Raw genomic sequence first — 57,671 nt, forward strand, 5'->3', positions numbered from 1 at the left:
AGATGTGGGTGAAGCCCGTGTTGAAGGCGCGGTGTTTGTTGACGGCAATCAAAATGGTGTTAAAGAATCACAAGATCTGGCGATCACCAACCTTGCAGTTACGCTAAGCGGTAAAGACGAATTCGGTAATAGCGTCTCATTGACCACCAACACCGACAGTAATGGTGCGTTCAAATTTGATGCACTGCGCCAACCCGATACAGGCGGGTATGTGGTGACGCGCGGTGATACACCAAGCTATGAAGACGGGCAAGATTATCTTGATGGCATAAAGAATACCCATGCGGGTAAGAACGCTGTGAAGATCAGCACAGTGGGTAAACCAAGCAAGGTGATCTTTACTGAATTAGCTGATGTGGGTGAAGCCCGTGTTGAAGGCGCGGTGTTTGTTGATGGCAATCAAAATGGTGTTAAAGAATCACAAGATCTCGCGATCCCGAACTTAGTAGTAACGCTTACCGGTAAAGATGAATTCGGTAATAGCGTCTCATTGACCACCAACACCGACAGTAATGGTGCGTTCAAATTTGACGCACTGCGCCAACCTGATTCAGACGGGTATGTAGTGACGCGCGCAGACACACCCAGTTATGAAGACGGGCAAGATTATCTTGATGGCATAAAGAATACCTATGCGGGTAAGAACGCTGTGAAGATCAGCACAGTAGGTAAACCAAGCAAGGTGATCTTTACCGAACTGCCTAATGCAGGCGAAGCCCGTGTTGAAGGCGCGGTGTTTGTTGATGGCAATCAAAATGGTGTTAAAGAAGGCAAAGATCTGGCGATCACCCACCTTGCGGTCACGCTGAGCGGTAAAGACGAATTCGGCAACGCAGTGTCATTGAGCACCAACACCGACAGTAATGGTACATTTAGTTTTACTACGCTGCGCCAACCGGATGCAGACGGGTATGTTGTGACACGCGGTGATACACCCAGCTACGAAGATGGTCAAGATTATCTTGATGACATAAAGAATACCTATGCGGGTAAAAATGTGGTGAAGGTCATTAAGGTGGGTAAACCAAGTAAGGTAGTCTTTACCGAGCAAGCCAATGCTGGAAGTTTACAGCTTGAAGGGCGAGTGATTTTAGATGTTAATCAAGATAAAGTATTTGGTAACGGTGATAAAGGCCTAGCAAATATTACATTCGAGTTGTCAGGGAAAGATGAATTTGGCTTTGATATTAAATTAAGTACAACGTCAAATGATAATGGTGAGTTTGTATTTACAGGGTTACGCCAGCCCTCGCCTGACGGCTATTGGCTGTCGCAAGGAAAGGTCGATGTCTATTTAGATGGACGAGATTACCTATCGGGCGCTGTGGTTAAAGAGCAAGATGGCATTAAATTACATCAGGTTGCGTTAGCGAAAGGCGCAGTTTTATTTACTGAAAAGCATCCTAAGAATGAGGCAAAGATCAGTGGCCGAGTTTATGTTGATGTCGCGCAAGATGGGGCTGAGCAGTCACAAGATAGACATATTTCTGGCGTTGAACTGATCCTTTCAGGGCAAGATGTTTTAGGTCGTGAGGTGAATTTAAAAACCACTACCGATCAGTTGGGGAATTATGCATTTGATAACTTATTTGCTTCGAATAGCCAAGGGTATACAGTCAGGCAGGTTCACCCCTCTTTATACAATGATGGTATTGATTACTTAGCTGCTAAAGCGATTATTAATAGCCAAAAAAGTGATGTCGTTGATAATATGGCATTGGCGACTTCAGCGCATATACGGTTAGATTTTACTGAGCAATTACCCGCTAATGATGCCAAAATTACAGGCACTATTTTTGTCGACGTAGCGCAAGACGGTCAACTTAATAGCAGTGATAAAGCGCTAGCTGATAATGTAATTAAATTGGCAGGTAAAGACTTATTTGATAATGAAGTTGCACATAGCACGACATCAGACAGTCAGGGTCAGTTTGAGTTTACACAGCTATATGCTGCGAATAGTGCGGGGTATCGCCTTACTCATACGCAGTCAGAGATATATGTTGATGGCGCAGACTACCTTAATAATACCAAACAAACCAACCCTGACGATGTCGTTACAGTCAGTGTTGCCACCTCAAGTACGACGCGTGTTGATTTAACCGAACAATTACCTGCTAACGATAGCTCTATCAATGTCATTGTGTTTGCAGATCAAAATCAAAATGGTCAGTTGGATACGATAGATTCAGTTTTGGCGAATACAGAAGTATCTTTATCGGGTAAGAATATACTGGGTGAAAATGTAAATCTCAGTGCGCTGACAGATAGTCAAGGTAGAACGTCATTTGCACAACTTTATGCGTCTGATGCCCAGGGTTATACACTTACCCAAGTACAACCTGCATATCACTTTGATGGTAAAGACTATGTAAAAGACAGCTTAGTAAGCAACAGTGACAAGACCGATATTATTACTCAGTTGCGTGTAACGGGCAGTAATATATTAACGGCAGAGTTTACGGAGTTAGCACCCGTAAATGATGCGGTAATAACTGGGCGCGTATTTGTTGACCAACAACAAAATGGCCAATTTGACACTTCAGACAGTGGTTTAGAGAATGTAACAGTGACTCTGCAAGGCGCTGATGTGTTTGACCGTGCAGTACAAGCTACGGCCGTAACCAACAGTAATGGTGAGTTTAAGTTTGAGCAGTTATATGCTTCGAACCCAACAGGGTATCGTTTGCTCCAATCTCAGCCCACGGACTATTTGGATGGCCTTGATTATAAACAAGGCGCAATAACTGTTGAGAATGATCAAATTAGCAATATTGTTGTTGCACAAAGTGCTCAGCAAAGCGGCTACTTATTTACTGAATTAGAGCAAGCTAACTCAAGTATCAGCGGTGTGGTGATAAGTGATGTTAATCATGATGGTTTACAACAAGGCAGTGAACTTGGCATTGCTAATGTTGAGATTAAGCTGACGGGTACATCACGTTATGGGCAGAGTGTGAGCCGCAACTTGACCAGCGATGAAAATGGCGAGTTTAAGTTTGAGCGCTTACCTGCAAGTGATACGCGAGGCTATCAAATTCAGCAGCTACAGCCTACTGGCTGGTATGATGGTCGAGAGTCTCTCGCAGGGCAAATTCAAACTGGTGAAAATGATGTGTTTAATATTGTACTCGACTCCTCGCAAGATGTTGATAGCTTGGTGTTTGCTGAATTAGCGTTGTCAAAAGTTAGTGGCTCAGTGTTTGTCGATACTGACGATAATTTGTTATTTAGCTCAGAGGAGCGCAGTATTTCGAACGTCGCTATAACGTTACGTGGTATCAGTATCAATAGCGAAGCCATTGAATTATCAGTGCAAACCAATGCAAGCGGCTTTTATCAATTCACTGAGTTACCACCAAGTAATGAACAAGGCTACCAACTGAGTCAAGTTCAGCCCAATAATTACGCTGATAACTTTGATGCTTTAGGCGGTCAGCGTATTGCCGACAGTGATCAAACGGACGTAATTTCGCTTAACCAAGTTTGGCCAGGAAGTGACTTAGTTAATAATCACTTTACGGAACGCTACGCTATTGAACTGCAAGGTAGGGTATTCGTTGATATGGATGATGATGCCAAACTACCTGCACTATTAAGTAAAAATGAATATCAAGCGCTTGCCATTAGTGAGGTATTGATCACGCTATCAGGGAATGATTATCGTGGCGAAGCGGTTAAGCATGACACGCTAACTAATGAATTAGGTGAGTACCAATTTACTGATTTAGCCCCGAGCTCAGCACAAGGGTATGTGATTGAACAGCAGCAACCTGAGCAGTACGTGGATGGCCAAGAAATGGCGATGGCACAATTGGTCGCCAACTCTAAAGGCCAAGATATTATCACCACACCTCAGTTGTTAGGCACAAAAAACTATGCGTATTTCGATTTTGCTGAATTACCTAAGGCGTCAATTGGCGGCACCGTTTGGGTAGACAGTGATGAAAATGGCCTGCTTGATGACACTGAAACTATCGGGATTAGTGGTGTTACCCTGACACTGTCAGGAGTAACAACGGATAATGAAGCGGTAGAAATAGTCACGACCAGTGATGATCAAGGGGTGTTCCTGTTTGATTATTTACGCCCAGGTGTTTATCAGGTAATTCAAACACATCCAACAGCTTGGCTGGATGGGAAAGAGCAATTGGGTTCTCTTGGCGGCAATCTGCAAAATGATGGTTTTTTAAATATAACTCTGGGGCTGGGAGAGCATGGCATTGGGTATAACTTTGCTGAGCGTGGCAGTCATATTGGCGGCACGGTTTATGTTGATTTGAATGATGATGGTGAGCAACAGCGTTCAGAAGTAGGTTTAAGCGATGTAGCGATTCATATTTCAGGTATTGATTTAAACAATCAGAGTGTGTCACGTACCACAACCACAGATCGTTATGGTCGTTATCAGATCCGTAATTTACCCTTGTCAGATCAAAATGGCTTTGAGTTGACAGAAACGCAACCTGACAATACCCAAGATGGTAAAGAAGCCGCTGGCAGTATTGGGGGAGTGGTTGCGCCTAGAATTGGTGACGACCAAATCAGTGAAATCATCATTGAGCGTCATATTACCGATGCTACATCGTATAATTTTGGCGAGCAGTTAATGGATCCTGCTGCGATCAGTGGTGCCGTGTGGCAAGATAATAACCACAACCGTTCTGATGATGACGGTAATGGTCAAGCTGGTTGGTTAGTTGAGTTATTACCAGATCAATTAAATGGTGAGGCCAATGAGCTAGACTCTGAACCTTTGGCTGTGGTTGAGTCAGATCAAAATGGTAAATATCGATTTGAAGGTTTACCTGTGGGGGTATACGAAGTGCGTTTTCGTCATCCTCAGGGAGGCGTGATTTATGGCATTCCAGTATCAAATGATCCTGATACCAATACAGACAAAGGCACTATTTTAAATATTGTGCTCAGTGCCGGAGAGCATGTGTCTGAGCAATCTCTTCCAGTTGATCCATCAGGGGTGATTTACGATGTCAATTCACGTACGCCAATACAAGGTGCAAAAATTGAGATCACAGGCCCAGTTGGGTTTGATCCTGATTTACACCTGGTGGGTGGGCAGCCGAATGTTGAGCAAACCACTGGAGATGATGGTTTTTATCAATTCTTATTATTTGCACAAGCGCCAGCTGGAGAATACCGCTTAGAAGTAACTTCACCGAGTGGTTATTATAGCGGCCTGTCAAAACAGTTACCGGTATGTGATGCGCAGCTGAAAGTCGGTGCCCATGAATTACCTGTGACGGTACATAGAGTAAATACGGCGCCGACATTAGCGGCGGTAAAACATGATCCTTTGGCATGCCCTAGCGATTCACAAGGTATTTATGCCGCAATGGATTCAACCCAGTACTACACCCGCTTTTTCATTCAGCCAAAACTGCCATCAGGTAATGTGGTAAATAACCATATTCCATTAGATCCCTATGATGAAAGTATGGTGCAAGTCAGTAAAAAAGCACTGAAACAAGATGTGGTGATAGGTGAGCTTATCCCGTATCAAATAGCCATACATAATCGTACTGAAATCAGCATCAATCCTGTTGATTTTATTGATCAATTACCAGCTGGGTTTAAATACGTAGCAGGGAGTGCCCGTATTGATGGGCAGGCATTTGAACCACAACAAATCGGTCGTCAGTTACGTTGGAATGCACGTACTTTGTTACCCCAGCAAAGTGTGCTGATTGATTTACTGGTTGTGGTTGGTGCAGGCGTGAGTGAAGGCAAGTTTGTCAACCAAGCATGGGCTGAGTTTAGTGGCGGTCAATTTAATGGTCTAAATACCAAGCGCATTTCAAATATCGCCAGTGCAACAGTGCGTGTGATCCCTGACTCAATCATGGATTGTAGTGATTTAACTGGGCAAGTATTTGACGATATGAACCGTAATGGCATTCATGACCCCCAAGAACCTGGCTTACCAGCCGTTAAATTAGCCACAGCACAAGGGCTTTGGATCACCACAGATCAATATGGTCGCTATCACCTTGCGTGTGCCGATGTGCCACATCAAAGTCGTGGTAGCAACTTTATCATTAAAGTTGATACGCGCAGCTTACCGTCAGGGTATCGGGTGACGACAGAAAACCCTCGAGTAGTGCGTCTTACGCGAGGTAAAAATGTGGAAGCTAATTTTGCTGCCAGCATTCATCGTGTGGCACGTATTCAATTAAGTGATGAAGCATTTGAAAATGGACAGATCAAAGCAAACTATCGGGCGCAGTTAAATCAACTACTGGATGCCGTTGCAGCAACCGATGTGGTGATAAGACTGGCATACCGTGATGATAAAAATGAAGGTTATGAGATAGCGCAACAGCGTGTTGCGCATCTAAAAGAATGGCTTGTTGAGCAATGGCAAGACAGCAATAAGGATCACACCTTGACTGTGGAAGAAGAAATAGTTGAATCGGTATTTTCGCAGCCCCAGAGCGCGAAAAAAGGGGTTCCCCATGATTAAATTACGTGCTTTAAACCCTGTATCGGTTTCAGTTTTGATTGCGTTAAGCTGCAACATAAATAATTTGGCATATGCCGCAAGCTTAGAAAATAACACTGCACGTAATCCGGATGTTGCCAGTAATACTGAGCAGCAATTAGTACAAAAACACTTTGTGCTACACGCGCTAGCGCCCGTCAGTGACAAAGAGGTAGAGCAAACACAGACAGAGCAAGTCGCCAAAGAAGTCAATTATGTGAAAGATTCTGCGATTCGTTTTGTGTCAGGAAAGCACTTTCTAACCGGCTCAACAAAACAAGAAATGGATTTTATTATTGGTCAGCTTCGCGGAAAAAAACAATTAAAATTACACTTCATTGGCCATGCTGACAGCCAACGGCTCAGCCCGAATGCGAAGAAAATTTATAAAACCAATCAGGGCCTGTCAGAGCATCGAGCGGATATTGTGGCTGGCTACTTCCGCCAGCAATTAGGGCTAAAAAGTGATACGACTACCACTGTTGGCCGTTCAAATCGCGAACCCATTGCCAGTAACGCCACCTTAGCGGGCATGGCGCGAAATCGCCGTGTTGAAGTAATAGCGGTGTATGTTGAAGAAAAAACCACAACCAAAACAGTGATACAAGCTGGGCCACAACGACAGCTGATATGTGACAACGCGCTATTACCACAACCTGCAATGGCGATTACACTGGATGGGCAACCGTTTGCGTCTGGTGATAGCGCCAATAATGCTGATCAACAGCGCTGTGCAGATGTGGCGCTTAAAAAAATGCAGCTGCAATTGAAATACGATCCACTTGAGGCACTGCCTAAGCTCAGTATTCAACATGCATTAACCCAATCGGGTAATACCTTGATGATGCATTTAAAGGGTTACAGTAACTACAGCAGCTTTATAAAATATGCAGAAGTCTTGGTTATGGCGCCGGATGATCAGCAGGTACTCAGTAAGGTGTCACTCAATGATAATTTGGAGGGGAAGTGGCGTTTACCCGGTAACTTATTAGGGATGAGCTTAGCGTACCGATTGAGAGTGTATGACAATAGCGGCCGCTTCGACGAAACAGTGCTCAATAGTGCAGACTTTCGGCCTAAATTTGCGGTAGAGCCAGAAAAAGTAACAGGCTACTTACTGACAAGCTATGGCAAGTCTCAATTAGAAAAGCAAAATATCAAAGTAGCAGGAGGCACGCTGACGTTATATGGCGAGCAAGTGCCAGAGCAGCACCATGTGTTCTTTTTAGGTCGTGTGGTGGCTATCACCCGCGAGCGTAAATTTGTCCATCAGCAAATTGTTCGTTCCGGCTTTCATCGTGCTGAAGTGGCTGTTTTGGATGATGATGGCAATGGTACTTTGATCCACCGTGATTTAGCGCTACCAAAAAGTGATTGGTTTTATGTAGCGATGGCTGACTTAACGGTTGGACAAAATAGCCATAATGGACCGGTTGATTTACTCAATAAAACTCAACATAAAGATGGTGAGTTATTTGCTGACGGGCGTTTGGCTGGCTACATTACAGGAAAATGGCAAGACGAGTATCAAGTAACAGCGCGATTAGATACCCGTGAAGCGCCTCTTAACGAGCTATTTTCGAACATTCATCAAAAAGATCCTAAAAGCTTATTCAGGCGTTTGGAAGAGCAAGCCCATCCTAGTGAATTTGGTGATGACTCAACCACACGAGATGATGCGCCCAGTAATGGTAAGCTGTATTTAAAAATTGCCAAAGATGATAATCAGGTTTTATGGGGTAACTTTAACACGCAAATAAGCGATACAGAGTTAAGCCGAGTAGAGCGTGGCTTATACGGTCTACAGGCAAAGTATGTGAGTGCTGATGTAACACAGTTTGGTGAAAGTACCGCGGGTGCCGAGTTATTTGTCGCTGAAGCTGAAACTTTGCCAGCCTATGAAACGCATAGGGCCACCGGAGGCTCGCTTTATTACCTTCAACATCAAGATATTGTCATTGGCTCTGAGCAAGTAGCCGTTGAAGTACGAGATAAAATCTCTGGGTTAGTGTTAGTACGTCGAGCATTAGTGGCTGGGCAAGATTATGATATTGATGCTTTGCAAGGGCGTATATTGCTCACCAAACCTTTGTCGTCATTTGAATTTGATGACTTATTGGTCCGTGCCGCGAGCTTAGATAACAACCCCACCTATTTAATCGCTAATTATGAATACAGCGCAGGATTTTCGCAGCTGAATAATTTGACCTATGGTGGCCGTATTAGCCAATGGTTAAACGACAAAGTGCAAATCGGCGCAACAGTACGTCAGCAAAAGCTCGATGAATATGATGATAACTTATATGGTTTGGATGCGATATATCGGCACAGTGAACACAGTTATGTGAAAGTTGAAGCGGCTGAAACACAAGGTATTGCGAGTGCGTTAAGCACTTTTAATGGTGGCTTTAGTTTTGATAATACACACTCTGCTGACACGCCAACGAATGCACAAGGAATGCGTGTTGAAGCTGCCTCTCCATGGCACGAATTAGGGTTAAATAACGATGGCAAAGTCAATGTGTATTGGCAAAAGCTACAACAAGGTTTTGCGGGGCTTGGTCAAGTCAATGCCGATGAAGCACAAACCGCTGGGGTTTTATTAACTTGGCAAGCAACAGCAGATACGCAGGTTAAACTTAAAGCTGACGAGAATAAGGTGAAAGCACGTTATCATCGCCAAGCGGCTGAACTAGACATTGCACACGAATTGACTGAGCAATGGCAAGTGAGCACAGGGATCCGCATGGATAAGCGTGAGCAGCTACATGCTGTATCATCTGCAAATGCACTTGTGGTAGGGCAAGCAGATGAAGGTCAGCGCACGGATGTAGCTGTACAACTGCAATATAATCCTAAAACAGACTGGTTAGCGTATGGGTTTGTGCAAGGCACACTCGATAAAGAAGTAACGCGTCAGGCCAATGATCGAATTGGCTTTGGGGGAGAGGTTCAGATTTCTGAAGCGATCACATTCAAAGGCGAAACATCTCAAGGAAAGCAAGGCTTTGCGGCTGTTGCTGGGGTTGATTATGCTTACAGCGCGTTAGGAAATGTGTATCTCAATTATCAATTAGACCCAGACGGAGATGATTTATTCAATTCTCGTCAACAGCGTCAATGGGTAACGGGCGCTCGGCATCGTTTTAGTGATTCAACCAGTGTGTATGGTGAGCAACAATTCCAAAAAGATGATCGTCAAACGGGCATCACGCACGCTTATGGCGTTGAGCATAGCATTAACGAACGTTGGCAAGTGCAGGTTGGCTTTGAAGATGGCGACATAGATTTATTTGAGCAAGGTCAATTGGCGCGAGACAGTGTCACGTTAGGGGTAGGGTATTTACACCAAGGCCTGCGCTGGTCGGGCGCGCTAGAATACCGCCAAGACAGCACTGATGATGAGCAGCGTACTAACTGGCTGATGCGGCATAACTTTACCGCTAAGTTGTCACCTGATTGGCGAGCGCAGTTACGTTTTGATACGGCAATAAGTGAGAGTAATGCTGAAACTGAAAATAGTGGCTTAAACAGTGACTTTACGGAGTTTCAGTTAGGATTTGCTTATCGTCCTATAGAAGCAAGCCTTTGGTCCGCGATGGCGAGTGTGACTTATTTAGAAGATTTAGCACCCGCGCAGCAACTCAATGGCATTGGCTTAGATAACACCCCACAGCAACGTAGCACGGTATGGTCAGTTGATGTGAATTACCGCTTAACTTCGCGTTGGCGAGTGGGTGCTAAGTTTGCTCAGCGTACAGGAGAGGTGCGATTAGGGCGCGACGCAGGACCTTGGTTTGACTCAACTGCTCAGCTGCATGTACTCAGAGCAGACTATCACTTAGCACATAACTGGGATGCAACCATAGAGTGGCGTAATTTAGCTGTCGATCGTGCGCAAGACGAGCGCAGCGGTGCACTTGCAGCCATTCATCGCCATGTCGGCGAGCATATGAAAGTGGGTATTGGTTATAATTTTACCGAGTTCTCTGATGATTTAACGGATTTTGATTATGACTCAAAAGGTTGGTTTATCAATTTAACCGGCAAATTTTAACAAATAAACGCACTGGCCCAGTCGGTATGTTAGCAGTGCTACTGGGCTACACAAAACTTTCATTGTCTGCGGCTGTCTCATTGTTCGATTTTGGGTTAAAATAACGACATAACTCCATTAACAAGATAGTGAATGTCAAAACAGGATCCTTACCTTAGCCGAGAGCAAGATAAATACGAAAACCCAGTTCCCAGCCGTGAATTTATTTTAGAGCACATTAAAAAAGTGTCAGCAAAAGCGGCCACCTTTAGTCACCTCTGTAGTGATTTGAATGTATTCGAATCAGAGCGGCAAATAGCCTTTAAACGTCGTTTGCGCGCAATGGAACGTGACGGTCAATTACATTTCAATAAGTTTAAACGTTATGTGATCCCAACCGATGATGGGTTGGTTAAAGGTCGAGTGATCGGGCATCGTGATGGCTTTGGATTTTTGGTGGTGGAAGGCGAACCTAAAGACTGGTTTGTTGCAAAACATCAAATGAATATGGTTTTGCACGGCGACATTGTTTTAGCCAAAGCAGCAAGCCGTGGTTCTGGCGGTAAAGTAGAAGCGCGCATTATAAAAGTACTCGCGGGTGAGCGTGCACCAATTGTTGGGCGCTATTTCGTTGAGCATGGTACGGCCGTTGTGGTGCCAGAAGATCCGCGTCTTACCCAAGACATTATTATATTGCCAGGCAGTGAAAATGGTGCGCGCCATAATCAAATGGTGCAGGTTGAGATCACACAAAGTCCAAGCCGACAAATGAATGCGGTGGGTAAAGTACTTGAAGTGCTCGGCGACCACATGGCGCCAGGCATGGAAATTGAAGTGGCGTTGCGTAATCACGACATTCCGCATGTATGGCCAGAAGCGGTGTTAGAGCAAGTAGCGAAACATGGTGAGTTTGTTGAAGAAGCAGATAAAGCCGGGCGGGTTGATTTACGCGAGCTACCGTTAGTCACCATTGATGGTGAAGATGCCCGCGACTTTGATGATGCGGTCTATTGCGAACGCAAAAAATCAGGCGGGTGGCGCTTATGGGTCGCCATTGCCGATGTGTCTCATTATGTACCAAAAGGTAGTGCACTGGATAAAGAAGCCATTGAACGCGGTAACTCAGTGTATTTTCCTGAGCAAGTGATCCCGATGCTTCCTAAAGTGCTGTCGAATGGACTGTGTTCACTGAATCCAGAAGTCGACCGCTTATGCATGGTAGCAGAAATGACAGTATCCGAAGCGGGTAAGCTGTCTGGTTATCGTTTTTGTGAAGCGATCATGAATTCTCATGCGCGCCTTACCTACACTAAAGTGCATGCTATTTTGCAAGGTGATGAAATACTGCGTGAACAATATGCCGCGATTGTGCCGCATTTGACTGATTTACAGCAAATGTACATGGCACTGAAGTCAGCACGTCAGACTCGTGGCGCCATCGAGTTTGAAACTGTTGAAACACGCTTTGTGTTTAACGCCCATCGTAAAATTGAGTCTATTGTGCCCTTGGTACGCAACGATGCGCATAAGCTGATTGAAGAATGTATGATTTTAGCCAATGTGTCAGCGGCTAAATTATTAGAAAAACATGAAGCACCCGCGCTATATCGTATTCACGATGAGCCGGATCAAGAAAAACTCAGTCACTTTAGACAGTTTTTAAACGACTTAGGTATTGAAAGCTTATTGCCTAACGACCCTGAGCCAAAAGAGTTAACGGCGGCGCTGGCACAATTGGGTGACCGCCCAGAAAAAGAATTGATCCAGACCATGTTATTACGCTCTATGAAGCAAGCCGTGTATCAGGCTGATAACATTGGACACTATGGACTCGCGCTGTCGGCGTACGCGCATTTTACATCGCCTATCCGCCGTTACCCTGATTTAGTGGTTCATCGTGCGATTAAAGGTATATTAGCAGGCCAAGGCCAGCAAACATCGGGTGCCTATGTTTACGAAAATGATGAAGTCGATAGGTTAGGTGAGCAATGCTCGACCACTGAACGACGTGCTGATGATGCGACCCGAGAAGTGGCTGATTGGCTCAAATGTGAATATATGCAAGATCATGTAGGAGATGAATTCTCTGGGGTGGTGTCGTCAGTGACCAACTTTGGCTTATTTGTTCGCTTAGATGACTTACAAATTGATGGCTTAATCCATGTTTCTAACTTGGGGCAAGAGTACTATCAATATGATGGGGCCAAACATACCCTAATTGGTGAGCACTCTCACTCAGTTTTCCGTTTGGGTGATAAGCTTACTGTGACTGTTGCGTCTGTGAGCTTAGACGAGCGTCGAGTTAACTTGGTATTGGCGGGAGAGACGGTACCTGATAGATACGCACGTCGACGTGCAAAACCACAGACTCAATCAAAACAACATGCGCCAAGTAGTGTGCGTTCACAGCTAAAAGCAGGTAAAATCCCCGGCAAAGACCAGCAAGATGAGCAGAGTAAGCCGTCTAAAAAGCCGAGTAAGGGTAAAAAGACCACGCCGAAAGGTAAGCTGAAAAAAGCGAAATCGTCGAGTGCTGAAGTGACTAAAGGCAAAGCTAAACCTAAAGCCAAAAAAGCCAAAGCAAAGCGGCCTGGTAAAAACGCCCGTAAACGTAAAAGCACTGGAGCATAAACGCAGTGAGTAATGAATTAATTTATGGTTTTCATTCTATTGAAGCCATTTTGAACAAAGAACCTGAGCGCTTTTTAGAGATCTACGCATTAAAAGGGCGTGAAGATAAACGCTTAAACCCCATCATTAATGAAGCTCGTAGATTTGGTATTTCGGTGCAGTTTATGCAGCGTAAAGCGTTAGATAACAAATCAAAAGGTGAACAACATCAAGGTATTATTGCCAATGTGAAAGCGGCGCGTACTTACAGCGAACGTGATTTAGATGACATCATTGCCAGAGAAGAAAACCCCTTCTTTTTAGTATTAGATGGCGTCACTGATCCGCATAACCTCGGCGCTTGTTTACGTAGTGCTGATGCTGCGGGTGTCCATGGCGTGATCGTACCAAAAGATAAGTCGGCTAAATTAACCGGCACAGCTCGTAAAGTGGCCTGTGGGGCCGCAGAAACGGTGCCTTTGATCCAAGTCACCAACCTTGCTCGTACCTTGCGTGATATTAAAGAGGCGGGAGTTTGGGTTGCTGGTACGGCGGGTGAAACAGACACTCATGTGTTTGATGCAAGCTTAACGGGTCCAATTGCAATCATCATGGGGGCAGAAGGAGACGGCATGCGCCGTTTAACCCGTGAACATTGCGATATTTTAGTGAAAATTCCTATGGTTGGCACGGTATCAAGTTTGAACGTGTCAGTGGCAACTGGAGTGTGTTTGTTTGAAGTGTTGCGTCAACGTAACGCGGTCTAACTCACAGACAGTGTTATTCATGAGGTTAGAGATTACTCTGACCTCATTATCTTTTTTCCCTTGTGTTACCTCACTATTCCTCAGCCAGCAAACGGGCTAATTCAGCCAATGAGCGCACAGTATAAGTAGGCTTTATGTCTGTTGGGCATGATTGATTCTGGTGCTGTAACCAGCAGCTGTCAATACCAAACTGGTTAGCACCCAAAATGTCGCTACTCGGGGTATCACCGACCATCAGTACTTTAGATTTATTTGGCTCACCAAAAAGCGATAAAGTGTGTTGGAAAATCTTGGGGTCTGGTTTTGCAATGCCGACTAGCTCAGAAATAACCAAGTGCTCAAAGTGTTCAGTAAGACCGGTGTGAGCCAATCTACGTTGCTGTAACGCTGCAAACCCATTGGTAATGATCCCTAGCTTGGCTTTACCCTGTAACAGGGTTAATAATTCGCGCGCACCGGGTAAAGGTTCACAAATTGCAGCCATTGCCGTTAAAAACCCTTCGTTGAGTTGCTCCGCAGGTACATTGAGCTTGTTGGCCCACGATGAAAAGCGAGTAACTTGTAATGTTTTGGCATCGATACGGCCTGCCTGATAATCCAGCCATAATGGTGCGTTGACCTGCTGATATTCTGTAAAGTGTTCAGTAGTAAACGTGACCCCATATTGTATGAACATGGCTTGCAGCCCAGCAAATGAATTAAAGCTAAACAGAGTTTCATCGGCATCAAATAAAATATGCGTGTATTTCATAGTACCCTTTATTGATTGTTGAATAGTTCCGCGTGAATGAAAGGCGCCATAGCAAGGGTCAAGGCTTGTGTGTAAGTGCCTTCACGGGTTGCTAAGTTGTTGGTAAGTAAACCAATCGCACCGCCTTTTTGCTTTATGTTGGTGGTGTTGAAAGTTTTGTCCATCACAGGTCCAAGTTCCTCTCCTGCGATCAGTGCGTCAAAAATCACTTGAGGAAGCGGTAGGTTACTGCTGCGGTTAACACTGGTGTGCTGTAAATTGGCTATTACGACATAAGCAAATGTGGCTGGCCCATAGCTAAATTGGTGTGCGCCACCTTCCATTGCACAGTAATAATCAGCTTTGTGATGCTGCATTAAATACTCGACCCTATTTTGCGCGCCAAGCCGTGTTTGTTCTTCCCCTAACGGTTGTTCAGGCACCAAAGAAGGTGCATGCAGCCCTTCGCAATGGATAGTCTTATCAGGAAAGTAATTGCTAAAAACCTGCTTTGCAGCATTTATTTTTATTGGGTTTTGCGAGCCAACTAAGATGCTTAACTGTGTCATTGAAATCTCGTGCGGTACAAAAGAGCAAACAGTGTAAGCTTGGTATTATTTACCCGCAAGTTAAATAACCTCAGGTTTGGATAAGGGTTTTGGAATAGAAAGTGTTTTGAAAACAAACATACGTACAATCCAATGATGATATTTTGCTCAATATCAAGGCGCTTTTATGCAGTAATAGCGGGCTATTACAAATGAAAGTAACGCCGAGAGTGAGGAAAATAGCTTTATTGGGCAAATTCGCTTATCCAGAGCTGAGGTTAATTAACCTCAGATTTGAGTAAGGGTTTTGGAATAGAAAATGTTTTATAAATAAACTTACGTACAATTCAATGATGATATTTTGTTCAATATCAAGGCGCTTTTATGCAGTAATAGCGGGCTACTACAAATGAAAGCAACGCCGAGAGTGAGAAAAATAGCTTTATTGGGCAAATTCGCTTATCCAGAGCTGAGGTTAAATAGGTAAGTCGACCTGTCCCATGCTTTCTAAGGCGCGCTTTTTGAGTAATAGGTCTTTGATAAGCGGGGTTAATACTAGCTCCATTGCTAAGCCCATTTTCCCACCTGGTACGACAAGGGTGTTCATTCTTGACATAAAACTGCCTTCTATCATTTGCAGGTAATAGGGAAAATTAACGTCGTCGATACCACGAAAGCGGATCACCACAAAACTTTCATCTAAAGAGGGGATATCTTTGGCGCTAAATGGGTTTGACGTGTCGACTGTCGGCACTCGTTGAAAGTTGATATGGGTGCGTGAGAATTGGGGGGTGATGTGGGTAATGTAATCATCCATACTGCGCACAATTGAACTCATCACGGCTTCGCGTGAATGGCCTCGTTCGTTGGTGTCACGGATCATTTTTTGGATCCACTCAAGGTTGATAATTGGCACCATACCGATGAGTAAATCGACGTGTTTAGCAACGTCATGTTCTTGTGTTACTACGCCCCCATGGAGCCCCTCATAAAAAAGCACATCGGTATTTTTATCTAGCTGCTGGTAGGGTGTAAATGTACCGGGCAGCTGATTATACGGCACAGCATCATCAAAAGTATGCAAATACCGGCGAACCCGACCTTCACCGAGCTGACCATAATTGTCAAAAAGCTCCTCTAGTGCACAAAAGTCATTGGCTTCTTTGCCAAAGTAGCTGATGTGTTTGCCTTCTTGTAATGCTTCACGTTTGAGCTTATCCATTTCTGGGCGGGTATAACGGTGAAAGCTGTCCCCTTCAATCAATGCAGCATTGGCATCAAGACTACGAAAGATATGTTTGATAGCATTGGTGGTGGTAGTTGTTCCTGCACCAGAGCTACCTGTAATGGCTATTATCGGATGTTTTTGCGACATATTCGCCTCATGATCTCAGTAATTGGGAACGTTTGTGAAATTGATGTTACCTGATGCCGGCAAGATAGCAAGCTTTGTGCTTTGTTTAGCAAGTGGTTATCATAGGCAAAAAAAGACAGGGAATATTATGAAGGTTCTAGTTTTTATCAGCACGCTGTGGTGTGCATTTACCAGTATTCATGCCATTTCAGCCATGCCAAGTAGCCAATTGTTTGTGGCTGAAAAAACGGCGCAAGGTGTTAAAGTGAAAGCCATTACGTCGGATGATAGTTACCATAATCAGCCCCTTACAACCGATAACGGCGTGTATTTTACCAAAGAGTTAAGCACGCAAGAGGGCAGTCAAACAGATTTGTTTTTCTATGACTTCACCACGCAGCAAACGCGTAACCTGACCAATTCCCCCGTCTCGGAATATTCACCGACTTTATACCCTCACGATGACGGCCTATCAACCATTGTGGTTGAAAGTACAGGTAAGCAGCGGCTTTGGTTTTATCCATTTGATAGCGCTCGTAAAGCAACGCCTTTATTGGCACATATAGATCCTGTGGGCTATCACGTGTGGGGTGCACAGCAAGATGTGATGTTATTTGTGTTAGGTACGCCACATGAACTGCACTTCACAGATACCAATGGTCATTTACCTAAGTTAGTTGCTAAAGACATTGATAGAAGCTTAGCGTTTAATAAAGCCAAGCAGGTTTATTCATTTACTTACAATAAAAATAATCAACTATGGCTGGCAACTTATTCACCAAAAACAGAATTGGTGACATCACATTTTGTGTTACCTAAACCAGTGCGAGATTACACCTGGTTAGATGATGACACTGTTGCCTATGCGGTGAATAATCGAATTTACATGCGCTCTATCACTTCTCCCAAAGCGGTATCACAGTGGATGAACTTAACCCAGTATTGCAAAACGCAGGTAACACGATTGAGTCACCGTGCTGGGAAAGTGGCATTTGTTTGTAAGAAGCGTTAATTATTGCTGAAAAAAGCAGGCTTGTTGTCTAAAATACGCAGCAAGTATCATGAATGATAAAGATAAGGCAAGGTATGGCTATTTTAGTTACAGGTGGTGCAGGGTATATTGGATCACATACTGTTTTAGAGCTTTTGAATGAAGGTGAGCAGGTTGTGGTGGTTGATAATCTGTGTAATTCATCTTCAGAGTCGCTCACCCGCGTGAAAGATATCACGGGTAAAGACGTAGTATTTCATCAAGGTGATATTTTAGATAAAGCTTTTCTAGATAACGTTTTTCAACAGCATACGATTGATCAGGTTATTCATTTTGCAGGCTTAAAGGCGGTAGGTGAGTCTGTTCGTAAGCCGGTTGAGTATTATCAAACCAACGTACAGGGCACATTAACCTTACTGGATGCGATGCGGGATGCTGGCGTATTTAAGTTGGTGTTTAGTTCGTCGGCGACGGTATATGGCGATCCTGCGAGTTTACCAATTCGTGAAGATTTCCCAGTGGGGGGCACGACTAACCCCTATGGTACGTCTAAATTAATGGTTGAAATGGTTTTACAAGATGTGGCTAAGTCAGACTCGCGCTGGGCTTTTGCTATATTGCGTTACTTTAACCCTGTTGGGGCACATGAATCTGGACGCATTGGTGAAGACCCTAATGGTATCCCGAATAATTTGCTGCCGTATATTGCGCAAGTGGCTGTAGGTAAGCTAGAAAGCTTAGGGGTGTTTGGCAACGACTATGACACAGTGGATGGCACGGGTGTACGCGATTACATTCACGTGGTTGATTTGGCTTTAGGGCATTTAAAAGCGCTGACACACATAAGCCGTCATAGTGGCGTGCATATTTATAATCTAGGCACAGGTAATGGCTATTCAGTGTTACAAATGGTGCAGGCATTTGAAGCGGCTTCTGATAAAGCGGTGCCTTATACGATTTCACCGCGTAGAGAAGGTGATATCGCGGCCTGCTATGCAGCCCCAGAGAAAGCTCGTACGGAACTTAACTGGCAAGCTGAGCGTGGTATTGACGAGATGATGCAAGATACATGGCGCTGGCAAAGTGGTAACCCACAAGGCTATAGCGCATAAACGTATTTTTGCAGGTCGACAATTCAAATAAAGCCCCATGTTGGGGCTTTTCATTTTTGGGGGTTTTATTGGAATTAACGTGGTTATGCCATGGCCAGCTCAGACTTGGCACCAAGCCAGCGCCTGACTAAGGGCTCAATCATATCTGGGTGGCTTTTCATCAGCGTAAATGCCAGTGGGCGTACCTGATTCAATAAGGCTTTGTCGCGGTTTAAATCGGCAATTTTAAATTCTGCAAGGCCAGTTTGTTTAGTACCAAGTACTTCCCCTGGGCCGCGAATTTCTAAGTCACGCTCAGCAATTACAAACCCGTCATTACTATCACGTAAAACGCCTAAGCGCTTTTGTGCAGTGACAGACAAAGGGGCATGATACAAAAGTAGGCAGTGGGATGCGATGGCCCCTCGGCCCACTCGACCACGTAATTGGTGTAACTGTGCTAATCCCAGTCTTTCTGGGTTTTCAATGATAATCAGGCTGGCGTTTGGTACATCTACGCCGACCTCTATAACCGTGGTAGCCACTAAAACGTGTGTGTCACCGCGTTTAAAGGCTGCCATGATCTCTTGTTTTTCTTTGGCTTTCATTCTGCCGTGCACTAAGGCAATTTTGAGTTCAGGCAATAGCTCAGTGAGCTGTTGTGCAGTATCTTCAGCAGCTTGACATTGTAATGCTTCTGACTCATCAATGAGTGTGCAGACCCAATATACTTGGCGGCTATCGTCTACACAGGCTTTTTTTACACGCTCGATGACTTGCTCTCGGCGTGTATCAGGCACTGCGACCGTCATGATCGGGGTTCGTCCTGGCGGCAGTTCATCTATGACTGAAGTTTCTAAGTCGGCATAAGCGGTCATTGCCAAGGTACGAGGAATTGGTGTCGCAGTCATGACTAGCTGGTGGGGGTAACAGTCATTAAATTTCCCTTTCTCACGTAATGCGAGTCGTTGATGAACACCAAAACGATGTTGTTCATCAATGATGATCAATGCAAGGTTATAAAACTGCACTTGTTCTTGAAATAATGCATGGGTACCAATGACCATTTGCGCTTTACCAGAACTAATTTGCTCCAGTACTTTTTCACGCTCTTTGCCTTTAGTTTTACCGCCGAGCCAAACCACTTCAATACCAAGCTGAGTAAACCAAGCGGTAAAGTTAATACCATGTTGTTCTGACAGTATTTCGGTGGGGGCCATTAAGGCCACTTGATACCCTTTGGCAATCGCGGTGAGTGCCGCAAGGGCTGCAACCAAGGTTTTACCAGAGCCAACATCACCTTGCACGAGTCGCATCATCGGAAATGGCTGTTGTAAGTCTTGTTTAATTTCTGCCACAACACGGCTTTGTGCATTGGTAGGTGAAAAAGGCAACTCAGCCAAAAATAGGGATTCGAATGTATTCGTTGGTGGTAAAGGCACTGCTTTAACGGCTTGGCCTTTTTGTCTTAACTGTAACAAACTGAGATTTTGTGCCAGCAATTCTTCAAATGCCAGACGCTGCTGGGCAGGGTGCTGACCTAGTTCAAGTTCGGTGAGGTTAATGTGTTGCGGCGGCCTGTGTAGCAGAAGTACCGCCTCAGTTACACTCAGTTGTGAGGGGCGATATTGACTGGGTAAGTACTCTTCTATTTGATACTTTTCTAATAGGGCCAGAGCTTTATTAGCGATAGACCGAATACTGAGCTGCTTCAGCCCTTCAGTGGTAGGGTAAACCGCTGTTAAGGTGCTTAGTTCAGGGTCTAATGGTTCACTTTGACACTCTCTAATACTGTATTCAGGGTGTGCCATTTCAAAGCCTGCGCGGCCCCTGCGTACTTCACCAAAGCAGCGAATGATTTTTCCCGTCGCCATGGCATTTTTTTGTGCGGCGTTAAAGTTAAAAAACCGCAGCGTTAAACGGCCAGTGCCGTCATTGACTTGGCAGACCAACATGCGACGTTTGCCAATGGTAATTTGTGCATGTTCTATTTCTGCTTCAATGCTCACATGGCTATGGGCACTCAATTGTGCGATTGAGTATGTTCTGGCCCTGTCTTCGTAGCGCAGCGGTAAATGAAAAAGCATATCTTGGACACTACGAATACCCAACTTAGCCAGTTTTTCAGCCACTTTAGGACCGACACCTTTTAACTCAGTGATTGGGTAACTTGATAGAGTGGGGTTCGACATACTTTTCCTTGTTATTTATTTGGGGTTGCTAAACTTAAGCGTGTTCCAAAAGGCCTCATCTGCCACAATTTCGCCATCGTCATCTAACTCAGGGTAAGGTAAGCCTTTTTCCACGCAGCGCTCTGCGATAATCGGATGACAGCCTTCAAACAATAAGCGATGTTTAATACTTTCATCAAGCATATCATTACGTTGATAGCAGCCAGCGGCTTCTCGTTGTCTTTGTGCTTCATATAAAATGAGTGCAGCAGCCACCGATACATTTAACGATTGCACCATGCCTTCCATCGGGATCACGATGTGTTGATCGGCATGTGCCAAAGCATCATCTGATATACCTGTGCGCTCTTGGCCGACGATAATTGCGGTAGGCTTGGTGTAATCAATTTCCCTGAAATCGACCGCACTGTCGCTGAGGTTAGTAGCCAGTATTTGAATGTCTGGGTTTTGCGCTCTAATGGCGCCGACGGCATCATGAATGTCATCGTGCATATGGGTTTCTACCCAGTTTTTACTGCCACCAGAGGTATTGTTGGTTAAGCGGCGCTGCTCTTGCGGCCAAACAGCATGGACATGGTGACACCCGACTGCATCAGCAGTACGCACGATTGCTGATAGGTTATGATGTTTATGTACCTCATCTAAACAGACGGTTAAATCAGTTTGTCGCCTATCTAAGACGCGTTTCACGCGATGGTAGCGTTTATTGTCCATCGTTATACAGCTCACAGAATCAAAATTTTGGCGATTATACCGAAATTATGGGTTAACTTCACGGGCGATAGGGTTTTGCAGTGAGATCAAGGTTTCTGTTGATTGAATGGCTTCAATAGTTTGAATTTTATTGATCAATACATCTTGTAAGTGTTCGATGGAGCGTGTCATCACCTTGATGAAAATACTGTAATTACCTGTGGTGTAATAGGCTTCTACAACTTCTTCAAAACCTTCTAGCTGCATTATTGTATCAGGGTAATCTCTGGCATGTTTCAAGTTGACGCCAATAAAGCAGCACACATCGAAGCCTAACTTTTTAGGATTTATGGTGACGCGAGTCCCTTGAATGATCCCTGCCTGCTTCATTTTTTCTACTCGAACATGAATGGTTCCTGCACTTACATCAAAACGCTTGGCCAATTCTGCATACGCAGCCCTTGCATTGTCCATGAGTGCATTCAAAATGGATTTATCGAGATTATCGATTTGATAATTTTCCAATAGATTTACCACTGTTTTTTATTGATTATATAAAATATAGCGGTATTTTTTGGGTATTAATATAGGTTTTTGTTATTTTTGTTGAGGTATGTTGATTTTTGGTTCGATTTTGTTGACGATGTGTTTAAGCCATGCAGAGCAGGGCAATAAAAATTCAACAGGTTTAAATTGGGAATGAGGTCCGGTTATGAAAACAACTTATCAGCAAACACAGCAACAAATTAGCAGCGTAAAACGTATTTTTTCTGAACAGTTAGAAAGCCGTTTAGGTTTAATGGAAGTGCAAGCACCTATTTTGGCTAAAGTCGGTGATGGTATTCAAGATAACTTAAGTGGCACCGAAAAAGCTGTTTCAGTGTCGGTTAAAGCGATCCCTGATGCACACTTCGAAGTGGTTCATTCATTGGCTAAATGGAAGCGCAAAACACTTGGTGATTATGGCTTTGCAATTGGAGAGGGACTTTATACGCATATGAAGGCACTGCGCCCAGATGAAGATAGGCTCTCACCTATTCACTCAGTATATGTAGACCAGTGGGACTGGGAAAAAGTAATTAGCACCGAAGTAGATCGTTCTTTAGCGGGTTTAAAGCAAACTGTCACCGAGTTATATGAGGCTATTAAGTCGACTGAGCAAAGCGTTGCGAGCCAGTTTGGGTTAACGCCATTTTTACCTGAATCAATTACATTTGTACACAGTGAAGATTTACTGAAAATGTACCCAGATTTTACTGCGAAACAACGTGAAAAAGCCATAGCCCAAGAATATGGCGCAGTATTTCTCATAGGTATTGGCGGTGCATTGAGTGATGGTAAAATTCATGATGTTCGTGCGCCTGATTATGATGATTGGTCGACACCAACCTGTGATAAATACAGTGGCTTAAATGGTGATATTTTAGTTTGGAACCCTATTTTAGAAGATGCATTTGAGATTTCTTCAATGGGTATTCGAGTGTGCCCTGAAGCTTTAAAACGTCAACTGGAAATAACTCAGGATACAGCGCGTTTAGCACATGACTGGCACCAACAATTGGTAGCGGGTGATATGCCGCAAACCATTGGGGGAGGTATCGGACAGTCACGTTTAGTTATGTTGTTATTACAAAAACAGCATATTGCGCAGGTGCAGGTGGGTGTCTGGACGAATGACATCGTTACGCAAGTGGAAGGAACACTTAAATAATAACAGGGTACGAATTAACTTGTTTTGAAATCAATCTCGATTTTTCCATCTTGTAAACTAGCAGTACAGGGTGGATAACTTCGATTGGTTTTATACACTCTATCAAATATATGGATCTCGACCCCAGGGTTAAGGGCTTGATTTGCTGTTAACTTTGTTTGTTCAAGTAAGTCATGTAAGTTTAATTCGAGTTGTGAGAGTTGTTGTTCTAGTTCTTCAGCTTGATGGCAATAATGTTGCTGGGTTGCACCTATTTTTGCCATCAGCTGCTTTTTCTTTTCTACATCTTTTAGCATATCTGCTTTTTCGATTGCTTGTTGTAGTGTGTTTAACTGATCATCAGTTTGGCTAAGTGCTTTTAAACAATCATCTGATTCTTTCGTTATTTTCATCCCACTTCGGGCTAAGTATATAGACATTTTAGCGCCAGATTCACTGCCTATCTCTCCAGCAATGACCATTTTAGCATCTAATATTTCTCCACCGAGCAGCTTCCCTTTCGGGTGTTCATCAATACCGACTTGAATGAGCTTGTTGGCTTTTATATCGCAGTGGTTACTTTGCCTATCAATGAAGACGTTGTCGGCTTCTATATAGGTATATTGGCCGTGAGAGAGATGAATATCTCCTTCAGCAATCAGTCGGCAAGTGAGTCCTTCGTCATTATTTTTATGGTCAAGATGGCCTATCACGGCTTGCTTGACCTCTATGCTACCACCGCTTTTTAACTCTCCAGATTCAACAGAACCCATCACTGTAATGTCACCTTTAGCCGTGACTTTCATACCGGGGGCAACGCCTTGAGTAACGATAACACTGCCATTAAAATCGACATGCCCGCTTCGTACGTTGACTTCACCAATGGTAAATACATCATCTACTCGCATGCCATTTTGAATACTGGAAGGGCAGCCTGCAATAGTGGCAACGAGCTCAAGAGGATTCGCTGGTGATATTTGTGTGCCTTCACCTGCCATCAATTGAAAAGATTCACCAGGCAGTGGAATGATTGAATCTCCGACGACATTAAAGCCTTCTTTGCCAGGAGTGGCTGGGCGTTGCGTAATTAAGACGGTCCCTGGTGCTACGCTTGATAGTGCCCCAAAATCACGCATATCAACCGTACCATCTTCTCTTAGTTTAGGCTGTTTGAGTCTTTCTTTTACGGTTTGCACATGCTGTATGAGTTTTGCAGGTTGTCCATCTACAGATGGGCGGCCTTGTGCTACGATACCTGAGACTTCAACCCCTGGTTCTAATTCAAGTTGCTTGGTAAGAATTTGTTCTAGATAAGCTTGTTTATAGCCTCTACTGACACCTGCTTTGACAATTTCTTTTTTTGCATCTTCAATAGTAACCGACTTACCCCCTTGGGCTGTCGTTAAATTACCAATGGCTTGCATTTGATCATCAGAAACTTGCACTGAAAAGCAAGCATCATGTTGCTTGGCAACCACAAGTTGTTGTTCAGGATAGTCGTTAGTGAAATGCGCTTTGATAGATTCATGATCGACTGCACAATCCGCATAAGGTGAGCGTTCAAGCGCTTCCACAATAAATGCAGCGCTGGGCGGATTAAGTTCCGCGACATTTAGAAGGATATTGCCATTATGTGCTAATTTAAACACGAGTATCATCCTTTACTGTTATTATTGTGAGAGATTAGCTCAAACATTGAACAAATCATTGGATATTCACAGAGTGCTAAATTAATAGTATGTAGTCAAGTGCTTAAGGTCAAAGTTCCGGCAATAAAAAACCCACCAAAAGGTGGGTTTTTTATTCATACACAAATTAATTTGTTGACGGTAACTCCATAATTCCATCAATTTCAATTTGTACACCTTTTGGTAACTCGCGCACACCAATGGCTGCGCGAGCAGGGTATGGCGTTGCAAAGTGCTGGCTCATTATTTCATTTACGGTTGCAAAATTACTGAGGTCCGTTAGGAAAATATTAACTTTCACCATGTCTTGTAATTGACCGCCTGAGGCTTCGCACACAGCCGTTAAATTTTTGAATACCTGTTGTGCTTGTTCTGCAAAGTCTTCAGAAATAACTTCCATTGTTTCAGGCACGAGTGGGATCTGTCCTGATAAATAAACAGCAGTACCTACTTTAACAGCTTGATTGTAAGTACCGATAGCAGCCGGAGCTTGATCTGTGGAAATAATCACTTTATTCATTGTGTGTCCTACTTTTTCCGATATACACGTTGTACATCAGGCATCACGCGAATACGACGCATAATATTAGCGACATGTATTCTATCCTTTACTGTGACACCTAAATCAATGATGTACAAATTGCTTTCTTTTTCATCTGTTGCAATTTCCACGATATTGGCATTGGTTGTTGCAACTACGTTGGTTAGTTTAGCTAATGCACCCTGATGATTAATAATTTCTACACGCAAGGCGGCGATATATTCTTTTTCTGGGTTATCTTCCCATTTTACGATGACATATTTTGAACGCTCACTTTGCCATCCTTTAATGTTTTTACATTCTTGGCGGTGAACCGTCAATCCTTTGCCTTGGCTTACATACGCGGTAATTGCATCGCCAGGTACAGGGCGACAACACTTGGAGTAATTCACAAGCATGCCTTCAGTACCGATGATCGCGGCTTTGGCTTGTTGTGCTATATTTTCAAGCCCTTCCTCTGCTTGCAATAATCTTTTTGCAACGAGCACACTCATGATATTACCACTGCCAATTTCAACCAGCAGTTCCAGCAAACTAGAAAGGTTTTGCTCTTCAAGTACCAAGTCGACTTGTTCAGGGGCGATATCATCGAGCTTTTGCTCGCCTAACGCTGAATCGAGCAATCGACGGCCTAGCAATATAGCTTCTTCTTGATGTTGACTCTGAAGGTAATTTCGCACACCAAGTCGTGCCTTACCAGTGACGATAAAGTTTAACCAAGTGGCATTAGGATGAGCACCAGAGCTGGTAATTACTTCAACCGTTTGCCCTGTGTCTAGTGCCTTACTGAGTGGGTAAGGTTTGCGGTTTACTCGGGCGCCAACACAAGTATTACCTACATCGGTATGCACTGCATAAGCAAAATCAACAGCCGTTGCACCCATTGGTAACTCTACAATACGGCCATCAGGTGTGAAGACATAAATTTCTTCAGGAAAGAGCTCTGTTTTGACGTTTTCCACAAATTCAAATGATGAACCGGCACTTTGTTGAAGCTCCAGTAAGCTCTGCATCCATTGACGTGCGCGCTGTTGTGCCGTATTGCCTGCGCTGTCACCAGATTTTTTATACATCCAATGGGCCGCGACCCCCATATCTGCCATTTGATCCATATCGAGTGTTCGTATTTGGATCTCTACTGGGATCCCGTGAGGGCCGACGAGTGACGTGTGCAGTGATTGATAACCATTGGTTTTCGGTACTGCGATATAATCTTTAAATCGTGTTTCTATCGGTTTGTAGAGGTTATGTGCGACACCTAATACGCGATAGCAAGTATCCATACTGTTTACATTAATACGAAATGCGTAGATATCCATGACTTCATTAAACAATAACTCTTTGTTTAACATTTTTCGATAAATACTATAGAGATGTTTTTCTCTGCCACTAACTGATGCTTCAATACCGGATTCTTTTAAGCGGCTTTCAATTTCAGTCTGTATATTGCTGATGACTTCTTTTCGATTACCACGTGCTTTCGCAACTTCCGATTTCAGTGCTCTGTGACGCATTGGATAAAGCGCTTGAAACCCTAAATCTTCTAATTCGTTCTTGATATCGTGAATACCTAAACGATTAGCAATCGGGGCAAATATTTCTAACGTTTCTCTCGCAATTCGGCGGCGTTTGTCTGGGCGTAATGCGCCCAAAGTTCGCATATTATGAGTACGATCAGCCAGCTTAATCAAAATGACACGAATGTCTTGTGTCATTGCCATGATCATTTTTCGATAGTTTTCAGCTTGGAATTCTTTTTTATCTTTGAAGCTTAACTTATCAAGCTTACTTACACCTTCGACTAATTCTGCGACGGTATTACCAAATATCTCAGCAAGGTCTTGTTGACTAAAATCAGTGTCTTCAATAACGTCATGCATTAACGCGGCCATGAGCGTTTCATGATCAAGGCGCATTCCTGCGAGAATTTGGGTTACTTCAACAGGGTGAGTAATATAAGGCTCACCACTTGAGCGAGTTTGTCCTTCATGTGCCTCACGGGCTACAACGTAAGCTTTTTGCACGAGCTCAACGTCAGCAGGAAGTAAATACTCAGAGATTTTCTTTTTTAGGCCTTCAAAAAGGTACATTCACACTCCGATGTTCCAGTGAAGTAATAGATATGTTACGAATATACGATGAATTTCAAGATAAACCAACGGCTAGTTGGGACTTTATGGTGATTACATAAATAAAAATATGAGGGATTCAAGGTAATCGAAAGTAATTCTTGTCTAATAAAAACAGCAATGCCAGCAAAAGTGCTGGCATTGTCGTATTTTTGTTGCAGGTTATTAGCTGTTTCCGCCAACAATTGCTGCTACAGCTGCAAGTTCAGCTGCTTCTTGGTTTTGTTGTTCTTCACGATCAATTAAATCAAGTGAAGAGCTGTCAACCAAGCCCTTTTCAATTTCACGCAAAGCGATAACCGTTGGCTTGTCGTTTTCAGGATCAACCATAGGATCTTTACCACCTACAGCGATTTGACGAGCGCGACGCGCTGCTACCAAGATTAAATCAAAACGGTTACCAATTGCATCTACTGCATCTTCTACAGTTACGCGAGCCATCGAAGCACTCCAAAGTTATTCATTTCCAAAAGGCTAGTTTACTGCACACAAGCCATTTCGCCAAGTGGGTGGTTAAAATTTATCTCTATTTTACTTTAAAAGATCAGAAATGAGTGACTGGTAACGAATATTTTGTGCCTTCAGCTCTAATCGAGCAGCGATGACTATGTGTTCAAGTTGCTTTAGTGTTGCTTCAAAGTCATCATTTATGAGCACGTAGTCAAATTCGCTATAGTGTGAGCTTTCTGATTTGGCTTGTGCCATTCGGCTGGCGATAACTTCTTGTGAGTCTTGCCCACGATTATTTAAGCGTTGCTCTAATTCAGTTTTTGATGGAGGTAAAATGAAAATGGTTTTAACCTCAGGCATGAGCTTTCTGACTTGTTGTGCACCTTGCCAATCAATGTCTAAGAACACATCGATACCAGCGGCGAGTTGCTGCTCGATGGCGGCTTTTGAAGTACCGTAATAGTTTTCAAACACTTGCGCCCATTCAAAAAAATCATTTTTCTCGATGAGTGATTTGAATTGCTCAACATTTACGAAATGGTAATGTTCGGCGTTGTTTTCACCCGGTCGGGGATTGCGGGTGGTATGAGAAACAGAGACTTTCACGTCATTATGTTTATCTAGTAATGCTTTGATCAGGCTTGATTTCCCAGCACCTGATGGGGCTGATAAAATAAATAAGTTACCGCGAGCTGTTTCGGTCATCGTCAATCGCCAGTTTATTTGAGCAGATGCCGTGACCTGCCCATGAAAATTAATAGAGTCAGGTATTTTAAACTTTACTGGCTTGAGTTACCAGCGGTGCATATAAATTCAACGCTTTTGAGGTGACACAACGCCACAAAGGTGCTTCTAAATAACTAGAAGCACCGGCGAATGGTTATTCGCTCTGATAGGGACTTCCGTTGGAAATCCAATCGGCGGCGGGGTGTCCTTTTAGATGATGGTCGTAATACTCCATCATACGAATTGAGAAATCGACTTGATTAGGAAATTGCTTCAAATGGTGAGGCTCACCTTCATATTGCAAGAAAGTGGCATCTTTTCCCAAACGTCGTAATGCTAAATAATATTGAATACCTTCTTGCCAAGGTACGGCGCCATCTTTGTCACCAAACATCATTAAAATAGGGGTGTTGACTTTGTCCGCAAAAAAGACAGGGGAGTTTTCAATGTATAAATCGAGCGCTTGATGTAAAGGCTTACCTATACGGCTTTGACCGGTTTCGTATTGAAACTGCCGTGCGAGGCCTGATTTCAGTCTTATACCACTGTATGCGGATGTCATATTGGTCACTGGTGCACCAGACACAACGGCTTTAAACATATCGGTTTGTGTGATCATATACGCACTTTGATAGCCAGCCCAAGAATGGCCTTGTAATCCTATTTTATCAGGGTGCGCAACCCCGATATCAATGAGCTTTTGTGCTGCGTTAATCATAGTTTGCGTAGAAGATGGCCCAGGTTTGCCAATTTCAAATCGAATATCAGGCAAAAATATTGCGTAACCATTAGAAGTGAACATTGGGAAATTAGGGCGATGATTTAGCTCCATTTTTGGAAAGTCATACATGCGTTGGCTCATATAACGGTAGAAATAAATCACCACCGGTAATTTGTCGCCTGCACGGTAATTTTCAGGCTTGATTAATACGCCTTGTAAGTCTTCACCATTGTACCCTTTGTACTTGATAAGTTCAGGCTTTTGACCCCATGAGAATTTAGCGGCTTGAGGATTAAGATTAGTGACTTTTTTCGGATTGCGATAGGTACTATTGGTTTGCCAGATATCCGGGAACTCATGATAACTTTGTTTGGTAAAGAGTAATGTATCGCTATGTTTGGCTTTTTTTAGTACATCAAAACGCGCGGTATCACTGAGCACAGTAGTGAGTTTATTGTCTTTTAACGATAGAGTTGCAATGTGCGTTTGCTTATTATTCAAGTTATGGGCACTTAATGTAAGCGTTTGACCCGGTGTAAAGCCAGTAGCTAACTTGTCAAGATGACGCACACGATACTGTGTTTTGGTTTCTCTGCCTTGAGTTAAGCGAGCGGCTGTTTTTGTGGTTACGTCAAAGGCCCAAATATCATATTTGCTGTAGGCGTATAGCGTTTTACCATCCAGTTGCCATCCTGCGAATTTATAGCCAGCTTGTTCACTGGGGTAATCATGCCTATCATCGGCAAAAATAGCATGATTAATATTATGAGTGAGCGATGTACGGGTATTTGTGGTCAAGTCTTTGAGCCAAATTTGCTGGTTTTGAAAGTATGCCGCAAATTGACCTGTTGGTGAGAGTGACGGTTTAAAGCGTGTTCGCGTTGTAATGCTTTTTTTATTACCATTTTTTACATTAACAGCGTAGTAGTCGTAGAAAAAGCCGTTATACATGATTTCTTCTAGGTAGGCGGTATTATCACTTCCTAATAAGAATTGAGCTTCCGTATGCAGTGTGAGATCTTGAACCTGAGGACCGGAAAGTTGTACTACTTTTTCACTATTTATATGGTACACCGCTTGATAATGACGATGTTTATTGGTTTCTTGCCACGTTTTAACTTCTCTAGGTTTAATTTGTGCATCGTCATTGTGCCAAATCTTTAGGCCTTTGTGAGCGCGAATAGTATCATAATCATACAGTGAGTCTGTCTCGAGGTACTTTAACTCAGGGGGTTTTACGTTGAGCTCGGGACGATTTTGAAAGTACAGACGTTCCCCATGTTCAGACCACGTCAACTTGGCTGTTTTAGCCGTAAACCATCCGTCAGAGTTTTTTACTGACTTAAGTGTGTTGGTCGCAGCGTTCCAGAGTGTTACTTGGTAATTGCGGCGGCGAGGGTCGTCGTTTACATAGTTGCCCATATTGAACGCGACAAGTGGCTTTGTTGGATGCCATGTTGCTTGACTTAGTGTGACACCCGGTTCACTGATAAGGGGTGTTTGCTTAGCGTTAGACAGATGAAAAAAGCCAATTTGGTTTTGACTACCATTACTATTATGGGTAGCAAAAATAACACCATGACTTGTGGGGCTTAATGCGTACTTGCCAACTTGTGCAACACGATGTGTGGTGTTTGTACTGAGATTTACAATCACCAGTGTGTGATGTTCATCTTTTTTATCTGCTGCAATCTCTGCATCTATTGTTTCATCTTTCTTTTTCTGCTCGTCCTGATGTACTTCACGGTATGCAAGCCAAAGACCATCGTCAGACACTTGATAGTCTTTTACTTTAGAGAATATTTGTTGTTCTTTTGTGGTGGTATTGATGAGTACTAGATCATTCGTGAGTGCTTTTTTTTGTTTTTTTGTGGCAGTTTCAGTTTCTAGTAAAGACGGTATTTTAGTAAATGAAACCCAAAGTGCATTTTTATTGATTTGCGGTTTAATCCCACGCTCGACGGTCGTTAATAGCTGATTGTTTTTGAGTGAATAAATATGGCCGACAGCGTCACCACGATAAGGGGTTGCAGAAAATGATAGCCATGCTCCATTTTCAGACAATTGTGTATTTTTAGCATACTTAAAGTCAAATACATCTTTAAATCCTAACGGCTTCTGGCCATATGCTGCGGTACTTAAAAGCACAGAGGCAATGGCAAACGAAGTAACTTTCATCATGAGTTATATTCTTTATTTTTAGACTTATGGTCAGTTTTAGCACTTTTTTGTAGGGTAAATAAAGTGTCGTGCGTTTAGCGTGCAGGTTAACCAGATAGATAGCGTGTCACAGAGTATCAGAAACCCTAAAGGCGCGATAACGCGTGAATTTAAGAGAAAAGTAGCTAAGAGGAGATACTCTACTCACTCAAATTACTCAAGTGAGTAGGGCATTTTAGTTTAACCAGATCTTTTGAAGCTCAAGCCACTGAGTTTCAAATTGTTGACTGGGACGCGCAGTAAAGTCGCTGCGCACGAATTGATTCATTTTACCTTCTACGTAGGCGAGAAAAAAATTAGCCAAAGCAGCTTCATCAATTAAAAAGGTTTTACCCTCTCGTAATTTTCGCTCTCGTAACACTTGTTTAAATTGTGTTTCTAGCTTTTCGAAGAAACTTTGCACGCGTTCACGCAGACGCTCTTGTTCACCTTGCAGTGCATCACCTGTTAGGATGCGGGTTATCCCTGGGTTTTTTTCTGAGAATGTCAGTAAGAGTACCAAGATGTTATAAACACGGCTCTGAGTTTCTTTCTCATTATCTAAGATCAAATTAATACGAGAGAGTAAAGTGTCTTCGATAAACTCAATCAAGCCTTCAAACATCCGAGCTTTACTGGGAAAGTGTCTATATAGTGCGGCTTCTGAAACGCCCACCTCAGCAGCCAATTTTGCAGTAGTGATGCGTTGACCTGGGCTCGTTTCTAACATTTGTGCGAGAGATTGAAGTATTTGCTCTTTGCGGTTACTGCGTTTGGTCGCTGGCATGAACCTTCCTTTATATTATCGTTATTATGGTCAGTGCAAACCCCAAGCTGTTTACACATATACTTGGATCCATATGTTAATGTTTTATTCAGTTTCGTGCCAGTATTTTCAAAACCACTTACTTAAGACGTTTGGCTAATGCGTGTAAGAGTTGCATTGCCAGCTGCTGTTTACTCGTAGCTGGTAAATTTAGACTATCATCAGGCCAGTATAGAGTGAGCGCATTGTTGTTTGCATTAAACCCGAGACCTTGCACAGACACATCGTTGGCACAGATCATATCTAAGTTTTTATTTTTGAGTTTATCTTGTGCATAGACCGAGGTATTTTGAGTCTCTGCTGCGAAACCAACGGTATACGGGCGCTGTGCTTTAAGCGCTGCCACGTGTGCTATCACGTCGGGGTTTTTGATCATGGTGAGTGTGATTTCGTCACCTTGTTTTTTAATTTTTTGATCTGAGATAGTCGCTGCACGATAGTCTGCAACCGCTGCACAGCCAATAAAAATATCAGATTGAGGTGCTAAATGCATGGCCGATTTTAACATGTCTTCTGCACTTTCTATTGGGAAGACTTTGGCGTGCGAAGGGGGGGCAATGGCGACTGGGCCAGAGATGATGTTCACTTTTGCGCCTAATGAGAGTGCGGCTTGTGCAATTGCATACCCCATTTTTCCGGAACTATGATTACTAATGAATCGTACCGGGTCGAGCGCTTCTCTGGTTGGCCCAGCTGTGATGGTAATGGTTTTCCCTGCAAAAAGTGGTTCGTGAGATACTGTTAAGCAATGTTCTACGAGTTCTAGTGGTTCAAGCATTCTCCCCGCACCGATATCACCACAGGCTTGTTCTCCTTTACCTGGACCCCAAATTTCGACTCCTCGTGTCTGCAGTGTGTCCAAGTTTGCTTGTGTCGCTGCATGGGCATACATTTGCTGATTCATTGCCGGTGCAACAGCCACTTTGGCGGGCGTGGCTAATAGTAAAGTGGTGAGTAAATCATCGGCAATACCTTGCGCCATTTTCGCTAGAATATTACAGCTTGCTGGAGCGACTAAAATTAAATCAGCCCATTTTGCCAGCTCTATGTGGCCCATTGCGGCTTCAGCGCTTGGGTCTAGTAATGAATCTGCGACGGGCTCTGCCGATACAGCTTGCATTGTCAGTGGGGTAATAAAGTGTTTGGCTGACTCGGTCATCACGACTTTGACGCGACAGCCTCGTTCACTCAGCCTTCTGACAAGCTCTGCACATTTATATGCTGCGATACCCCCACTGATCCCGAGGACAATATTTTTAATTGGTTGGCCCATAACTTAGCTCACCATAGAATAATTTAATTTCACGATGGTGTTAAAGATACCACACAGAAGCGGTGCTGTTTAGGTAAGCAGTACACGCGTCTTTGAAATTCATCAATGACTGACTACACTTTTGTTTACACAGGTGCATCACTAAGGATAGAAAATGCAACTAACAATGCTGCCAAAGCATGACCGCCCAAGAGAGAAGTTGTTAATTCAAGGAGCCAGTAGGTTAACCGATGCAGAATTACTTGCTATTTTTTTACGTACCGGCATAAAAGGGATGAACGCCATTGAGCTGGCTGATTATTTATTAGTACAGAGTAAATCACTTCATAACCTTTTTAATGCTAACTTGGCAGACTTCTCGGCTTTTAAAGGACTAGGAGAAGCAAAGTATGTACAACTACAAGCTGTGCTAGAGTTAAGTAAGCGTTATATAAAAGAGCAGTGCCATCGTAGCAATATTTTAGATTCACCAAATGCAGTTAATGATTATTTAACGATACAGCTAAGAGGACTCGACCATGAAGTATTTATGGTGCTCTATTTGGATAATCAAAATCGATTAATCACAGATGAAATTTTGTTTAGAGGCACCATCAATGCTGCATCAGTTTACCCAAGAGAAGTGGTTAAAGCAGCATTAAAGCATAATGCTGCATCGATTATTTTTGCCCACAATCATCCCAGTGGCTTGGCTGAACCAAGCCAAGCAGACAAATTAATTACCCAAAAATTGCAAAAAGCGTTGGCTTTGGTTGATATTGCGGTTTTGGATCATTTGATTGTTGCAGCTGAGCAGTGTGTTTCTTTTGCGCAAAGAGGCCTAATTTAGCTGGGTTGACACTATAAAGCTGTAAAAAACATCGCTTTGTGGGCCTTTTTGTAAAATAGTTTAATTTAAATGCAGTTTTTACTTTCCCTAACGGCATTCGATCATTATAATTGGCCGCTATCAAATTTACACATGAGCTGATTAGATAGGATCAGATCCTTGATCTCTACCTGTATATGCTGTATAAAGAGCGCCCTCTGATTTACCCTGGGGCCACAGTATTGTCCAAGGGGAAATTAAAAGCTCGAGCGAAGTTATTGGAGATACATAGACATGTCTAAAGTCTGTCAAGTTACAGGTAAGCGCCCAGTGGTTGGTAATCACCGTTCACACGCGCGCAACGCTACTAAGCGTCGCTTCCTACCTAACCTACAAACTCACCGTTTCTGGGTTGAAAGCGAAAAACGTTTCGTTTCACTACGTACTACCACTAAAGGTATGCGTATTATTGATAAAAAAGGCATCGACGCGGTTCTTACTGAAATCCGTGCTCGCGGCGAAAAAGTTTAAGGAGCTGGGATATGCGTGATAAGATCCGTTTAGTTTCTACTGCTGGTACTGGTTATTTCTACACTACCGACAAGAACAAGCGTAACATGCCTGAAAAAATGGAAATCAAAAAGTTCGATCCTAAGGTTCGTAAACATGTGATTTTCAAAGAAGCAAAAATCAAGTAATTTTGCTTTTGAAAGAATATTAAAAACCCAGCTTAGGCTGGGTTTTTTGTTTCTGTGATATGTGATGACACTTAAGCATTTCGCAGTATAGCTAGTTAACCTCAGCTCTGGATAAGCAAATTTGCCCAATAAAGCTATTTTTCTCACTCTCGGCGTTGCCTCCATTTGTAATAGCCCGCTATTACTGCATAAAAGCGCTTTGATATTGAACAAAATATCATCATTGGATTGTACGTAAGTTTGTTTTCAAAACATTTTCTATTCCAAAACCCTTATCCAAACCTGAGCTTATTTAAGCTTAAAATATGTATATCACTTTGCATTGGCTGTGCCTGTACATAGGTGATTGCGCTCTGGTCTGGATGGACGGTATATTGATGAGTAAAATTGGGTGGAGCGGACATAACAAGCTGTTCAGTGTTTGAATCTAAATCAAATTTCCAAACGCCGGACTCAGCGCGATAGAAAAAAACTTTACCGTCAATTAACTGCCAATTGAGCCAATTTATATTACTGAAATCTTTAATGATAAGTTGTTCAGTTTGATTTTTTAGACCCCAAAGGCCCGAGTGATTTCTTTTACTGAAGTATACCTTTCCATTGTATGCATAACCACTATACCCTCCTTTAGTCGTCAATTGTTGATGACTGTTGTCTTGACGATCGAATAGCCACAATTGCCATTGGCCACTTTTATTACTGCTATATATTAGGTTTTGACTATTTTCATTGTAATTTATGACATATGCCTGATGTGATTCCTCAAATATTTTAGTGGTATTTCCAGTTTTAATCTCATATTCATAGACCGCTCCGAACTTTTCAAAAGTGATATATTCATGATCAAAATTAGGTTGGTAGCGTGTGAAGCCAAACTCAAAAGGTAAAACGACGTGTTTTTCTTGCTTATTTTTATATAGTCATAGATCGTGCTGGTGGGCAGCATTTGAAATAAATATCATGGTATTGTTGTGGAGGGCCTGTGGCAATCGGTTTAATGCAGCATTACTATAAAAAGTTTGGGTCGATTTTTGTTTGATATTGAATGTTTGTAATTTAGTGCTGATATCAAACAAGCTAATAAAGAGTTTATTGTGATCATTGATTAAGCTCGTAGCCAACGAGTGTATTGGGCTGCTCATTTGTGCAATAGCATGTGATTGTTTGGTTTTTAAATCAAAAAGAAATAGTGATTTTTTATTAGCAAGGTAGAGCTCATTGTTGTTGGCGCTCCATGTGATGGCATTGAGTGTATGGTCGAGCGTTTAGATATAGCAAAGGTAGAAGGGAAGAGCAAACTTCATTGATTCGATGGCAAGTACAGGGTACTGAGTGGAGTAGGATGATAGCGAGCAACACAGAAGGTGAGCACATTCCGTTAGAAAATGCGAGTCACCAAGTGTTATTTGAATACCCAGATAAGGTAAGCATGGCAGTATCCGTAATATTAAAAGAGGATAAGTAATCTAAAGGCACAGTGAGTGAAATAATTCGACACCGCTACTTTTAGATATGACTACATTGAATTTTTTAGTCATAGTCAACGATTGTTAGCACTGACGGTTTGCACTATAAAAAATGACTAATTTGTCAGGTTTGAGTTGTTAGTTATTTGATTTGTAGGTGCTTTGTAACATTTATCAGTTAAGTGCAGGTTCAATAATAAGGTGGCTTCGATCATGTGGCCTACCTTGATTTTTTTGGCCTCAATAGACGCTTTTCTGGTAATGAACTGCGCTTGTTCGGCGCTTTACATAAAATCATAACAGGGCGAGTGACAAATATATTGTTCGGGTAAATAACTTTATGGCCGTCAATATGTTCTAGAATCACATTCATTAAGCCCATTTCAGAAATACGACCTTCAACAAAGTTGCTGCCATCAATAACCCGTACCCAAAACCCTATACGGCAGTCATTTTGAATAAACAGAATGAGAAAGGACGTTAAATTACTCAGTAACGACCACCCTGCAAACAAGGCTACACCGAGCATGGCAAACAACGAAGAACCTAGCACCAATAACCCTTTTAGTTCGATCCCCCAAAACATAAGCAATAGGCAAACTAACAAAACTGCGACAATGACACGCAGTAAAAGCTTGGCTCTTTGTTGGCGGTGCATATCAATTTTTCCGCGAGTGAGCTGGGTAAGTAAATGTATGCTCAAGCGCATTAATATAGGAAAAAGTAGAATGATTAGGCCAGTGATGACCAGTTTGTATTGTGCCAAAATAAAATCTAAAAATAGCGTTAGGTCAGTCAAAATAAAAGTGCTCGTTAAATATGTATAGCCATAGTGGTACCTTAAACCTTTAAAAGCGGTTTTTGACAGTAAAAAGCCATTGTACATTGTCTACGTCATCGGGGCCGTTAAGGGGGGCTGCGACATCTAAATGTAAGACGAGTCCGGCATTGGCACGACTGGGAGCTAAGCGCAGTCCCGCTCCAAGGTTTTTCAAATAATTAGGATCACTATGCACCAGTGTGTTACCTCTAACTCGACCAATATCAAAATAAACGGCTCCGCCAACTTTAAAGAGTTGCAGTAAATCATATTCCCAATAATAGCGCCGCTCTATGTTTACGAGTACGCTTTTGCTGCCATGCTGGTAGTTGATGGGAAAGCCTCTTAAGCCAGTTTCTCCGCCCAAGGTAAGTTGTTGATCTGCTGTTAAGTTTTTTGCAAATCTCAGTTGTATATTGGCATACCATGAGTCTTGGATAGTGGTATTTAAGTAATATTGGGCGCCTACTTGGGTAACAAAGTTTCTTGCGGTATTTGCTTGGCTATTCCACTGACCAGACAGTGATAGGTTGATACGCCACAAACTGTGATCTGAAGTGTAATGGGCTTTGCTCGCGGAAAATTGGTAGATAAAGTGATTGTCATTATCACTGAGTGCTTTATCTGAATAACCAAGCAGTGCATTAATATTCCAACCTAGGTTCAAGTCTTCAGTACGATATATCGAATCAAAATTACGGACCTTTATGAACTTATCTTCTAACCATTGACCTTGTATATAGGGGTAACTCAATGTGCGATTGTGGGCCAGCGGCAAAGTGGTATTGGCTAACTTTTTAAAGGTTTGCTGATCGTATTGATAACCCAGAGTAAGGCGCTGTGTCCAGTTATTATTAAGCTGCTGGGCATGACCAAAGTAAATTTGGCTAATATCGCTGTGCTGTGAGAACTCAGAAATGGTTTCTCCATCTTGATATAGAGACTCATTTCGTTCATCTTTATAATTTAATATACCGTAGCTGTATGGCGTATCGGTAGAAAAAAAGGGGTAATTGACACCAACATAATGCCGTGAACCATCATCATTATCAGCATATTCAACTCGGCCACGATAACGCGTAGATAAAATGTTTGGGTCATCGTATACAAATAGGTAACCAGAACGGTCTTGATCTTTAGTATGGGTGAGTGACAGGCGTTTCCCCCAACCAAATAGGTTACTCTCTCTAAAGCCGATACGAGATGAGTTTTCACCGCCACTGCGGCTAAAACTTAAATCAGGTAAGAGCGTCCATAAATCGCGCGTGACGACCGTGATATTTATAGTGCCATCACAATTTTCATCAGCGTAAATTCGAGCATCATACAGATAGCTCTGCTGTCGCAATAAGCGCTCTGACTCCACTACTTTTTTGATTGAATAGTCATCACCTTGCTCGAACAATAGGAGCGCCATGATCACGTTTGGTTTGGTGGTAATATGCGTGCGGTTTGCAAAGCGAAATACGGGGTTATCTTCTTCGGGCAGGCTAGTGTCAAAAACATTCAATTGCTGTAGTTTGATAGCCGTTATGGTTTTCCCCGGAGCCTGCACAGGTAATTGTGCGTGAGTATCAAGTTGCCGCGTCAATGGTATATCGTGAACGACATTATCGCCCTTGTTTGCACATTGAGTTGAGTCAGTGTGGGCGAACACAGAAGTTTCACTGTAGCCAGAAAATGAGGCAACTAAGCACAGTATGAGTGCAAGTTGTGTTTTTATACTCGCTAGCATAAAGCTCCACAAACAATCAATTGACTGAAATTTATTATGATCACTATGACCATAATCTATTTCTTAAGTCTATCTGATTATTGAAAACTTGTTAGTAAATATTTAGATAAATTAACGAGTTGCTCTTCAGATTCGGTGCCCTCGGGCGCTATCCAAATACTGTCTGTATAATGCTCGAAGTTCATATTAAATGTGCTATTTCCATAGCTAAAGCGGGTTTGATGACGATCGGCCCCCTCGAGTTCTTCAATAATAGTGAGCGCTTCTTGATGCAAAAATAGTTTTGCCCAAAATAAATATTCATCTGCTTCTGGTATTTCCGGAACATGAATTAAGAGCACATTGTAGGCGGCATCGAATGTTATTTGTGTCATAAATGGCCCTAAGTTAGATTAGCATGAGGCAAGGTAATTACGGATAAGTTGCATAAACGGCGCGCCATATTTACTGAGTTTAGTAAAACCAACGCCAGACACCGATAGGAACTCGCCATCAGTCGTCGGGGTGAGTTGTGCCATTTCAGCGAGTGTTTTATCATTAAATACCACATAAGGAGGTACATCGTCTTCATCGGCTAACTGTTTACGTAGACTGCGTAACTTAGCAAACAATTTCTTGTCGTAATTGAATTGGGCGAGTTTATCTTGATAAACGTGTTTCGCCTGTAAACGTGGTTCAGCCAATTGTAAGGCGTATTCCCCTTTTAACACTGAACGTGCAGCTTCAGTGAGTTTAAGACTTGCTCCTTGAGTAATATCTTGATTTAGAAGTCCATGGTGGATGAGTTGCCTTAGTACACTTAACCAAAACTCATTACTTTTGTCTTTGCCTAGCCCATAAGTACTTAACTCATGATGTTGATTATCCCGAATGCGACTGGTATTGGCACCGCGTAGCACATCTACAATATAACCTAAGCCAAAGCGTTGCTCGGCGCGGTATACACAGGATAACGCTTGTTGGGCCACTAAAGTGCCATCAAAGCACGTAGGTGGATTTAGGCAAATATCGCAGTTGCCACATGGCTCTCTTTTATATTCACTGAAATAATTTAACAGTATTTGGCGACGGCAAGTTTGTGCTTCTGCAAAGCTTGCCATCGCGTTAAAGCGTTGCTCTTCAACGCGCCGGCGGTGCTCGTCTTCAATGTCCTCAAAAAAGCGTTTTACGCGACCAATATCAGCAGGGTCGAAATACATAATGGCTTCGGCAGCTAAACCATCACGTCCAGCGCGGCCTGTTTCTTGGTAATACGCTTCAATACTTTTAGGAATATCGTAGTGCAGTACAAATCGTACGTTGGGTTTATTAATTCCCATTCCAAATGCAACCGTTGCAACTACAATATGTATGTCATCTCGCGCAAAAGCACTTTGTACAAATTGACGCTGTTCATTGCTCATCCCAGCGTGATATGCCGCGGCATTAAAACCGGCATCAGCCAGCTTTTCAGAGATCTCATCAACGCGCTTTCTACTCGTACAATAAATAATACCGCTTTGATTATTTTGCTCTTTTAAATAGCGCATTAGCTGCGATAATGGCTTGAATTTCTCTTCTATAGTATAGCGAATATTGGGCCTATCGAAGCTACCAGTATGCACATAAGGATTTTGTAAACTGAGTTGGCTAACAATGTCATGGCGCGTTGCGGTATCTGCTGTTGCCGTTAATGCCATCATTGGAATCGTTGGAAAGTGATGTTTTAACTCGCTGAGGCGGCAGTAGTGAGGTCTAAAGTCATGTCCCCAATGTGACACACAATGCGCTTCATCAATGGCAAATAAACTGATTTTTAAATGTCGCATACGTTCGATAAAGTCGTACTGCAACACTTTTTCGGGTGCCACATAAAGTAGCTTGACTTCATCGTGATGCAGGCGTTGATATATGGCTTGTTGTTGTTCTTTTGGGACGCTGTTATTTATATATTCAGCAGCAACACCCAGTGCTTGCAATTGCGTAACTTGATCTTGCATTAAAGAAATTAAGGGCGAAACAACGAGGGTAATACCATCAAGAACCAATGCAGGAACTTGATAGCATAGCGATTTTCCACCTCCAGTGGGAAGTAGAACTAAGCTATCCTGACGTGCTAGGGCTGCTTCGATAACGGCGAGTTGGCCATCTCGAAATTCACTATAACCAAAAATATTTTTGAGTACAGATTTAGCATCATGTTGTGTATTGGTGTGTGCAAGATTATCCATCGCGAGCATTTTAGAGGTTTTTAACCCACTTGTCTGTAACTTTCCAACCTTGAAAAAATACGCAATTGCGCGTAACGTTAACTGGTCAGAGGAGAGGGGGGAGTATGGATAAGTCACAAATCATAACGACAGTAGCTGAAATTTTTGTTGATAAAATGCCGTTTAATCAGTTTTTGGCTATTAGGGTTAATCATTTAGATGCGGAATGTGCAGAAATTCAATTACCTTGGAAAGATGAGTTAATTGGTAATCCGTCACAAAAGATTCTACATGGCGGTGTTATTTCTGCCGTATTAGATAATGTTGGTGGCATGCTGGCAGCAGCATCGATTGTTGATAAACTTGAGGTTGACGTACTCCATACAGTGCCAAAAAAGTTAGCAACCCTTGGCACAATAGACATTCGTACTGATTTCTTACGGCCAGGCCGAGGGAAGTACTTCATAGCAAGTGCCAGTCTTATTCGTGCTGGCAACAAAGTATGTGTGTGTAGAATGGAGCTTCATAATGATGAAGGAATACAAATCGCCTTTGGTACAGGGACCTATTTAGTCGGCTAAATATTTTATATCACTGAAACTGCATTATTTCATAATTAGCACGTATAATGCCCTCCTCTTTGCATCAGATATGATACATATGCCAACCAGTCTTAACAAACAAGGGTACATTTACGCAGTACTTGCATTTTTAATGTGGGGGCTTGCACCGATTTACTTTAAGCAACTCGATCATATCGATGCTTTAGAGATTTTAACTCACCGAATCGTATGGTCAGTGTTGTTTTTACTGGCGATTATTGCGCTAATGAAGCAATGGCATAAAGTAGCCCCGGTCATAAAGCAACCAAAGTTAGTGTTGTTATTATGCTTAAGCTCCACTTTATTGGGTTTTAATTGGGGCTTATTTATATGGGCGGTCAATAATGGACATATGCTAGATGCGAGTCTCGGATATTATATTAACCCATTACTTAATGTCCTTTTGGGAGTGGTCTTTTTAGCGGAACGGTTGAGAAAATGGCAGAAAGTCGCTGTAGGGCTCGCTGTAGCCGGTGTCTCGTTACAAGTGATTAGCTTTGGCTCTTTCCCTGTTATTGCATTTTCACTGGCCAGTTCATTTGCGATTTACGGCTTATTGCGAAAGAAAATGCCTGTAGAGTCTTTACCTGGGCTATTGCTCGAAGCTTTAATTTTATTACCCGCAGCCATTATTTACTGGTGGGTCAGTGAACCATCAACAACCACGAATATGGCTCAAAATTCAGATTTAATTAATCTACTTTTGATTAGTGCGGGCATAGTCACCACTTTGCCATTATTGTGCTTTATTGCTGCGGCTAAACGTTTAGCCTATTCAACATTAGGTTTGTTTCAATATATAGGCCCTAGTTTGATGTTTGTATTGGCTGTAGCATTATATGGGGAGTCTTTTTCTACTGAGCGTATAGTGACTTTTGCATGTATTTGGAGTGCATTGGCGCTATTTAGTTGGGATACATATCGTTCATCAAAGTAACGGATAACGAATAACTGGTTAGGGCAATCAGTATGCCCTAACTTACCACTCTATTTCGACCTTCCTCTTTTGCATCATAGAGTTTTACGTCGGCGGCTTTTAAAAGTGCATCTATTTTTTGCTCTGCCATAGATACAAACCCAATAGAAATAGTAAAGTGGATTTTGTGGGGAGTCATAGAGGCACTGTTTGCATCTAAATACTGCCTAAAGAGTTCTAGTTGTTTCAAGTTCTCTTCTACACTGCCTTGGAGGAAGAAAACGGCAAATTCTTCGCCGCCTAAGCGTGCCTCCAAATCATGTTCGAAGAATTTCTTGAAGCAGACCGCGAGTGCACTGAGCACATCATCTCCCGCATCGTGGCCATATTGATCATTAATACTTTTAAAATGATCAATATCAATCATTGCCAAGGTACTACTTTGTTGCTTCAGCGCTTTTGACTTAAGTACTTTAGTGGTTTGCTCGAAAAAATAACGCCGATTAGGTAATTTGGTTAAATAATCCGTATTAGCTTGAAGGCGGATAGTTGCGATATTATCGAGCATATCTACGTTCTGACTCAAACGGCAATAAAACTCTTCGGCATTAAAGGGTTTTCGGAGGTAGTCGTTCGCACCATTTTTCAAAAAGCGCGCAGATAAATGAGATGCATTAGATCCAGAAATACCAATAATGGCAATATCATCGTCACTGTAGAGTCGACGAATTTCACCACACAGCTCAACACCACTCATTCGTGGCATTTCATTATCGGTAATAATCACCGAGATCTCGGGATTGTTTTGTAGTACCTCAAGCCCTTCTTGACCATCTTTTGCCTCCAAGACCTGATACTTATGTCGCTCTAGAAGTGCGCTGATATAGCGCCTTGTTTGTCGAGAGTCATCAACAACGAGTACTTGTACATTTTCATTACGAGGTAAACGTTGTAGTTGTCTTTTTAAATATTGGTAGGCTTGCTTATTTTCTTTTGTGATGTAATCAATAATGGGATATTTTTCGACGGTTTCCCGTGTTTTGATGTCTAAATTTCCCGTCATAACGATGGTTGGAATTTCTGCCTTAATGGTGCACGGAATTGCTTCTCCGTTGGGGGCATCTGGTAAAATGAAATCAACGACGGCGCAAAAGTACTGATTTTGGCTTACAAGCGCTTTAGCTTCCGCGAGTGAACCGGCAATATCAGCCGTATAACCAGAAGACACTGCGATGTGTTTCTGTACTTTGGCAATTGTGGGTGTATCTTCAATGATAAGTATTCGTCGAGTCACTTATATAAGCCTAGTCGTTCGCTAATACGCACAACATAGTTGTAAACCTATCTCGCCAAAAAAGCAATGACTAATGTGGGGTACAGGTTTATAACTAATTGTTTTTCGTTATATTGTAATAATACTAGACGAAATAATGATGATAACAAGTAAGGAACGTAATTCCTCAATTTAGAAGGATATATCACTGCCAGTATGTTATTCCGAAATTGGTAGTGAGGCGCGCAGTGTATCGCGATACACGCTTATTAACTTGTAGGCTCATGGTATTTTCTTTGGTGACGCATTGCGAGAGTGTCTCTTATTTTCCCGCTGCTGGGTAATTAACTACCCCGTAATTTACCTCCTAACTCCCTAAGTTTTAATAATACTCAAATTGCACCACAAGTGGACTACACTTCCACAGGTTATGGCATATCAATCCCAAGTCGGCAATGTAAATTGCGAGCCAGAAAGCGACATTACGGATTTTTATATTGAGGAGAAGCAATGGACACTGAACTATTGAGGACGTTTGTAGAAGTTGTCAATACACGGCATTTTGGTCGTGCTGCGGAAGGTTTATATATTACACAGTCGGCAGTCAGCTTTAGAATTCGGCAGTTAGAGCAGAGTCTTGGTGCCACGCTTTTTATTAGGCAAAGAAATAACATTCAATTGACGGCGTCAGGGGAGCGGTTGTTGCCTCATGCGCAGATGATACTTACAGGTATGCAACGTGTGAAAGCAGAAGTGGCGCTTTCCAATCATATGGTGGCACAATTATCAATCGCTGGGACGGCTAATATTTGGGATGCAGTTTTGCAGTCTAACATGGGCAAACTGGTTATTGCATTGCCTGATGTGTCATTAACTGCTGAAGTGAAAGGATTGCAAGAGTGTACCCGGTTGCTATTGGATCGAGCTTTAGATGTAGCAGTATTATTTGATCCGCCTAAAGTCGATGGATTAGTGGTTAAATCTATCGGCCACTTAAGCATCCTACCCGTTAGTACATTTGAGTGCTCGGATGCTGTGATGTTTTTTGATACTCAATATGTGTACGTTGATTGGGGACAGACATTTTCAACTTGGCATGCAAAGCAGTTCCAGGGTCAGATGCCTTATTACTTTAAAACAAGTACTGGGCGAATTGCGCTTGATTTGATGATGAATCGTGGTGGCGGTGCTTTTATTTCACAGAACCTAATTTCTGACATGCTCAAAAGTGGCGAGGTGTACCATATTAATGTTGTGGCTGGGTCATCTAAGGAGGTGTTTGCGGTCTATCACAAAGACAGTGGTCAGTTACCTGCCATTGAGGTTGCTGTAGATTCATTGGCCGCATTTATGTAGCGGTTTTTCTGTGTAATAGGGGGCGTTGTTTTTTCATCGTCTTATATTGGTTTCGCTATTTATCATTGAATCTATGGTTATTATGTCAGCTTGATGTCATTTTAATTTCATTTGCAAGTAGTCTTTTTTACCAAAATATTTCCCGTGTAATATTTCTGTCATTATGGGCTGGCACACTGCGCCTGTCTAAAAATTACGTGTTGCGATATTGAGGAATATAAACATGAAACTAGTTCAATCAACGCTTTTGCTGTCTGTATTAAGTGCACTATCATTCAACGCCTACGCTGATGTTAAGGTGTATGGTAAAGCAAACGTATCTGTGCAATCAACAGATGAAGGTGAAGGTTCTGCAACTGAAATTAAAAGCAACGCATCGCGTTTTGGTTTTAAGGGATCAGAAAAACTAGGAAGTGATTTAGAAGTTATCTATAAGCTGGAGTTTCAGGTAGATTTGTCTGATGCGGATTCAAAAGGTGATAAAGATAACATTACAGCACGTAATCAATATGTTGGTTTAAAGGGCAACTTCGGTGAGGTAGTGATAGGTCGAAATGATACGGCTTACAAACAATCTCAAGGCAAACTAGATCAATTCAATGACCTTGAAGGCGACATTAAAAATTTGTTTAAAGGTGAAAATAGACTCGGAAATTCTATTTCATATAAGTCGAACAGTTTTAGTGGCTTTAAATTGCTAGGGACTTTTATTGCTGAAGATGACCGCGACGGTAAGAATGGTTATTCAACCGCGCTAACATATGGTGACAGTAAACTGAAGAAGAGTTCGGTTTATGCAGCAATTGCTGTAGACAGTGAAGTAAAAGGCTATGATGCAGTTCGTTTTGCAATCCATGGTAAATTCTCTGATATTAAAGTGGGCGCGATTTATCAAATGCAGGAGCGTTCAGATGGCTCAGATGAAGCTGATGGATATATGTTAAACGCGGCTTACAGTATGGGTGTAAACACCTTCAAAGTGCAATATCAAGTGATTGATTTTGATCTGGGTGACAAAATTGACGGTATTTCTGTGGGCATTGACCACAAATTGAATAAAGTCACCAAGCTATATGGCTTCTACTCAACATTTGATGGTGATAATCAAGTTGAACGTGATTATGTTGCCGCAGGTATTGAATATAAGTTCTAATAACAAGAGTAACCTCAGAAAAAAAAGCTCATCATATGAGCTTTTTTTGTATTTACTAATATTAACTACTTAGTGACATTTTAAAAGTTCAACTACGTTACCGATAACCCATCAGTTTTTGTATTTCTAAGTGAAATACCCGCTCGTCTTGCGAACATACCCTTCATAAAAACGGAAATAAAGTTAAAATTCCATTATTTATAAAATGAAAATAATAAATATGGAATTTGAACGCATAACGAATATGATAGTGTTATGTTAATGGGGACTGTTTTGATATTCCAGTAGAAAAAATGTGGAAAAATCAACCTAAAGGAGGACTCTTACTGAACTTGCTCATTGATGAGGCACAAAATATTGAGGAGCTTGAGATGTATGTATCAAGTTATTTCTCCAGATCCTTACTGTAGAAATCGTGAAATACCTTAGTCATATATGATTTAACGTTTGGGGGGAAACCCCATTTTATATTTAAGGAAGCTTATGCTTAAGCTAAAAAAGAAACTGCTTAATCATGAAGTGGTTGTGTCACTTTGTTTTTCTATTTATGGGGTTTTTCTACATTTTAACCCTGAGTTTATTAATGAGAGTAAAATAAGGATACTTTATTTCTTAACGCCAGTGTTTTTTGTATATTTTATTTTCTCTCTTGTCTTCTCATTTAAATCATACAGCCATGTTGTTTTGGATAAAGATTATTTGTCTTTAGACGATGAAGAAATAAAAATGAAGGAGCTTGAGTTTGTTAATGTTTATATTTTTTATTCTTTTGAATCAATGGGGTGGGTGAGGAAGGTTAAAGTTTTCTATAAATATGTAGACGGAAGGTATTGTGATTTTTCAGGGTTTTATAAATTGAATATGGATTATAAAGAATTGCTTGATTTTTATAGCGATAATAAAAAAGTGATCATTGAAAAGAATAGTAGATAAACGGTATGTTGAGAAGAAGTCTTATTACCTTTTTTTGTTGTGCAATGTTTTTTTTGTTTTATGAGTTGAGCCTAAGTCACTTAAATATAATTAATGAAACGCAATATGAAGAAGCTTCAGCTTCGGTGGTTAAAAAAGAGAAAGAACTATTTGAGAGCGAAAATATTAACTCGTCAACAGAAGATGTAATCTTTTTTGATGAGAAACTGATTCAGTTGGCTTATGATTCTGAACAATGTCACTCTGAATTGGCTAGTAATTTGAAGTTGTTTAATTCAGAGAAAGCTGTATTACTAGACGCGTTTCTGATGCGAAATGATATAGAAGAATCATTATATGAGTTGCGAAAAGCAAACATTATAAGTGGCGATGAATCCATTTCTTTATACAAGAATTATTATATAAATAAAGAAATTAAGAGGAAAATTGTTAAGAGTGACGATGTTTTAAAAAGCCAAGAACGGGAAAGACTGTTAGAGCGAAATAAAAAATTAGTTACTTTAATAGAAAGTAATGATGAAAATAGTGTCAATACTTGGCTTGAATCTAATTTGCATTTGTTAGATGAACATTTTTTTTGGCGTGAAAACGATCAATTTTCAATTATTTCAAGTGAAATTATTTTTGGACTGTATTGGGAAAAAATACAACAGAGTAGCAGGGATTATTTTTTTAGAACAAATAATTTAAGCTCTTCGCTTTTATACGGAGCCATTGGTGCAAATGTTAAGCCTGAGAATTTACAAGACATTGTTGATAATAGTAATAAATTAACAACTCCATTATTGCTTTCAGATGGTCATCTAGGTGATTTGCTAACAGCTTCAGTATTGTCAGAGAACATTGAGCTAACTATCGTACTAAAAAGAAGCGGTAAATTTAAAAGGGATAACCTGCTAACTCCACCAGCTAATAAGTATATTAAAGATAAGTTACTTGCGAATAATCTTACTGAAAATAATATAGTTTATTTAAAAAAGTTAGCAAAGCACGGAGTTGTTCCCATCGTAGATAAAAAAGGTGCTCTTTTAGGGACGGGAGGTGTTCAACTGCCAATAGAGCTAAGACATTCTATTGAATTTGAAATACAGAGCACAGTTGGAAATATTGATAGAGAAGTGCTTTTAGTCGATGAAATGAGAGGGGTGTTAGACAAGAAAGAGCAGTTAAGTGAAGATAGATATCGCTGTCAAAAGCTGAAGCAAGCATTGGAAAAAATTGAACCCAAGTTTCATAGTTTTAGGCCTGATGAATATTTGATAGGGAAGACAGCCAATAGTAATGCTGAGAAAGTATCTTTTCTTTTTAATATATCCCCGGTGTTATCTGAAATTTTTATTTTGGATTTAATATCAAAAGGAGATACTAAGGATTTTTCAAAGATTGATAGTAGTGTGAAGAATTTCAATGAAATAACGCCGGAGATTGTTCAGCTAGGTAATCAATCTCTTCCTCATGAACAAAACTATTTGACTTACAAGTTGTACATTAGCATCGGCCAGAAAGCACTTGATATCGCAATGAAGAGTTCTTGGTATATCGATTTTTATAAGTTTCCTTCACAGGAGCTTATAACAGGTGAATATCATCACTTTTTGGTAGACTATCGAGCTACTGGGAAAATAACGCCTTCTTTGCTGTACAAAAGCATATCAGAGCGCAGTTATGATCATGCATTAGAGTTAATTGAGAGGTTTCCGTATTTAAATGGTTATAAATTCGGGAGAGATACTTTCCATTTATTTCTGGATCGAGTTATTCCTTTCAAAGTCGGTTATTTAAATAAAGAGCAAAAGGTTATTTTTGAGCACTTATTAAATAATACGATACTAGATAAATTTCATTATCAGCGTTTGCATCGACTTAAGCTCAAAATGCCTATTTATTTTAGTAAATTAACAAGGAAATACTCTCAGCTACAAGATGTAGAGTCGTACGAGGTTAGTCGTTATTTAGGACCTTAAAATCAGTTCATTGCTAAATTAGCTGTAGAGGGCTAATTTAGCATAACTACATTATGCTTGATTCGTTAAGTGTAAATACTTTTCGGCCAATTGTTCTAGGCTTTCCTGCCTATTGGGATCCGGCTTGATACAATCAATTGGGCAGACACTTACGCAAGTTGGTGTATCATAATGGCCGACACACTCAGTGCACTTATCTGGGTCTATTTCGTAAATTTTCTGACCAAAATAAATGGCTTGATTCGGACATTCCGGATCACACATGTCACAGTTAATACATTTATTATTAATTAACAAAGCCATCGTTAATCCTATTTAAATGGGTTTCGTGTATCTTGGTTTTCACCCAAATTACGCATTAAAATAGCATGATCTAAGTTAATGTCTTTTGGAAGTGGGATCTGTACAATATGACCCGACCCTTTTGCATCTTCAATACGCTGTCCTTTTTTGTTTTCCATATGCGCTAAATTAAAGGCAATATTGCCCTTTGGGGTCATGAGTTCAAGACTATTGCCGGTACAAAATTTGTTTTTAACATCAACTTCAACTAAACCATTGCTGTGTCTGCCAAGGATTTCACCCACAAATTGTTGTTTGTCACTGATTGAATGGCCGTATTCATAATTTTGATAGTCTTGATGCGCATGCCTTTTTAAAAAACCTTCGGTGTAACCTCTGTGTGCTAGGTTCTCTAGTGTGCGCATTAATGTCGGATCAAAAGGTTTACCAGCAACCGCATCGTCTATTGCTTTTCGATAGACTTGTGCCGTGCGGGCAACATAGTAAAAAGACTTGGTTCTGCCTTCAATTTTGAGGCTATGTACACCCATTTTTGTAAGTTGCTCGACGTATTGTACCGCACGTAAATCTTTTGAATTCATGATGTAAGTACCATGCTCATCTTCAAAAGCGGGCATATATTCGCCTGGTCGACCAGGCTCTTCTAGCATAAAGGTCGAATTGGTGGGCGCACCTAAGCCGAGTGTTGGGACCACAGCATTGGGGTCAATTTGATGTACAAGATCGCCGGTTTCATTTTCTTTAGCAGGCTTTGCATCATATTCCCAGCGGCACGCGTTGGTGCATGTCCCTTGATTTGGATCGCGCTTATTAATGTATCCCGATAGCAAGCAGCGACCAGAGTACGCCATACATAAAGCGCCATGTACAAAAACCTCTAATTCTGTATTAGGGCACAGAGTGCGAATTTCGCTAATTTCATCAAGGGATAACTCACGAGACAAAATAACGCGTTCTATCCCCTGTTGTGCCCAAAACTTTACACTGGCAAAATTAACGGCATTGGCCTGCACAGATAAATGGATTGGCATATCTGGCCACTTCTCTCGAACAAGCATGATCAAGCCCGGATCCGACATGATCAACGCATCTGGCTGCATAGCAATAACGGGTTCAATATCTCTTAGATAGGTTTTTACTTTACTATTGTGTGGGGCAATATTTGATACGACATACAGTTTTTTATTTTGTTGATGTGCTTCATTGATACCCAAAGATAGGTTGTCTAAATCAAACTCGTTGTTACGTACTCTCAAGCTGTAACGCGGCTGTCCTGCGTAAACTGCATCTGCACCATACGCAAAAGCGTAACGCATATTCTTTATACTACCGGCAGGTGAAAGGAGTTCTGGTATAAACATAGTAAATAAACCTCATCATAGAACTGGGTACAAACCAGCTGTTGGGGTCAAAAATTGACGTGAAAGTGAAAAGCGGCGCAGTATAATAGCCACTTGGTTGCGGTTATTTGATGCAGATCATTATTTCATTGACTGACGATTTACTTTGCCTCTCTTTTTCCTTGTCAAGATAGCGGGCGAATCTAGTAGGTTTTTTCTAGCAAAAAGCGTATAATTCGCGGCCGTTAATATTCATAAACTATTTTGGAGCAAAAAAGATGGCTTTAGAGCGTACTTTTTCAATCATCAAGCCTGATGCGGTAGCTAAAAACCACATCGGTGCAATCTATAACCGTTTCGAATCAGCTGGTCTTAAGATCGTTGCTTCTAAAATGGTTCACCTTTCTCAAGAGAAAGCTGAAGGTTTCTACGCAGAGCACAAAGAGCGTCCTTTCTTTGGCGCACTTGTTTCTTTCATGACGTCTGGTCCAGTAATGGTTCAGGTTCTTGAAGGTGAGAACGCAGTACTTAAAAACCGTGAAATCATGGGTGCTACTAACCCTGCTGAAGCACTAGCTGGTACTTTACGTGCTGACTACGCAGACAGCATTGATGAGAATGCGGTACACGGTTCAGATGCTCCAGAGTCTGCTGCACGTGAAATCGCTTACTTCTTCGCTGAAGAAGAGCTTTGCGCACGCACTCGTTAATATCGAGTGTAAGCAAAGGAAAGAAGGGCTTTCGAGCCCTTTTTTTGTCTCTGTTTAAAGTCTGTTTTGCAAAATGTTTAACCAGCCTTTGGTATGAACCTTTTGCAAAGCAATCAACAATGATTGTGAAGCTTGCCTGTTTTTTGTACAATGCGCGGCTACCTTATCGTTGTTATACCGTCACCTGAATTGAGGTTGTTTCATGGCCACCACTGAGAAAAAAATTAACTTACTTGATCTTAATCGCGAGGGGATGCGCGAACTTTTTGCATCGTACGGAGAAAAGCCGTTTCGCGCGGATCAGGTGATGAAATGGATTTATCACTTTGGTATTGATGATTTTGAGCAAATGAGCAATATCAACAAAAAGCTTAAAGCAAAATTATCTGCTGACTGTGAGATTGTCGCGCCAGAGATCTCAGTTCGACAAGAAGCCAGCGATGGCACCATCAAGTACGCTTTGGTACTTGAAGGTGGGCAGGAAGTTGAAACTGTGTGGATCCCAGATAAAGACCGAGCCACATTATGTGTGTCTTCACAAGTTGGTTGTGCGCTTGAGTGTACATTTTGCTCGACGGCTCAGCAGGGCTTTAATCGCAATCTAAAAGTATCTGAAATTATTGGTCAAGTATGGCGAGTGGCAAAAGATATTGGTTTACATGATGGTGATAGCACTAAGCGCCCAGTGACGAACGTTGTAATGATGGGGATGGGTGAGCCACTACTTAACGTGAACAATGTTGTTCCTGCGATGGAATTGATGATGGATGATTGGGCATTTGGTTTATCTAAGCGCCGTGTCACTTTGAGTACGTCAGGGGTAGTGCCGGCACTCGACATTTTGAAAGAGCGTATTGATGTGGCGCTGGCTATTTCGCTGCACGCACCAACCAATGATTTACGTGATGTTTTGGTGCCAATTAATAAAAAGTACCCAATTGAAGAGTTTTTAGCGGCTTGTCGTCGTTATATTGATGGTTCTAAAGCCAATAAAGATGTCACTATTGAGTATGTCATGCTGCAAGGTATTAATGACAGCACAGATCAAGCTCATGAACTTGTAAAAGTATTAAAAGGGACACCATCAAAAATTAATTTGATCCCATTCAATCCATTCCCTGGTAACGAATATGGTCGTTCAAGTAATAGCCGGATAGACCGCTTCTCTAAAGTATTACAAGCCGCAGGTTTGACTTGTATTGTGCGCCGCACACGAGGCGATGATATCGATGCAGCTTGCGGCCAATTGGTGGGGGACGTTGTCGATAGAACGAAACGTTTAGCGAAAAAACAAATGCGTGAAGATAACGCGATTGCGGTTTCTGTGAAGGCCAGCTAAGTAAATTAGTTTATTAAAGCCCTTTTGTCTAAAAAACAGATGAAACATAAGGGCTTTTAGGTAATATAGAGGCTCGATGTTATTACATAATGGGTGGTGCATGCGTTCTTGCTTAATATTATCTGTGGCTTTGCTTTGTTTATCTGGGTGCGTCACTGAAACGAGCTCGGTCACACGTAACAATCCTAGTGCCAAGAATACAGTGAGTAGTCAAGATGCTGCTAAAACGCGGATTGCACTCGCGATGCAGTATTTAAATGCAGGCAATACTACTCAAGCTAAGTTTAATCTAGAAAAGGCTGCTTCCTTTGCCCCTCACCTCACCGAAGTCCACTATGCTTTGGCATATTATTATGAAAAAGTCGGTGAACAACAATGGGCCAAAAAAGCATACTTAAAAGCACTGGCACTAAACCCTGATGACCCAAATGCATTAAATAACTATGGCACATTCTTATGTCGTATTGAGGATTACGATGGCGCACGTGCACAATTATTGAAAGCCATTAATATTCCAAGTTATTTGAGAGTCGCGCAAAGTTATGAAAATTTAGCGCTATGTGCTGTCAAACAAGACAAGTTTGACTTGGCATTAGAGTATTTAGAAAATGCAGTTCAGCATAATGGAAGAAGCCAGTCGGCATTGATTGGACTAGCTGCACTTTTTTATGCAAGAAGTGACTTACATCAAGCCGAAAATATCCTTGAGGCTTATCGCAACAGGGGATTTATGTCTGCTAGAGCCCTATTATTAGAACACTTACTGCATCAAAGAATGGGGCATTTAGAGCGTGCAGAATCATTGTCAACAACCTTAATTCAAAACTACCCTAACTCAAGGCAAGCCGCTTTATTATTGCGTGAAAAGGTGCTTGAGTCTGAGTTTGAAAAATTAACAGAGCAGTATCGTCAAGCGCAAATAAAGAAAATAACTAAAACGGGATCAGGGCGTGTCATCAATGAACCCAAGATCAAAATTACGCGTAAAAAAGTAGCGAAGCAAACAGTCTCTGTGGTTAAACAAGCCGCCGATGTTTCACAAGTGAGTATTTCTTTACGCCAAAATACCGAGAAATACACGGGAAATTCACCCACAATTACGCCTGTAGCGAGCACAGTCAAAAGTACTCAATTACCTGTGAAAGCACACGTTAATGACGACAGTATACGGGTAATTTCATTTGGAGAAAGTACCGAGACGTCAGACGCAGGCCAAGGCACTGTCAAGTTTTATAAACCAGACCCAAGCAAGGTGATTTTTAAAAAATCTGCCGCTCATTCGATTGATATCATCGCAGAAGAAAGCCGTCGAGATCATTCCGTGAATATTACTGTGCCTTTGCTTAACAGTGAGGTAGTAATGCCGAATGTGCCGTTTCACATAATGAAGGTAGCTGAAAACCTTTTTAGTTTATCGGTTCGTTATGATATCAAAATAGCGAAATTATTAACGTGGAATGGCCTGAAAGCCTCAGACAAAGTGAAAGCAGGCAGTAAAATCTTTTTGAATAATCCACATATAACCTATGCTATTCAGTCAGATGACACCTTGTATAATATTGCGACTCAGCATGGATTGCAGATCGATGATTTAATGCGATGGAACAAATTAACACCCGACGTGATCTTGAGTGAAGGTCATAGTTTACTAATTGTAGATCCAAACAGTTACATTTTATGAATCAAGAACTTACCGAACAACAAGACGTACCACCTACTTTAGGCTATACATTGCAAGTGGCTCGAGAAGCTGCTGGATTTTCCATCGAAGAAATTGCTGAACGTTTAAAGTTAAGCCCACAACAAATAAATCAGCTTGAGCGAGATGACTACGATAAACTTGGACCATTAACGTTTATTCGAGGTTATTTAAAGAGCTATTGCGCCATTTTAAAGTTACCGGCCAAAGAAACGATGGGCTTATTTAAAAGCCCTGAAAAGCAAGCTGTAAGCAAAAAAATGCAAAGTTTTTCCCGTCGCACTGAAAAAGAAGCGAGCGATAATCGTTTAATGATTATTAGTTATGTGATTTTGATAGTGACATTAGGCGCTTCTGGTCTTTGGTGGTGGCAATCAACGGATACAACTTCACAATTAGATATCAAAAACACAGAGCTTGCACTTGAAAACACTGAAGCTACCACGGCAATGCGTGCTGATGGGCGCATTGACGGATCAATCAACGAGCAGGTAAATGAAGATGTGGATGAAGAGAGAGTTGAAGTTCAAAATCAGGCTGAGGCTGTATTGGAATCAAGAGAAAACTCTGGTGAAGCACGTATAGATAGTGATGACATTGTTTTAGAGACTCAAAACATGTCATTAAATGCGGTGGCAGATCCAGAGACATCAACCACCGAAGAGCAAGCTTTACCAGAAGGTGTTAGCACAATAGTGATGAGATTCAGTGATGACTGTTGGGTAGAAATATTTGATGCAACACAAGAGCGCGTAGCATTTGGGATTAAAAAAGCAGGGTATACTATGACTGTGCAGGGTAAGGCACCGTTTGCAGTGATCCTAAACAAGCATTTGATGGTAGATGTTGAATTAGATGGTCAACGTGTTGATTTAACATCTTTACCGAAGAACCGATTAGCAAAATTTAAATTACCGTTAGTAGAGTAACCGTCATGTTTTCAGAATCACCTATTAAACGCAGAAAGTCGACCCGAATAAATGTAGGCCATGTCCCTATTGGTGACGGTGCCCCTATTGCCGTACAATCAATGACCAACACTAATACCATGGATGTTGACGCAACGGTTGCACAGATCCAAGCAATTCAAGATGCCGGGGCTGATATTGTACGTGTTTCAGTGCCAACTATGGATGCTGCTGAAGCGTTTAAGAGTATTAAAGAGCAAGTTGATATTCCTTTGGTAACGGACATTCATTTTGATTACCGTATAGCGCTTAAAGTAGCTGAATATGGGGCAGATTGTTTGCGTATTAATCCTGGTAACATTGGCAGCGAAGACAGAATACGTGCTGTGGTTGATGCGGCGGGTGAACGCAATATCCCAATTCGGATTGGGGTTAATGGCGGATCTCTAGAGCGAGATTTACAAGAAAAGTACGGTGAGCCAACACCTGAGGCGTTACTAGAGTCAGCGATGCGTCATGTAGAAATATTACAACGTTTGAAGTTTGATCAGTTTAAAGTTTCTGTTAAGGCATCTGATGTATTTTTAGCTGTTGGGGCCTATCGTTTGTTAGCAAAAGAAATCGATCAGCCATTACATTTAGGGATCACGGAAGCGGGTGGCTTTAGATCTGGCTCTGTGAAGTCAGCAGTGGGACTGGGCATGTTATTGGCTGAAGGTATTGGTGATACATTGCGGGTATCATTAGCAGCGGATCCGGTTCAAGAAATCAAAGTGGGCTTTGATATATTGAAGTCGTTACGCATTCGTTCGCGAGGCATTAACTTTATTGCATGTCCGAGTTGTTCACGTCAAGAATTTGATGTGGTTAATACCATGAACCAACTGGAAGAACGTTTAGAAGATATCGTAACACCAATGTCAGTCTCTGTAATTGGCTGTGTGGTGAATGGACCGGGTGAAGCCTTAATCAGTGATATTGGCCTTGCAGGTGCAAACCGACGCTCAGGGTTATATATTAATGGCGAACGCCAAAAAATGCGTATTGATAATGATAATATTGTTGAGCAGTTAGAAGCGCAAGTACGTGATTTTGTCGCAAAGAAAGAAGCGCAGCCTGCGATAGATATAAAAATAGTCGAATAATGGTAATAACTAAGCGACTCATATGGGATTATCTGCGTTGAGTCGTTTACGTTTTAAGCGAGCGCGGTATAATGAGCGATTAATTTTCAGCGCATTGTTGTGCGTTTAGCGTGCTTGTATCAGTTTTAATAATTTTTAGTTAGGATTTTCAGTGGCGAAACAAATTCAGGCAGTTCGTGGAATGAACGATTGTCTGCCAGGTACTACACAGATTTGGCAGAAAGTAGAGCAAACATTACGTCAAACGGTGGCGTCTTATGGTTATCAAGAGATCCGTTTTCCTGTTGTAGAATCTACTGACTTATTTAAACGCTCTATCGGTGAAGTTACCGATATTGTTGAAAAAGAAATGTATACCTTTGAAGACCGCAGTGGGGATAGTCTTACTTTACGACCAGAAGGGACTGCGGTGTGCGTGCGTGCTGGTAATCAAAATGGTTTGTTATATAACCAAGAGCAACGCTTGTGGTACATGGGTCCAATGTTCCGTCATGAACGTCCTCAAAAAGGTCGCTATCGTCAATTCCATCAGTTTGGCGTAGAAACATTTGGTATGGCCA

The 57,671-nt window shown here is 41.9% G+C and carries 45 protein-coding genes (1 of these 45 running past the window's edge); 23 read left to right on the top strand and 22 right to left on the bottom strand.

The window, feature by feature from the left end:
* The 4 genes from J8L98_RS11130 to rlmB form a co-directional block, all read left to right on the top strand.
* The coding region (locus J8L98_RS11130) for an SdrD B-like domain-containing protein (RefSeq protein ID WP_282098767.1) at positions 1-6,481 on the top strand (6,481 nt) is incomplete at its 5' end.
* The gene (locus J8L98_RS11135) at positions 6,474-10,556 is read left to right on the top strand and encodes an OmpA family protein (protein WP_210996475.1); all 4,083 of its coding nucleotides are present in this window, start codon (positions 6,474-6,476) and stop codon (positions 10,554-10,556) included. The genes J8L98_RS11130 and J8L98_RS11135, both read left to right, overlap by 8 nt.
* Before the next feature lie 132 nt (positions 10,557-10,688).
* Positions 10,689-13,166, top strand: a complete 2,478-nt coding sequence (rnr, locus tag J8L98_RS11140) for a ribonuclease R (RefSeq protein ID WP_210996476.1) — start codon at positions 10,689-10,691, stop codon at positions 13,164-13,166.
* A 5-nt stretch (positions 13,167-13,171) separates the two neighbouring features.
* Positions 13,172-13,912 carry a 23S rRNA (guanosine(2251)-2'-O)-methyltransferase RlmB gene (gene rlmB / locus J8L98_RS11145; protein WP_210996477.1) on the top strand — a complete coding sequence of 247 codons (741 nt, stop codon included), beginning with the start codon at positions 13,172-13,174 and terminating at the stop codon, positions 13,910-13,912.
* A 73-nt stretch (positions 13,913-13,985) separates the two neighbouring features.
* On the opposite strand, the gene yjjG is transcribed toward rlmB, so the two are convergent.
* From yjjG to J8L98_RS11160, 3 genes are all read right to left on the bottom strand, one after another.
* Positions 13,986-14,663, bottom strand: coding sequence for a pyrimidine 5'-nucleotidase (yjjG, locus tag J8L98_RS11150; protein WP_210996478.1), 678 nt, complete (start codon positions 14,661-14,663; stop codon positions 13,986-13,988).
* Between the two features lie 8 nt (positions 14,664-14,671).
* Entirely contained in the window at positions 14,672-15,211 is a 540-nt protein-coding gene (gene yjjX / locus J8L98_RS11155) for an inosine/xanthosine triphosphatase (protein WP_210996479.1), read from the bottom strand.
* A 454-nt stretch (positions 15,212-15,665) separates the two neighbouring features.
* Positions 15,666-16,565 carry a phosphoribulokinase gene (locus J8L98_RS11160; RefSeq protein WP_210996480.1) on the bottom strand — a complete coding sequence of 300 codons (900 nt, stop codon included), beginning with the start codon at positions 16,563-16,565 and terminating at the stop codon, positions 15,666-15,668.
* Positions 16,566-16,692: 127 nt separating this feature from the next.
* Between J8L98_RS11160 and J8L98_RS11165 the strand changes: the two genes are divergently transcribed.
* Positions 16,693-17,556: a hypothetical protein gene (locus J8L98_RS11165; RefSeq protein ID WP_247682526.1), complete on the top strand. Its 864-nt coding sequence runs from the start codon at positions 16,693-16,695 to the stop codon at positions 17,554-17,556.
* 74 nt (positions 17,557-17,630) lie between these two features.
* Positions 17,631-18,647, top strand: a complete 1,017-nt coding sequence (gene galE, locus J8L98_RS11170) for a UDP-glucose 4-epimerase GalE (protein ID WP_210996481.1) — start codon at positions 17,631-17,633, stop codon at positions 18,645-18,647.
* Between the two features lie 83 nt (positions 18,648-18,730).
* Here the strand turns inward: galE and recG are convergent, their stop codons facing one another.
* From recG to asnC, 3 genes are read right to left on the bottom strand one after another with little or no spacing between them, the layout of a single operon-like run.
* The gene (gene recG / locus J8L98_RS11175) at positions 18,731-20,818 is read right to left on the bottom strand and encodes an ATP-dependent DNA helicase RecG (protein ID WP_210996482.1); all 2,088 of its coding nucleotides are present in this window, start codon (positions 20,816-20,818) and stop codon (positions 18,731-18,733) included.
* Between the two features lie 15 nt (positions 20,819-20,833).
* Positions 20,834-21,532, bottom strand: coding sequence for a tRNA (guanosine(18)-2'-O)-methyltransferase TrmH (trmH, locus tag J8L98_RS11180; RefSeq protein WP_210996483.1), 699 nt, complete (start codon positions 21,530-21,532; stop codon positions 20,834-20,836).
* 45 nt (positions 21,533-21,577) lie between these two features.
* Complete coding sequence (gene asnC, locus J8L98_RS11185; protein WP_210996484.1) at positions 21,578-22,036, bottom strand: transcriptional regulator AsnC; 459 nt, start codon at positions 22,034-22,036, stop codon at positions 21,578-21,580.
* A 187-nt stretch (positions 22,037-22,223) separates the two neighbouring features.
* Between asnC and asnA the strand changes: the two genes are divergently transcribed.
* A complete protein-coding gene (gene asnA / locus J8L98_RS11190; protein WP_210996485.1) occupies positions 22,224-23,222 on the top strand; it encodes an aspartate--ammonia ligase in 999 nt (332 codons plus the stop codon).
* Between the two features lie 14 nt (positions 23,223-23,236).
* On the opposite strand, the gene J8L98_RS11195 is transcribed toward asnA, so the two are convergent.
* From J8L98_RS11195 to coaBC, 8 genes are all read right to left on the bottom strand, one after another.
* Positions 23,237-24,850, bottom strand: coding sequence for a FapA family protein (locus J8L98_RS11195; protein WP_210996486.1), 1,614 nt, complete (start codon positions 24,848-24,850; stop codon positions 23,237-23,239).
* 166 nt (positions 24,851-25,016) lie between these two features.
* A complete protein-coding gene (locus J8L98_RS11200) occupies positions 25,017-25,409 on the bottom strand; it encodes a RidA family protein (RefSeq protein ID WP_192505913.1) in 393 nt (130 codons plus the stop codon).
* 8 nt (positions 25,410-25,417) lie between these two features.
* A complete protein-coding gene (gene spoT / locus J8L98_RS11205) occupies positions 25,418-27,520 on the bottom strand; it encodes a bifunctional GTP diphosphokinase/guanosine-3',5'-bis pyrophosphate 3'-pyrophosphohydrolase (RefSeq protein WP_192505912.1) in 2,103 nt (700 codons plus the stop codon).
* Positions 27,521-27,724: 204 nt separating this feature from the next.
* Complete coding sequence (gene rpoZ / locus J8L98_RS11210; protein ID WP_010364220.1) at positions 27,725-28,000, bottom strand: DNA-directed RNA polymerase subunit omega; 276 nt, start codon at positions 27,998-28,000, stop codon at positions 27,725-27,727.
* Between the two features lie 90 nt (positions 28,001-28,090).
* Positions 28,091-28,714 (bottom strand): guanylate kinase, encoded by a 624-nt coding sequence (gene gmk / locus J8L98_RS11215; RefSeq protein WP_210996487.1) that lies wholly within the window; start codon positions 28,712-28,714, stop codon positions 28,091-28,093.
* Between the two features lie 175 nt (positions 28,715-28,889).
* A complete protein-coding gene (locus J8L98_RS11220) occupies positions 28,890-31,637 on the bottom strand; it encodes a prolyl oligopeptidase family serine peptidase (protein ID WP_210996488.1) in 2,748 nt (915 codons plus the stop codon).
* A gap of 214 nt (positions 31,638-31,851) precedes the next feature.
* A complete protein-coding gene (slmA, locus tag J8L98_RS11225; RefSeq protein WP_192505909.1) occupies positions 31,852-32,442 on the bottom strand; it encodes a nucleoid occlusion factor SlmA in 591 nt (196 codons plus the stop codon).
* A 118-nt stretch (positions 32,443-32,560) separates the two neighbouring features.
* On the bottom strand, positions 32,561-33,754 hold the full coding sequence (gene coaBC / locus J8L98_RS11230) for a bifunctional phosphopantothenoylcysteine decarboxylase/phosphopantothenate--cysteine ligase CoaBC (RefSeq protein WP_210996489.1): 1,194 nt from the start codon (positions 33,752-33,754) through the stop codon (positions 32,561-32,563).
* A 154-nt stretch (positions 33,755-33,908) separates the two neighbouring features.
* Here coaBC and radC point away from each other — a divergent pair, with 154 nt between their 5' ends.
* The 3 genes from radC to rpmG all read left to right on the top strand — a co-directional run bounded on the left by radC (position 33,909) and on the right by rpmG (position 35,260).
* Positions 33,909-34,583 carry a DNA repair protein RadC gene (radC, locus tag J8L98_RS11235; protein ID WP_192505907.1) on the top strand — a complete coding sequence of 225 codons (675 nt, stop codon included), beginning with the start codon at positions 33,909-33,911 and terminating at the stop codon, positions 34,581-34,583.
* Between the two features lie 273 nt (positions 34,584-34,856).
* Positions 34,857-35,093 (top strand): 50S ribosomal protein L28, encoded by a 237-nt coding sequence (gene rpmB / locus J8L98_RS11240; RefSeq protein WP_010364213.1) that lies wholly within the window; start codon positions 34,857-34,859, stop codon positions 35,091-35,093.
* An 11-nt stretch (positions 35,094-35,104) separates the two neighbouring features.
* The gene (gene rpmG, locus J8L98_RS11245) at positions 35,105-35,260 is read left to right on the top strand and encodes a 50S ribosomal protein L33 (protein WP_010364212.1); all 156 of its coding nucleotides are present in this window, start codon (positions 35,105-35,107) and stop codon (positions 35,258-35,260) included.
* 272 nt (positions 35,261-35,532) lie between these two features.
* On the opposite strand, the gene J8L98_RS11250 is transcribed toward rpmG, so the two are convergent.
* On the bottom strand, positions 35,533-35,937 hold the full coding sequence (locus J8L98_RS11250; protein WP_210996490.1) for a hypothetical protein: 405 nt from the start codon (positions 35,935-35,937) through the stop codon (positions 35,533-35,535).
* Between the two features lie 665 nt (positions 35,938-36,602).
* Here J8L98_RS11250 and J8L98_RS25070 point away from each other — a divergent pair.
* Entirely contained in the window at positions 36,603-36,725 is a 123-nt protein-coding gene (locus tag J8L98_RS25070; protein WP_282098768.1) for a hypothetical protein, read from the top strand.
* A 221-nt stretch (positions 36,726-36,946) separates the two neighbouring features.
* Here J8L98_RS25070 and J8L98_RS11255 read toward each other — a convergent pair whose 3' ends face one another.
* The 4 genes from J8L98_RS11255 to recQ all read right to left on the bottom strand — a co-directional run bounded on the left by J8L98_RS11255 (position 36,947) and on the right by recQ (position 41,491).
* Positions 36,947-37,525, bottom strand: coding sequence for a mechanosensitive ion channel domain-containing protein (locus tag J8L98_RS11255; protein WP_247682528.1), 579 nt, complete (start codon positions 37,523-37,525; stop codon positions 36,947-36,949).
* Between the two features lie 49 nt (positions 37,526-37,574).
* Positions 37,575-39,281 (bottom strand): hypothetical protein, encoded by a 1,707-nt coding sequence (locus J8L98_RS11260; RefSeq protein WP_210996492.1) that lies wholly within the window; start codon positions 39,279-39,281, stop codon positions 37,575-37,577.
* 77 nt (positions 39,282-39,358) lie between these two features.
* Positions 39,359-39,655: a DUF3630 family protein gene (locus J8L98_RS11265; protein ID WP_192505902.1), complete on the bottom strand. Its 297-nt coding sequence runs from the start codon at positions 39,653-39,655 to the stop codon at positions 39,359-39,361.
* Between the two features lie 18 nt (positions 39,656-39,673).
* A complete protein-coding gene (gene recQ / locus J8L98_RS11270) occupies positions 39,674-41,491 on the bottom strand; it encodes a DNA helicase RecQ (protein ID WP_210996493.1) in 1,818 nt (605 codons plus the stop codon).
* A gap of 104 nt (positions 41,492-41,595) precedes the next feature.
* Between recQ and J8L98_RS11275 the strand changes: the two genes are divergently transcribed.
* Both J8L98_RS11275 and rarD read left to right on the top strand, forming a co-directional pair.
* Positions 41,596-42,051 (top strand): thioesterase family protein, encoded by a 456-nt coding sequence (locus J8L98_RS11275; RefSeq protein ID WP_192505901.1) that lies wholly within the window; start codon positions 41,596-41,598, stop codon positions 42,049-42,051.
* Between the two features lie 79 nt (positions 42,052-42,130).
* Entirely contained in the window at positions 42,131-43,009 is an 879-nt protein-coding gene (gene rarD, locus J8L98_RS11280; protein ID WP_247682529.1) for an EamA family transporter RarD, read from the top strand.
* A 37-nt stretch (positions 43,010-43,046) separates the two neighbouring features.
* On the opposite strand, the gene J8L98_RS11285 is transcribed toward rarD, so the two are convergent.
* The gene (locus J8L98_RS11285) at positions 43,047-44,282 is read right to left on the bottom strand and encodes a response regulator (RefSeq protein ID WP_210996495.1); all 1,236 of its coding nucleotides are present in this window, start codon (positions 44,280-44,282) and stop codon (positions 43,047-43,049) included.
* A gap of 489 nt (positions 44,283-44,771) precedes the next feature.
* Between J8L98_RS11285 and J8L98_RS11290 the strand changes: the two genes are divergently transcribed.
* From J8L98_RS11290 to J8L98_RS11305, 4 genes are all read left to right on the top strand, one after another.
* Positions 44,772-45,617, top strand: coding sequence for a LysR family transcriptional regulator (locus tag J8L98_RS11290; RefSeq protein ID WP_210996496.1), 846 nt, complete (start codon positions 44,772-44,774; stop codon positions 45,615-45,617).
* 223 nt (positions 45,618-45,840) lie between these two features.
* Entirely contained in the window at positions 45,841-46,770 is a 930-nt protein-coding gene (locus J8L98_RS11295) for a porin (RefSeq protein ID WP_210996497.1), read from the top strand.
* Positions 46,771-47,253: 483 nt separating this feature from the next.
* The gene (locus J8L98_RS11300) at positions 47,254-47,703 is read left to right on the top strand and encodes a hypothetical protein (protein WP_210996498.1); all 450 of its coding nucleotides are present in this window, start codon (positions 47,254-47,256) and stop codon (positions 47,701-47,703) included.
* Between the two features lie 5 nt (positions 47,704-47,708).
* The gene (locus tag J8L98_RS11305; RefSeq protein ID WP_210996499.1) at positions 47,709-49,667 is read left to right on the top strand and encodes a hypothetical protein; all 1,959 of its coding nucleotides are present in this window, start codon (positions 47,709-47,711) and stop codon (positions 49,665-49,667) included.
* A gap of 51 nt (positions 49,668-49,718) precedes the next feature.
* Here J8L98_RS11305 and J8L98_RS11310 read toward each other — a convergent pair whose 3' ends face one another.
* Both J8L98_RS11310 and yegQ read right to left on the bottom strand, forming a co-directional pair.
* Entirely contained in the window at positions 49,719-49,970 is a 252-nt protein-coding gene (locus J8L98_RS11310) for a YfhL family 4Fe-4S dicluster ferredoxin (RefSeq protein WP_210996500.1), read from the bottom strand.
* Positions 49,971-49,978: 8 nt separating this feature from the next.
* Positions 49,979-51,331 (bottom strand): tRNA 5-hydroxyuridine modification protein YegQ, encoded by a 1,353-nt coding sequence (gene yegQ, locus J8L98_RS11315; protein ID WP_210996501.1) that lies wholly within the window; start codon positions 51,329-51,331, stop codon positions 49,979-49,981.
* Between the two features lie 257 nt (positions 51,332-51,588).
* On the opposite strand from yegQ, the gene ndk reads away from it, so the two are divergent.
* The 6 genes from ndk to hisS all read left to right on the top strand — a co-directional run.
* Positions 51,589-52,020, top strand: a complete 432-nt coding sequence (gene ndk, locus J8L98_RS11320; protein WP_192505892.1) for a nucleoside-diphosphate kinase — start codon at positions 51,589-51,591, stop codon at positions 52,018-52,020.
* Between the two features lie 202 nt (positions 52,021-52,222).
* Positions 52,223-53,359, top strand: a complete 1,137-nt coding sequence (locus J8L98_RS11325; RefSeq protein WP_010364188.1) for a bifunctional tRNA (adenosine(37)-C2)-methyltransferase TrmG/ribosomal RNA large subunit methyltransferase RlmN — start codon at positions 52,223-52,225, stop codon at positions 53,357-53,359.
* Positions 53,360-53,459: 100 nt separating this feature from the next.
* Complete coding sequence (gene pilW, locus J8L98_RS11330) at positions 53,460-55,040, top strand: type IV pilus biogenesis/stability protein PilW (protein WP_210996502.1); 1,581 nt, start codon at positions 53,460-53,462, stop codon at positions 55,038-55,040.
* Positions 55,037-55,987: a RodZ domain-containing protein gene (locus J8L98_RS11335; RefSeq protein ID WP_210996503.1), complete on the top strand. Its 951-nt coding sequence runs from the start codon at positions 55,037-55,039 to the stop codon at positions 55,985-55,987. Before pilW ends, J8L98_RS11335 begins: the two co-directional genes overlap by 4 nt.
* A gap of 5 nt (positions 55,988-55,992) precedes the next feature.
* Positions 55,993-57,111, top strand: a complete 1,119-nt coding sequence (gene ispG / locus J8L98_RS11340) for a flavodoxin-dependent (E)-4-hydroxy-3-methylbut-2-enyl-diphosphate synthase (RefSeq protein WP_210996504.1) — start codon at positions 55,993-55,995, stop codon at positions 57,109-57,111.
* A 151-nt stretch (positions 57,112-57,262) separates the two neighbouring features.
* Positions 57,263-57,671, top strand: partial view of a histidine--tRNA ligase gene (gene hisS / locus J8L98_RS11345; protein ID WP_210996505.1) — the 5' end (the start) only. Its footprint extends 869 nt past the window's final position; the window shows 409 of its 1,278 coding nt (coding positions 1-409); its start codon is at positions 57,263-57,265; its stop codon lies off the right edge, out of view.

It is taken from the genome of Pseudoalteromonas sp. MMG013, from assembly GCF_018100885.1.
In the GTDB taxonomy this organism is placed as follows: domain Bacteria; phylum Pseudomonadota; class Gammaproteobacteria; order Enterobacterales; family Alteromonadaceae; genus Pseudoalteromonas; species Pseudoalteromonas aurantia.

What these genes read in the sequence shown, in the direction of transcription:
- J8L98_RS11135 (WP_210996475.1), top strand. Translation starts at nt 6,474, where the DNA reads ATGATTAAATTACGTGCTTTAAACCCTGTATCGGTTTCAGTTTTGATT.
- rnr (WP_210996476.1), top strand. Translation starts at nt 10,689, where the DNA reads ATGTCAAAACAGGATCCTTACCTTAGCCGAGAGCAAGATAAATACGAA.
- yjjG (WP_210996478.1), bottom strand. Translation starts at nt 14,663, where the DNA reads ATGAAATACACGCATATTTTATTTGATGCCGATGAAACTCTGTTTAGC.
- yjjX (WP_210996479.1), bottom strand. Translation starts at nt 15,211, where the DNA reads ATGACACAGTTAAGCATCTTAGTTGGCTCGCAAAACCCAATAAAAATA.
- J8L98_RS11160 (WP_210996480.1), bottom strand. Translation starts at nt 16,565, where the DNA reads ATGTCGCAAAAACATCCGATAATAGCCATTACAGGTAGCTCTGGTGCA.
- J8L98_RS11165 (WP_247682526.1), top strand. Translation starts at nt 16,693, where the DNA reads ATGAAGGTTCTAGTTTTTATCAGCACGCTGTGGTGTGCATTTACCAGT.
- galE (WP_210996481.1), top strand. Translation starts at nt 17,631, where the DNA reads ATGGCTATTTTAGTTACAGGTGGTGCAGGGTATATTGGATCACATACT.
- recG (WP_210996482.1), bottom strand. Translation starts at nt 20,818, where the DNA reads ATGTCGAACCCCACTCTATCAAGTTACCCAATCACTGAGTTAAAAGGT.
- trmH (WP_210996483.1), bottom strand. Translation starts at nt 21,532, where the DNA reads ATGGACAATAAACGCTACCATCGCGTGAAACGCGTCTTAGATAGGCGA.
- asnA (WP_210996485.1), top strand. Translation starts at nt 22,224, where the DNA reads ATGAAAACAACTTATCAGCAAACACAGCAACAAATTAGCAGCGTAAAA.
- J8L98_RS11200 (WP_192505913.1), bottom strand. Translation starts at nt 25,409, where the DNA reads ATGAATAAAGTGATTATTTCCACAGATCAAGCTCCGGCTGCTATCGGT.
- spoT (WP_192505912.1), bottom strand. Translation starts at nt 27,520, where the DNA reads ATGTACCTTTTTGAAGGCCTAAAAAAGAAAATCTCTGAGTATTTACTT.
- rpoZ (WP_010364220.1), bottom strand. Translation starts at nt 28,000, where the DNA reads ATGGCTCGCGTAACTGTAGAAGATGCAGTAGATGCAATTGGTAACCGT.
- gmk (WP_210996487.1), bottom strand. Translation starts at nt 28,714, where the DNA reads ATGACCGAAACAGCTCGCGGTAACTTATTTATTTTATCAGCCCCATCA.
- J8L98_RS11220 (WP_210996488.1), bottom strand. Translation starts at nt 31,637, where the DNA reads ATGATGAAAGTTACTTCGTTTGCCATTGCCTCTGTGCTTTTAAGTACC.
- slmA (WP_192505909.1), bottom strand. Translation starts at nt 32,442, where the DNA reads ATGCCAGCGACCAAACGCAGTAACCGCAAAGAGCAAATACTTCAATCT.
- coaBC (WP_210996489.1), bottom strand. Translation starts at nt 33,754, where the DNA reads ATGGGCCAACCAATTAAAAATATTGTCCTCGGGATCAGTGGGGGTATC.
- radC (WP_192505907.1), top strand. Translation starts at nt 33,909, where the DNA reads ATGCAACTAACAATGCTGCCAAAGCATGACCGCCCAAGAGAGAAGTTG.
- rpmB (WP_010364213.1), top strand. Translation starts at nt 34,857, where the DNA reads ATGTCTAAAGTCTGTCAAGTTACAGGTAAGCGCCCAGTGGTTGGTAAT.
- rpmG (WP_010364212.1), top strand. Translation starts at nt 35,105, where the DNA reads ATGCGTGATAAGATCCGTTTAGTTTCTACTGCTGGTACTGGTTATTTC.
- J8L98_RS25070 (WP_282098768.1), top strand. Translation starts at nt 36,603, where the DNA reads ATGATAGCGAGCAACACAGAAGGTGAGCACATTCCGTTAGAAAATGCG.
- J8L98_RS11260 (WP_210996492.1), bottom strand. Translation starts at nt 39,281, where the DNA reads ATGCTAGCGAGTATAAAAACACAACTTGCACTCATACTGTGCTTAGTT.
- J8L98_RS11265 (WP_192505902.1), bottom strand. Translation starts at nt 39,655, where the DNA reads ATGACACAAATAACATTCGATGCCGCCTACAATGTGCTCTTAATTCAT.
- recQ (WP_210996493.1), bottom strand. Translation starts at nt 41,491, where the DNA reads ATGGATAATCTTGCACACACCAATACACAACATGATGCTAAATCTGTA.
- J8L98_RS11275 (WP_192505901.1), top strand. Translation starts at nt 41,596, where the DNA reads ATGGATAAGTCACAAATCATAACGACAGTAGCTGAAATTTTTGTTGAT.
- rarD (WP_247682529.1), top strand. Translation starts at nt 42,131, where the DNA reads ATGCCAACCAGTCTTAACAAACAAGGGTACATTTACGCAGTACTTGCA.
- J8L98_RS11290 (WP_210996496.1), top strand. Translation starts at nt 44,772, where the DNA reads ATGGACACTGAACTATTGAGGACGTTTGTAGAAGTTGTCAATACACGG.
- J8L98_RS11295 (WP_210996497.1), top strand. Translation starts at nt 45,841, where the DNA reads ATGAAACTAGTTCAATCAACGCTTTTGCTGTCTGTATTAAGTGCACTA.
- J8L98_RS11300 (WP_210996498.1), top strand. Translation starts at nt 47,254, where the DNA reads ATGCTTAAGCTAAAAAAGAAACTGCTTAATCATGAAGTGGTTGTGTCA.
- J8L98_RS11305 (WP_210996499.1), top strand. Translation starts at nt 47,709, where the DNA reads ATGTTGAGAAGAAGTCTTATTACCTTTTTTTGTTGTGCAATGTTTTTT.
- J8L98_RS11310 (WP_210996500.1), bottom strand. Translation starts at nt 49,970, where the DNA reads ATGGCTTTGTTAATTAATAATAAATGTATTAACTGTGACATGTGTGAT.
- yegQ (WP_210996501.1), bottom strand. Translation starts at nt 51,331, where the DNA reads ATGTTTATACCAGAACTCCTTTCACCTGCCGGTAGTATAAAGAATATG.
- ndk (WP_192505892.1), top strand. Translation starts at nt 51,589, where the DNA reads ATGGCTTTAGAGCGTACTTTTTCAATCATCAAGCCTGATGCGGTAGCT.
- J8L98_RS11325 (WP_010364188.1), top strand. Translation starts at nt 52,223, where the DNA reads ATGGCCACCACTGAGAAAAAAATTAACTTACTTGATCTTAATCGCGAG.
- pilW (WP_210996502.1), top strand. Translation starts at nt 53,460, where the DNA reads ATGCGTTCTTGCTTAATATTATCTGTGGCTTTGCTTTGTTTATCTGGG.
- J8L98_RS11335 (WP_210996503.1), top strand. Translation starts at nt 55,037, where the DNA reads ATGAATCAAGAACTTACCGAACAACAAGACGTACCACCTACTTTAGGC.
- ispG (WP_210996504.1), top strand. Translation starts at nt 55,993, where the DNA reads ATGTTTTCAGAATCACCTATTAAACGCAGAAAGTCGACCCGAATAAAT.